Raw genomic sequence first — 46,845 nt, forward strand, 5'->3', positions numbered from 1 at the left:
CGGGGTGCTCAAGTACGTGGTGTAGGTATCCTGGCCGCTCACTCAAGTTCAAGGAGCCGCTTTGTTCAAGGTCAACGAGTACTTCGGCGGCGACGTCGCATCGATCGCCTTCACGACGCCGGAGGGGCCTGCGACCGTGGGCGTCATGGCTGTCGGCGAGTACGAGTTCGGCACTTCCCAGCTCGAGATCATGCGGGTGGTCTCCGGCGCGCTGACCGTCAAGTTGCCCGACAGCGAGCAGTGGGAAACCTTCGCGGCCGGAACACAGTTCACCGTGCCCGCCGACAGCAAGTTCCAGGTGCGCACCGAGGTCGAGACGGCCTACCTGTGTGAGTACCGCTGACCTCAGGCCGTGAGCCGCCTACCCGATGCGACCGCGGAATCTGCTGTGCAGCCTCTGCTTTGACACACCTAGGACTCTGCCGATCTGTGCCCACGACAAGCCGGCCCGGCGGCCGGCAAGGATCGCTCGCTCATAGCGAGCCTGGGCCCGGGCGAGGTCGTCGCGGGCAAGCCCCAGTGCGTGAACCCGTGTCCCGATCGACAGGTCCCAACCGGCTTCCGTCGGATCGTCGGGTGCAACGGGTTCGTGTGCGGCGATTTCACGCTCCAATTGCTCCAGTGAGCGGCGCTGGAATTCCTTCAGCTCGGGGTCGTTTGCCCACCACGGCTCGCTCTTGTCTGCCATGGCCGGAGTATGCCCGCGGGCAGGGACATTCCCGCCTGGCGATCGTCAAACTCTTTGACGATCCTGGTGGACACTATGAGCCGAGAGAGTCGGACGGCTGCAGTCACCTCTCCGGGCGACATGTCCTGCGGAACTTCGTCAACATTTTTGACGCTGGGCTTTTCGGGTATGTAAGCACCCATGCGACCGATCACCCTGGCCAAGACGGCCACCGCGGCACTGACCACTGCGCTCGTCGGCGGCCTGGCCAGCCGGCCCGCGCAGTCCCATTGGTACGAGCAGCTGCGCAAGCCGTCGTTTCAGCCTCCGCGACAAGCCTTTCCGATCGTCTGGCCGATCCTGTACGCCGGCATCGCGGTCGTGTCGGCCCGCACGATCGACCGGCTGCGCACCGAGGAGCGTCAGGGGCAGGCCCGCGCCTACACCGTGGCACTGGCCGGCAACCTCACCGTCAACGCGGCGTGGTCATGGGTGTTCTTCTCCCGCCGCCAACTCGGCGCCGCGGCCGTCACCGCCGCCGCGCTGACCGCCAGCAGTGCGGATCTGACCCGTCGCGCGGTACAGGCCCAGGGTGCCCCCGGCGCAATCCTGACGCCCTATCCGCTGTGGTGTGCCTTCGCGACGGCGCTGTCCACCCGGATCTGGATGCTCAACCGAGTCAGCTGAACGGCTTGCGCTGATCCAGACGATTCGACGCCAGACCGGCACCCCGCCACACCCGGGCGATCCAGTCGTCGTCCTCTTCGGTGACAAGGTTGCCCATCACCCGCACGGCGATGTTCATCAGGAAGGACGAGCGAACCGCGACCGGGCCGGAGGCCGGCAGGAACCGGGGCAGCGTGAGCAGCAGAGCCAGCCGTCGGGCGATCGAGAACCCGTGGGCGTAATGCTCCTGCAGAACCGCGGGCCAGGCGTGTGAATAGTCGCCGGAACCCAGCAGTTCGGCCGCCAGCCGGCCGGTTTCCAGCCCGTAGTCGATGCCCTCGCCGTTGAGCGGGTTGACGCACGCTGCCGCATCGCCGACGAGCATCCAGTTCGGCCCGGCCACCCCAGACACCGCACCGCCCATCGGCAGCAGCGCCGACAGCGCGGCCCGCGGCTCCCCGGAAAATCCCCACTCCTCGCGCCGCAGCTGGGTGTAGTACGACAGCAGCGGCCGTAGCGCGGCGTGGGCGGGACGTTTGGCCGTCGCCAGCGCGCCCACACCGATGTTCACCTCACCGTTGCCCAGCGGGAAGATCCAGCCGTAGCCGGGCAGCACCTGACCTTCGGGGGAGCGCAGCTCCAGATGGGAGGTGATCCACGGCTCGTCGGCGCGCGGCGTGGCGATGTAACCGCGGATGGCAGTGCCGTAAACGGTTTCCTTGTGCCAGGTGCGGCCCAGCACGCGACCCAGGGTGGAACGGGCCCCGTCGGCCACGATCAGATGGCTGCAGCCGATCGTCGCGCCGTCGTCGAGCTGCACGGATTCGACCTGTCCGCGTGAGCCGTAGTTGACCCCAACGACTTTGGCGCCCAAGCGCATCTTGGCACCGTCGTCGGCGGCGACCGAGCGGATCCGGTCGTCGAGTTCGGTACGCGGAACCGCACTTCCGGTGGACGGGAACGACGGCCCGGGCCACGGCACCTCGACGTCGGCGCCGAACCCCGACATCCGCAAGCCGTGGTGTCGGATCCGCGTATCGAGCCACGGGCCCATGCCTAGCCGTTCCAGCTCGGCGACCGCGCGCGGCGTCAGTCCGTCACCGCAGGACTTGTCCCGGGGGAACTGGGCCGCGTCGACCACCTGCACGTCACGACCGGCTCGTGCCGCCCATGCAGCGGCCGCCGACCCGGCCGGTCCGGCGCCGACGACGACCACGTCTGCCTTGATATCCATTGCTCCCAGTATGTTGGACGAATGAGGACACCAGCGACTGTGGTGGCAGGCGTTGATTTCGGGGACGCGGCGTTCGCCGCCGACGTCCGGGACAGCGTCGCCAGGATCGAACAACTGATGTCTGACGAGCTGGGCAAAGCCGACGAGCTCATGGCCGAGGCGGTCCAGCATCTGTTCCAGGCCGGCGGCAAGCGGTTCCGCCCGCTGTTCACCGTGCTCGCGGCGTCGCTGGGGCCCCGGCCCGACGATCCGGAGGTCGCGATCGCCGCGGCGGTCATCGAGCTGGTGCACCTGGCCACGCTGTATCACGACGACGTGATGGACGAGGCTCAGATGCGGCGCGGGGCGCCCAGCGCCAATGCCCGGTGGGGCAACAACATCGCGATCCTGGCCGGTGACTACCTCTTCGCCACGGCCTCGCGGCTGGTTTCCCGACTGGGACCGGACGCGGTGCGTGTGATTGCTGACACATTCGCCCAACTGGTGACCGGTCAGATGCGCGAGACCCGCGGCGCGGCCGAGCATGTCGACTCCGTCGATCATTACCTCAAGGTGGTCTATGAGAAGACCGCCTGCCTGATCGCGGCTTCGGGACGGTTCGGCGCGACGTTCTCGGGTGCCGATGCCGAGCAGGTCGAGCGTCTCCACCGGCTGGGCGGCATCGTGGGCACCGCGTTCCAGATCTCCGACGACATCATCGACATCGACAGCGATCCCGACGAATCGGGCAAGGTTCCGGGTACTGACCTGCGCGAAGGCGTGCACACCCTGCCGGTGCTGTATGCGTTGCGCGAGTCGGGGCCGGATTCCGACCGGTTGCGCGAGTTGCTGGCCACGCCCGTCGAGCGTGACGAGGACGTGGCCGAGGCGCTGGCGCTGCTGCGGCGCTCGGCCGGCATGGCGCGTGCCAAGGAGACGGTCGCTGAGTACGCGGCCCAGGCACGTGACGAGCTGGCCAGCCTTCCGGCCGGGCCCGGGCGCGACGCGCTGGCCACACTCGTGGACTACACGGTCAACCGTCACGGCTGATTCCGGAACCACGGACGGTAACTGAGCGTTTAATCAGCGATGGTTGCCGAGTAGTTGCCCGTTAGGAGGAAACTGCGATGACGTGGAACCCGCACGCGAACCGGATCAAGACATTCCTGTTGCTGGTCGGTTTTTCGGCGTTGATTGTGTTCGTGGGTTCGTTGTTCGGCCGCAACGTGATGTACCTGGCGGTGCTGTTCGCGGTCGGCATGAACGTCTACGTGTACTTCAACAGCGACAAGATGGCGCTGCGCGCGATGCACGCCCAGCCGATCACCGAGGTACAGGCGCCCGAGATCTACCGGATTGTCCGGGAGTTGGCCACCACGGCGCATCAGCCGATGCCGCGCCTGTACATCTCCGACACCGCCAACCCGAACGCATTCGCCACCGGTCGTAACCCGCGCAATGCCGCGGTGTGTTGTACCACCGGGATTCTCCAGCTCCTCAATGAGCGTGAGTTGCGTGCGGTTCTGGGGCATGAGCTGTCCCACGTCTACAACCGCGACATCCTGATCTCGTGTGTGGCGGGCGCGATGGCGTCGGTGATCACCGCCCTGGCCAACATGGCGATGTTCGCGGGGATGTTCGGCGGGAACCGTGAGGGTACGAATCCGATTGCGATGCTGCTGGTTTCGCTTCTCGGCCCGATCGCGGCCACCGTGGTACGGATGGCGGTATCCCGCCAGCGTGAATACCAGGCCGATCAGTCCGGTGCCGAATTGACCGGCGACCCACTGGCATTGGCCTCGGCGCTGCGCAAGATCTCCGGTGGCATCGAGGCGGCGCCGCTGCCCCCGCAGCCCCAGTTGGCCGATCAGGCGCATCTGATGATCGCCAGCCCGTTCCGGGCCGGTGAGCGCATCGGCAAGATGTTCTCGACCCACCCGCCGATCGACGATCGGATCCGCCGCCTGGAGGACATGGCCGGCCGCGGCCCCGGCCACTACTGATCGTTCTGGTCCTTTCGCACCGCGAGCGACCGTGTCTGTACGCCGACACAACCGTGATCTGCGTACCTGCACGGTCGCTCGCGGTGCAGCGAGAACCTAGGCGGCGTCGGCGAGGGTCTCGATGTGGGTGGGCGTCACCCGCAGCACGTCGGCGCTGGCGATGTCGTAGAACAGGCCGATCACGTTGACGCGGCGGGCCAGCGGGTGCGCCTGCAGCGTCTGTACCTGCACCGCGATGTTGACCATCGACAGCTGATCGACCATCCCGAAGCCGGCCTCGGCCGCCGACTGGGCCACCGGGTGGCGGCCCTCGTCGAACGCTGCGATGGAGGGATCGCCATAGGCCAGCCAGGATTCCAGGTGCTTGTCACCCGCGTCGGTCTTGCCCAGCATCGCGGTCATCGCGCCGCAGCTGGAGTGCCCGCACACCACGATCGAGGAGACGCTGAGCTTGTCCACTGCGAACGCGATGGCGGCTTCGATCGAGGCGTCGGCCTGGCCGGCCGGGATCATGTTGCCGACGTTGCGCACCGTGAACAGATCGCCCGGGCCGCTGCTGGTGATGACGTTGGGCACCACCCGCGAATCAGCACAGGTGAGGAACAGCGTCTCGGGCCGCTGGGCATGCGCCAGCTCCTGCATGTGCGGGCGCAGCACCGGGGCGGTGCGACGGTGGTAGGCGGCCAGGCCGTGCAGCACGGACGACACCTCTTCGCGCTGCCAGGAGCTCCACGGCACCACGCCGGAGCGCTTGTCGAACGGCGTGAAGCCACGCATCGGCGGGCCGGTGACGGCGCTGCCCATCTCGACCGAACCCAGGTCATGGATGTCGACCGTGCCGCCGGTGGCCACGTGCTGGCGCTGCCACTCTTCGATGGTTTCGTGGGCCGCGTGGTCGATGAAGTCGACCGACAGCTCGATGGCCACCGTGGTGCCCGAGGGGACTTCCGCCAACACGCTGGTGAGCCTGGGCAGGGACAGGAACGTGCAGGAACCCTCGATGGCGACGCGCCAGGTGTCCGCACCGGTGGGCTCGGCGACGATGTTGGTACGGACCACCCGCCACACGGTCAGCGCGACCGCGAGCGCGAGTCCGATCAGCACGCCTTCGAGCAGGTTGAGGAACACCACGCCGACAGCCGTCACCACGTATACGGCGAGATCGCCTGTGCGCCTGGCGGTTTCGATGTGAGCACGCTTGACCAGCTGGCAGCCGATGACGATCAGCAGGCCGGCCAGGGCGGCGGTCGGGATCATCTGGGCCAGGCCGGCGAACGGAACGGCGAACGCCAGGATCCACACGCCGTGCAGGATCGCTGCCGCCCGGGTGCGGGCTCCGGCGGCGACGTTGGTGGAGCTGCGGACGATCACGCCGGTGACGGGCAGACCGCCGACGGCACCCGAGGCGATGTTGGCCGCGCCCTGGCCGATCATCTCGCGGTCGAAGTTGGTGCGCGGGCCGGTGTGCAGGCGGTCCACCGATACCGCCGACAGCAGGCTCTCGACGCTGGCGATCAGCGCGACGGTGAGCACGCCGGCAGCGAACGCGCCCCAGTTGCCCTGGGGCAGGCTGGGCAGGGCCAGCGCGTCCAGCAGGGAGCCGTTGATCTGGATGCGCGTGACGTCACCGAACGCCGGCAGCAACGACAGCGCAGTGACACCGACGATGGCCACCAGCGGGCCGGGGACCTTCTTGACGGCGGCGGGCACCCAGCGCCACGCCACCAGGATCGCGATCACCAGCGCGCCCAGGACGACACCGTGGCCGTGGGCATTGATCAGCTGACCTGGCAGTTCGGCGACGTTCGCCCAGGCCGAGCTGTTGGAACTGCCGCCCAGCAGCACGTGAATCTGCTGCAGCGCGATGGTGATGCCGATGCCGGCAAGCATCGCGTGCACGACGACGGGGGAGATGGCCAGTGCGGCGCGCGCCACGCGGCTCAGTCCGAACATTACCTGCAGCACGCCGGCGCACACGGTGATGGCGCAGGTGACGGCCCAGCCGAACTGCGAGATCAGCCCGGCGACCACCACGGTCAGCCCGGCGGCGGGTCCGCTGACCTGTAGCGGGGATCCGCCGAGGGCGCCGGCGATGATGCCGCCGACGATGGCCGCGATGATGCCGGCCAGCACGGGAGCGCCCGACGCGACTGCGATACCCAGCGACAACGGCAGGGCAACCAGGAACACCACCAATGATGCGGGTAGGTCGTACCGCAGAACGGAGCGCACCCGTTCTGCGAAATCAGTCGTTTGCTGCATTGCGCTCCTCCGTCTGGAGTTGGTGATGCGCGGGCCGCCTCGGTGCGGGGGCCCGCGCAAAGTTATTGACGCCGTTGTCGGTGGACAACTTCGAAAGGTGTTGGAGCACAGTGCGACACCTGCCGTCTTTGGCTCATGTGTAGCTCGGCAACACCCAATTACTATGAGCGAGAGTATTTATCGCTCTGAGCAGACGCAAGGAAGTTTGTGCCATGCATAGAGAACCCAAATGTTTCATAGATGTGTCATTTGGTGAATAGGGCTGGTGTGCAGGGGAAATCGATTGATGCGCCAGAAGTCGGCACCGAGTGTTCACCAAACTGTTTCGAAAAGATGTGTATTGCACCGATTCTCGGCTGGATCACCATTAGATGTGAAGGTGATGTGAGTCATAGAGGCCGGTGGGTGAACGGCATTCCCTTAGAACTCCATATGAACTCCGTGACAACGGTCTGTGTACTCCGCACAATGGAAACATGACGACGATGTCCGTTTCCCCTCGTGCCCAGCAACCGCGGCAGGCCATCCTCGGACAGTTGCCGAAGATCCATCGCGCCGATGGGTCTGCGATTCGCGTACTGCTGGTTGATGACGAGCCGGCGCTGACCAACCTGGTCAAGATGGCCCTGCACTACGAGGGCTGGGAGGTCGACGTGGCCCACAACGGCCATGACGCCGTGGCCAAGTTCGACGAGATCGAACCCGATGTCGTCGTGCTCGACATCATGCTGCCCGACATCGACGGCCTGCAGATTCTGCAGCGGGTCCGCGAGGCCGACGGCTATACGCCCACGCTGTTCCTGACGGCCAGGGATTCGGTGCTGGACCGGGTGTCCGGCCTGACCGCCGGCGCCGACGACTACATGACCAAACCGTTCAGCCTCGAGGAACTGGTCGCCCGGTTGCGCGGGTTGCTGCGCCGGTCCAGCCACACCACGCCGCCGGCCGACGAGACCCTCAAGGTCGGCGACATGGTGCTCGACGGGGCCAGCCGCGAGGTCACCCGCGCCGGCGAGCCGATCAATCTGACCGTGACCGAGTTCGAGTTGCTGCGCTACCTGATGCGCAACCCCCGGAGGGCCCTGAGCCGCGCCGAGATCCTCGACCGGGTGTGGAACTACGGGTTCGGCGGGAAGTCCAGCATCGTCGACCTCTACATCTCCTACCTGCGCAAGAAGGTTGACACCGACCGCGAGCCGATGATCCACACCGTGCGCGGGGTGGGTTATATGCTGCGGCCCGCGTCGTGACCCGCTGATGCCGCCGAGGTCCAGGTGGTGGTGGCCGCGTTCGCTACGCCGCCAGTTGGTGCTGGGTGTCAGCGCGATCGTCACCGTGGCGCTGGCCGCAGTCGGCGCGTTGTCGGTGTACAGCCTGCACACCTATGTGTCGACGATGAGCGATGCCGAGGTGTCCCGGTCGTTGGCGGCGTTCAGCCACTCCTTCGAGAAGTGGCGTGAAGCCCAGGCCGGGCACGAGCTCAACGGCGACGCCGAGGCGCTCACGGCGTTCGTCGGGCAGGCTCCGGGCAATCTGATCGCGGTGCTGCACGACGGCGAGGTGATCCAGTCGGCGGTGTTCTCCGACGGTGAGCCGCGCACGGCGCCGGTCGCGGTGACCCGCGCCCTCGACCAGTACGCGTGGGCTGACGCACATCCACGCACGGTGAAGCTTCCGGTGCTCGGCTCGTATCGGCTGGCCAGCCTGTCTGCGGGCAACGGCGACGTGCTGGTGTCCGGGGTGTCGCTGGAGAGCGCGAACCTGGTGATCGCCCGTAAGACGGTGACGGTCGCGGTGATGATCGTGGTCGCGCTGATCGCCACCGCATTGAGCACCATCGCGGTGGTGCGGATCGCCCTGCGGCCGTTGCGCCGGGTGGCGGCCACCGCCGCCAAGGTGGCGACGCTGCGGTTGGACGGTGACGATCACCGCATCACTGCACGGGTGCGGGACAAGGACACCGATCCGGACAACGAGGTCGGCATCGTGGGCGAGACGCTCAACCAGTTGCTGTCCAACGTCGACAGCGCGCTGGCCGAGTTGGCCGCATCTGATCGGCGCACCCGACAGTTCCTCACCGATGCCAGCCATGAGTTGCGCACCCCGCTGGCAGCGATCCAGGGTTACGCCGAGCTGACCCGCCAGGACAGTGCGAACCTGCCGCCGACCACCGAGTACGCGCTGGCCCGCATCGAGGCCGAGGCGCGGCGGATGACGGGTCTGGTCAGCGACCTGTTGCTGTTGTCGCGGTTGAGCGAGGGGCAGGAACTGGAGACCGACGACATCGACCTGAGTGATCTGGTGGTGGACGCGGTCAACGACGTGGCCGTGGGTGCGCCCGAGCATCACTGGGTGGCCGAGCTGCCCGACGATCCGCTGTGGGTACGCGGGGACCTGGCCCGGCTGCATCAGGTGGTCAGCAATCTCTTGACGAATGCCCGGATACACACGCCGCCCGGCGTGACCGTCACGATCGCATTGACCGAGGCCGGTGAATTCGCCGAATTGACGGTGACCGACGACGGCCCGGGAATTGATGCCGAATTGTTGCCGAACCTTTTCGGCAGATTTGTCAGGGCGGATAAATCGCGGTCGCGGGAATTGGGTAGTACCGGGTTGGGGCTGGCCATCGTGGCGTCGATCGTCCAAGCGCACGACGGTACCGTCGCGGTCGCTTCGAAGCCTGGTCGCACGGTGTTTACCGTGCGGATCCCGCTCGCGGGTGAGGTCGCACCGGAGACCGTTGCCGCCCATGCAAAAAATATGAATTAGGCCTGAATTCCCTTTGATGATCCGGTCGTATGCGTGAATTCGTATGCGTTCTATATGAGTTCATGGACGCTGGTGAATTAGCTCTTTAGGCTGGAGATACCTCATAAAGAGAAAGGCCAGGTAATTCAATGATGAACATCTGGAAAACTGTTGGCGCCGCCACCGTCGGGGCGGGCCTGGCGGTGGGTGCGTTGGTGCTCGCGGGCCCAGCTGCTGCGGCACCGAGTGGCTCGGGGTCGGCGCAGCAGACCATCAAGCAACTGGAGGACGAGGGCTACCGCGTCATCCTGTCGCGGGTCGGCAGCGGTTCGATCAGCGACTGCAACGTCAAGGCGGTCCGGCCCGGCCGCGACATCACCGAACTCAAGGCCGCGCCGCGGGGCAATACCGAGGAGCGGGTCCGCTACACCACGGTCTACGTCGACCTCGCCTGCAGCTCGGGTAAGTAGCCAAGCCCCGGAGCGGTGGACCGCACTATCGCCCCGGGTTAGGGTGGCGGCGTGCTGAGCAGAGTGGTGATTGGCCTGGTGAGCGCCGCGGGGGCGGCCATGATGAGCGTGCCCGGAGCGGCGGTGTTGATATCGCCAGGGGTGGCGCAAGCCGACCCGGAACCGGCGCCGGCCGTCCCCAACGTCAACGTGTACGCGCCGGTCAAGACCTCCGAATACGCGGTGATGGACAAGACCTGGTACGCGTTCGGCATCCCCGACGGCATCACCTGCGTGATTCAGCGCAACGGTACCTACGGGTGCAGCGGACCGATCCCGGCCGCGCCCAACGGAGCCAACCTGGTCAGCGGCGGGCCGGGAGTGCCCGGGTTCGCCAGCTCACCGGCCCCGGTGTTCGCCGTCGTCGAGAATCCCAAGCCGTTGCCGGCGAATTCGCGGATCAGCTATCAGACGATCAGTTGCGGCACCGACGGTGTCACGACGTCATGCATCGACGGTCGCAATCAGTCCGGTTTCGTGATCAGCCCGTCGGGCAGCTTCGTCATCGGTGAGCAGGAGTCGGACTTCAAGCCCACCTTCCAGATCGGCTGAGCCCGGCCGAGGCGTCAGCCGATTCCTTCGAGCGTCTCCATGTCGCTGGTGCCGATCTTCGCGATCACTTCCGGTGACCGACGGCTCAGAATCCAGTACCACGCCAGCGCGACGGCAAGCGTGATCAGGAACAGCCACGGGATCACGTTGAGTGGGTAGGCCGGCACCGGATACACGTTGGCGTAGAACACATATGCCATTGATCCGATGGCCAACGCGGCGGCGGGCCAGACCAGCGGAACGCGGACCTTGATGCTGCGCAGGAAAACAACGGCCGCGATCGCGGCGGCGGCGTAGGCCACCATGTAACCGTAGGTTCCGTAGGTGTCCACCCAGGTCACGACATCCATTGCGTCGACGCCTGCCAGGTACAGGACCACGGGCACCGCGATCACCAGCGGGCTGACCGAGATCAGCGCGCGGTGCGGGGTCAGGTGCGTCGGGTGGGTTCGGCCGATCGCCGACGGAACCACACCCTCTTTGCCCATCACGTACAGGATGCGTCCGATGACGTTCATCGGCGCGACCACCACGGCGAAGAACGATGCGGCGATGCCGAAGTTGAGGATCGGGTTGAACCAGCCCGGCATGCCCACCAGGGTCGCGAGATCGTTGAGCGGCTGCGCGGATTCGCCGAGGTCGGGTCCCAACGCGGCCACCTGGGTGTAGGCGGCGAAGACATACAGCACACCCACGCCGGCAGCGCTCCACATGATCGCCCGCGGCACCGCGCGGTAGGGATCCTTGGCCTCGCGGGCCAGGGCATCGGCACTGGAGAATCCGACGAAGCCCAGGATCGCTAACACCATGCCCACCGCGATGCCCGACGGCTTGGCGCCGCTCAGGTCGAACTGGTCCGCGTCGAAAGCGTTCGCCCCAAGATGCACCAGGGTGAAGACCAGCAGGAGGGTGATGATTGATACCGAAACCAATTCCAGCACAAGGGAAACCCGTGCGGAGAGCCGGATGCCGCGGATGGTGAACAAGGTGGCCAGTGCACCGAGAACGACGGCCAGGACGATCTGTGCGACCACTCCGTGGACCGGAATGCCGAGTTGGTTGAGCAGGGTGGCGGTGTAGGCCACCGAGCCGCTCAGTGATCCGGCGGCGATACCGAAGCATCCGATGATCAGGCTGACGCCGGTCACGTAGGCACCGAACGGTCCCAGCGCGGTCGCGGCATAGCTGTACAGCGAGCCCGCACTCGAGCGGCGCTTGGCGAACTGCGAGATGCAGTAGCCCACCGAGAGGATGACGACGGTGGCCAGCGCGAACGAGATCCAGGTGCCGTTACTGGCGGTGGTGTAGATGGCGGCTGCGGTGAACGCGATGACGGCGCTGGGCGCGATGTTGGCAATGGCCTGCGCGGCCAGTTCGCCGCCGCCCATCACTCCGCGGCGCAGGCCCGCATCCCCGGTCGGGGTCTCGGCCCGGGTCTGAAGATCTTCAGTCACTTGGGATCTCGATTCTTCTCAGGCGTTCGGGACGAGTAGTTGGCGCAGTGCGTGCCCAGCGGCCAGATCGTCGAGGGCAGCCGCGGCTTCGGCCAGTGGCCGCCGGGCGGAGATCATCGAGGCCAGGTCGAGGTTGCCCGCCATCACCTCGTCGACCAGCTGCGGGATGTCACGCTCGGGCACCGCCGAGCCGTAATTGGAGCCCAGGATCCGTTGATCGGACTCGGCCAGTGCGAGCGGGTCGAAGCTGGCCCGTTCGCCGGATGGCGGCAGACCGACGATGACGGCCGCCCCGCCGAGTCCCAGCGCGGCGATGGCCTGCTCGGTGGTGGCGATCTTGCCGATGGCGTCGAAGATGTAGTCGTATCCGTCCGGCAGCACCTCACGCAGGGCTGCCACGACGTCCTCGACCGCCGAGGCGTCGACGGTGTCGGTGGCGCCGAGTTTACTTGCCAGGTCGAGCTTTTCGGCGACGACGTCCACCGCCACGATGCGCGAGGCGCCGGCCAGTCGGGCGCCCTGAACACAGGCCAGGCCCACCCCGCCGCAGCCGATCACCGCGACGGTCGAATCGGGTTGTACGCCCGCGGTATTGCGCACCGCGCCCACTCCGGTGGCGATCGCACAGCCCACGATCGCGATGTCTTCCAGGGGCGCATCCTTGCGGACCTTGATCGCGCCGCTGCGGGGAACCACGACCTGCTCGGCGTAGGAGGACACCCCGAGGTAGTGGTGGATCTGGCCGCGTTCGTTGGACAGCCTGGTGGTTCCGTCGTACAGGGTGCCGCCGGTGGACACGACCGATGCCACCAGCGCGCACTGGGCCGGCCGGTCGGCCTGGCAGGCGCGACATTCGCCGCAGCCGGGCACCCAGCTGAGCACCACATGGTCGCCGGGTTCGAGGTCATCGACGCCGGGGCCGACCGCGGTGACCACGCCGGAGCCTTCATGTCCCAGCACCACCGGCGCCGGGACGTCCCAGGCTCCGGTGGTGACGTGCAGGTCGGAGTGGCAGACGCCGGCGGCGGCGATCTGGACCCGCACCTCGCCGGGGCCGGGGGCGGCGAGGTCGACGTGCTCGATGCTGATGGTTCCGTTGCCGTCGAGGACGGCGGCTTGAATCCGCGTCGACTCGCTGTTGGGTTCGGTTGCAGGTGCAGACACCGCGTGCCTTTCTGTGCTTCGGGGGCACCGCCACGTGTAGGGTTCAATGCCATAAAACGATGGATGTGTTTTACACCACTAAACGAACGCGCGTCAACAGGAAGGGGGAGCTTCAGTGGCAGACGGCCGGCAGACCGGCACGGAGACCGGTATGGGGCGGGCCGGGGCAAGGCTGCGTGAGTTTCGTGGTCAGCGCGGATTGAGCCTGACCGAGGTGGCCGCCCGGGCCGAGGTGACCAAGGGCTTCCTGAGTCTCGCCGAGCGGGGGATGACCAATGTTTCGGTCCCGGTGTTGATGCGAATCTGCGACGCCTTGGAGATCGGCATCGGCGATCTGTTCGAGTACCCCTCGGCGCCGGTCGTCCGCAGCGGGGCCGGCGCGCCGCTGGAGATGGGCGGACACGGGGTCCGGGAAGAGTTGCTGACCCCGAAGTCTGAACACCATGTGCAGGTGATGCACACCATCATGCGGCCGGGCGGTGGTTCCGGCGGGGCCTACCGACTCGACGCCGCAACAATTTTCGTCTACGTGCTCAAGGGCGGGCTGAGCATTACCGTCGAGGGGCAGGCCACCTTGCTCAACACCGGCGACAGCATGACCTTCGGTGCGTCCCAGCTGCATGACTGGCACAACCCGACCGAAGGGGAGGCCGAGGTGCTCTGGACCATCGCACCGCCGGTCGGGGCCGAGGACTTCCGCGCCGCGGTGCGCGGCGGCGTCGAGCACGGTTCCGCGAAAGTGACGTAGCGGTCGTTGTCACCGACGCGTGGCGACCCTGGCGTCACTCTCGCGCGAACGGCGCAGAGCGAACGGCTCAGAACCCCGAGCCGTGCACCTCGTGGCCGGGCTTCTCGATCATCAGTCCGTTGTACGCGTCCTGGACCTTCGCGCCGTGGTTGATCACCGCGTCGACCTCGCGGGCGATGGGCATGTTGAGCCCGTAGTTGTCGGCGAACTCCATGATCACGCTGGCGGCCTTGACGCCCTCGGCCACCTGGTTCATCGAGGCGATGATCTCATCGATCGACTTGCCCGAACCGAGTTGCTCGCCGACGTGGCGGTTGCGGCTGCGCTGGCTCGTACAGGTGACGATGAGGTCGCCCATGCCGGCCAGGCCCGCGAAGGTGTCGCGGTGCCCGCCGATGGCTTCGCCGAGTTTGGACATCTCCCGCACCGCACGGGCCATCACCATGGCGCGGGTGTTCTCGCCGATGCCCAGTGAGTAGCCCATGCCGACGGCGATGGCGTACACGTTCTTGAGCGCCCCGGCCATCTCCACGCCGACCACGTCGTCCGTGGTATAGGTACGAAAACGCTTGGTGCGGAACAACTGTGACAGGTTCGCAGCCAGATGCTGGTCGGGCATGGCCAGCACAGCGGCGGCGGCATAGCCTTCGGCAACTTCGCGGGCGATGTTCGGCCCGGCCAGGATGCCCGCCGGATGCCCGGGCAACACCTCGTCGACGATCTCGCTCATCCGCTTGTTGGTGCCCTGCTCCAGGCCCTTGACCAGGGAGACCACCGGCACCCACGGGCGCAGTTCACGGGCCAGTTCGGTGAGTACCCCGCGGAAGCCGTGTGACGGCACACCCATCACGATCACGTCGGCGCAGTTGGCCGCCTCGTTGAAATCGTTGGTGGCCTTGAGGCTTTCGGGTAGCGCAACCTCGTCGCCCAGATAGCGCGAATTGCGGTGGTTGTCGTTGATGTCCTTGGCGGTCTCCTCCGAGCGCACCCACTGCAGGGTCGGCCCGCGCCGAGCACAGATGGAGGCGACGGTGGTGCCCCAGGATCCTCCGCCGAGGACGACGACGTTGGGTTCGCGTTGCGCTGGTGCCATGGCGATCAGAGTATTGCCGAGACGCGGTTGCTGAGCGCAAGTTGTCGAACTGGGTCAGCCGGTGGCCGTCCTGCGCCGGCGGTCGCACCTTCGGTCGATCGCGATGAGCGAACCCATCTACTCCGCTGGATCGGTGATTCCCTTCCGCCGAGCCATGACCATACTTTAAAGTACGGTCATGGTCGGGAGATTCGGCAGCAGTGGGACGGACGGTTGGGCCTTCGCGGGTCATCTACGATCCGCCTCTGGCCACCGGTCATCGGGGCCGCATGCGGGTGCCGTCGGTGTGCCTATGAGATCCGCCGAAAGCCGACTGACATCGCCTGTAGTCAGTAGACTTCGGCGCAGCGGCGATCCAGGCGCCGGGCGCCACCCGCCGGCGAAATCCTGGGAACTTTTTCCAAGGTTTCGACACGATGGGCAAAGTTAACCTGCATGCGAGGTACTGATTCCGTGGTGAGTTCGTCCACGGGTCGCGAATCCGTGACCGATCAGGGCGTAGCCCTAACGTCGGCGTCAATCTGGGTGAAGCTCCTGTGGCCTGAATGCAGTGCATTTACAGGTGATACGGGAAGTGATACGCGGTGGCCCGCGTGTCGGAGCGGAAGCGGCGATGTGCCGGCAGGGGCTACGGATTTGCCGGAAATTGATGAGCCAACCTCGATAAGTGAATGATAATTCGGCAAAACATTGACGGGGGATGAGCGCCGACGCTACGGTGCCAACCACTGTGAGTTATCCGGCCGGCGGTGGCCATCTCTCGGCCTGGGGAGGAATTGATCTGTGTTCATTCTGCTTAATGAGAGAGGATGACGGCGCCGCCTGAGAGCGTGACCGATGGGGTCGAACCGGAGCGGGGAATCGACGCCATCGAGAATTGGGCCACCGGCTATGCCCGGCGTCATCCGCTGGCGTCGCTCGCCACGGTCGGGGACCAGTTCGTGCTCGGCGTACGCACCGTCCAGATCCTGTTCCTCGACCTCCTGACCGGTCGCTTTCAATGGCAGGAGTTCATCCGCCAGGGTGCCTTCATGGCCGGTACCGCCGTGCTCCCCACCGTGCTGGTGGCCCTGCCGATCGGCGTCACCCTCTCGATTCAGTTCGCCCTGCTGGCCGGGCAGGTCGGCGCGACGTCACTGGCCGGTGCGGCCAGCGGCCTGGCCGTGATCCGGCAGGCCGCGTCGCTCGTCGCGGCCGTTCTCATGGCCGCCGCGGTCGGGTCGGCGATCACCGCCGACCTGGGTTCGCGGACCATGCGTGAGGAAACCGATGCCATGGAGGTCATGGGAGTCTCGGTGATCCAGCGGCTGGTCGTGCCGCGGTTCGTCGCCGCGATCATGATCGGTGTCGCGCTCACCGGGGTGGTGTGCTTCGTCGGCTTCCTGGCCAGCTTCCTGTTCAACGTCTACTTCCAGAACGGTGCCCCCGGCAGCTTCGTGGCTACCTTCGCCTCGTTCGCCACCACCGGCGACATGGTCGTGGCTCTGGCGAAGGCGGTGATCTTCGGCGCGATCGTGGCCGTCGTGTCGTGCCAGAAGGGCCTGTCCACCAAAGGCGGCCCGACCGGCGTCGCGAACTCCGTGAACGCGGCGGTGGTGGAATCGATTCTGTTGCTGATGGTGGTCAACGTGGCAATCAGCCAGCTCTACATCATGTTGTTCCCCCGGGTCGGGCTGTGACATGACGGCCTCGACATTCGTCCCACCACTGCTCGCGCCGTGGGTGCGGCTGTACAAACGGGCCTCCAAGCCGGTGATGCGGCTGGGGCACATGATGGTGTTCTTCGTCCGGGCGCTGACAGCGGTACCGATCGTGCTGCGGCACTACCGCAGTGAGTTTGTCCGGCTGCTCTCCGACATCGCCTGGGGTAATGGCTCACTCGTGGTCGGTGGCGGCACCGTCGGCGTGGCGGTGGTGCTGGGTATCACCATGGGAGCGCTCGTCGGCATCGAGGGCTACAACTTCCTCGACCTCCTGGGGCTCGGCCCGGCCACCGGCATCATCTCGTCGCTGGTGAACACCCGTGAGCTGGCGCCGATCGCCGCCTCACTGGCCTTCGCAACCCAGGCCGGATGCCGGTTCACCGCACAGCTGGGGTCGATGCGGATCGCCGAGGAGATCGACGCGCTTGATTCCATTGCCATCCGGCCGATCCCGTACCTGGTCACCACGCGGTTGATGGCCGCGGTCGTCGCGGTGATCCCGCTCTACGCCCTCTGCCTGGCGGTGAGCTACTTGACCACCCAGGTGGTCGTGTTCCTGATCAGCGGCGGCTCGACCGGTTCCTACATGCATTACTTCAGCCTCATGCTGAACGGCCAGGACATCCTCTACTCGGTGCTGAAGGCGGTCATCTTCGTGTGGATCGCCTCCACCGTGCAGTGCTACTACGGGTTCTACGCCTCGGGCGGACCGGTGGGCGTGGGCGTGGCCGCCGGGCATGCCATGCGGGCCAGCATCACCGTGGTGGTCATCGTGAACATGCTGCTCACCATGGCGCTGTGGACGGTCGATTCGGGAGCGAGGTTCGGCGGCTAGATGGGTAACTCGCTGGAAACCGACGGGCGTGGGCCGTCCGACCAACAGCTGATCGGCTGTGGTGCCGCGGTTCTCGTTGTGGCAGCACTGATTTCGACATTTCTTCTGGTGAAGGCCACCGGAAAGCTGGATGAGCGGGTCCCGGTGGTGGCCGCGCTGGTCAACGTCGGCGACGGTCTGCCGCAGCGCTCCGATGTGAAGTATCACGGGGTGCTCGTCGGGATGGTCGACGATGTCGCCCCGGCCGCCAACGGCGATCCGAACTTCGTCCACATCGATCTCAAACCCGAATACGCCGGCTCCATCCCGAATACCGTGACCGCACGCGTAGTGCCCAGCAACGTCTTCGCGGTGTCGTCGGTGCAACTGATCGACCGCGCCGACGGGAGTCCGGGCCCCGCGATCGCCGCCGGCGCGCAGATCCCCGAGGACACCGAGCTTCCCACGGTGTTGTTCCAGACCACGATCAGCAAGCTGCGGGACGTACTGGCGGCGACCGGGCGCGGGCGTGAGGACAAGACGGTGGGCATCTTGGCCGCCGTGAACGCCGCTACCGAGAACCGCCGTCACGAATTGCTCACCAGCGGAGCGCAATTGAACCGTCTGATCGATCAGCTCGATTCGGTGGTGGCCTCCGAACCCGGCCCGACGACCGTCTCCGCGCTGATCGACGCCACCCACGGGTTGCAGCAGACCGCGCCCGATCTGCTCGACGCCCTGCACAAAGCCGTGCAGCCGATGCAGACCTTGGTGGAGCAGCGCTCTCAGCTGAACACGATGATCAACGGCGGGATCAACACGGTCGGTACCACCCACACCGCGTTGGACAATCACACCGACGAACTGGTCAAGACCACGTCGAACCTGACCCCGGTCCTGGGTGTGCTGGCTGACACCTCCAACAACTGGGTTCCGGCTTTCGTGAAGCTCAATCAGCTGTCGGGCAAGTTCTTCGACAACGTGTGGATGCCTGGAAATGACATCGGCAACATGCGAGTGAACCTGTCGTTGACGCCGAGCTACGCCTACACCCGTGCCGACTGTCCGCAGTACTCCGGGCTCAAGGGGCCCAGCTGTTTCACCGCCCCGCTGGTGCCGACCCGGGCGTCGCTCCCGGATGTGTTGCTGCCGGAGAACTTTCAACCGCCGGCGGATTTGACGCCGCCGGCCGGGACGGTGCTGGGCGCCAACGGGAATCTTGTCGCGGTCGGGCCGCCGTTGGTCAACCCGAACCCTGACCTGTCCGACCCGAATCCGCCGCTGCCGCCGTGGATGCCGCAGTCCGGGCCGGTGCCGGGCACGGCGAATCCCGCCCTGATGCCGACGCCGCCCCCGCCGGTGCCGCTGTCGCCGGTCGCGCCGGTGGCACCCCGGCCACCCGGTTCACCGCCGGCCGCATCGGTGCCGGGGTCGGCTCCCGCACCCGGCGCAGCACCGGCAGCGGACGCTCCGCTACTGCCGGCTGAGGCGCCGCAACCAGTTTCAGGAGAGGGAGGCCGATGAAGTACCGCGGTGCAATGATCGGCCTGTCGCTGTTCATGGTGGTCGCCCTGGGGCTGACGTGGCTGGTCTATGTCACGCTGCGCCGAGATGTGGCCGGCAAGACGGTGCCGTATGCCGCGCTGTTCTCCGACGTGTTCGGCCTGCGCGAGGGCGACGATGTCCGGATGGCCGGGGTACGGGTCGGGCGGGTCGAGAAGATCGAATTGCAGGGCGCACTGGCCAAGGTGTCGTTCGTGGTGCAGGACAACCAGCCGATGTTCGGCCGGACTTCCGCCTCGGTCACCTACCAGAACATCGTCGGTCAGCGCTATCTCGGTCTGTCGCTGGGCAATATCGGCGACCCGGGCCCGCTGCCGGTCGGCAGCGTCATCCCTATCGAGCAGACCGATCCGTCGTTCGATGTCGGGACGTTGCTCAACGGCTACGAGCCCCTGTTCAGCGTGCTCAACCCGCGTGACGCCGACAATCTGACCAAAGGCGTGATCGCCTCGCTGCAGGGCGACAACGCTTCGATCGTCGGGCTCGTCGACCAGACCGCGCAACTGACCGATTCCTTCGCCGGCCGGGATCAGGAGCTCGGAGAGGTGATCAACAATCTCAATGCGGTGGCCAAGAACCTGGCCCAGCACAATGACAGTCTCGATGAGGTGATCACCCAAACCAAGGGCATGGTCGCCACATTCGACGCCCGCCGGCCCGAGATGGTGGACTCACTGGGTTCGATCTCCAAGGTGGTGCAGCAGCTGTCGACCATCAGCGATCAGGTGTACCCGCCGCTGAACGAGCTCGTGACCCGCCAGCCCGGGTTCGCCGCTCACATGGTGGGCATCGAACCACAACTGGCGTTCGCCGGAGCAAATCTGCCCTTGTTGCTCAAGGGATTCGCTCGCATGACCAACGAGGGCGCCTACGCCACCACCTATGCGTGCGATCTGAACGCAACCGGATTCTTCCCAGGCCTCAACGACGTCACGCCGATCATCGTCGACGCGGCGACTCCTGGGAACAAGGCGGCATACACCCCCAAATGCAGGAACATGGCCAATGGTTGAGCAACTGACGAAGACGGACACACCGGCGGCGCCCAAGCCGCCGAAGAAACGGCGCCGCCCACTGGAGAGCTACAACCGGACGTGGCTCGGGATCGCCGCGATCGCCGTGGTGACCGTGCTGATCGGGGCGATGCTGATCGTCAAGGTCGCCGATGTCGGTTACCGGCAGTACACCGCGCGGTTCCAGCAGGCCGCCGCGCTCAAGGCCGGTAACCCGATCACCGTTGCCGGCATGCCGGTGGGCGAGGTGAAGAGCATGAAGCTGGCCGGCGACCACGTCGAGGCCAAACTCAAGGTGCGCGACGACGTTCCGCTCGGGGAGGATTCCCGGGCCGTCATCAAGATCACCACGATCTTGGGGTCGCGTTATCTGGCCCTGCAGCCTGCAGGCTCGGGTTCCCTGCCCGGCAACACGTTTGACCTCACCCACACCGAGGTGCCCTACGACCTGCAGGAGGCGCTGGGAGACGTCACGACCACCTTCGAGCAGGTCGACTCCGACAAGTTCGCCGAGACACTGAGCATCCTCGGTAAACAGTTGTCGGGTCTGCCGGCGGTGGTGCCGCGGGCTCTGCAGAACACGCATACCCTCGCCACCATCATCGCCGATCGACGCGACCAACTGGGATCTCTGCTGGAGACCACCAATGTGGTTGGTAACACCCTGCGTCGCCAACAGTCCACGATCGGTAACCTCGTCAACCAGGGCAATGACCTCGTCGGTGAATTCGTCATGCGCAGGGCGTCATTCCAGGCCATGCTGGCGTCGCTGACCAATCTGGTCCAGACACTGAGCGGTATCGTGGTCGATGACCGGCCGCAGTTCGAGCAACTGCTCACGAATCTGCGTGACCTGTCGGACATGTTGGGCAAGCACGACGATCTGCTGCGCAGCGTCCTGCAGTCGGGCCCGGTGGCCCTGCGCGGGCTCGCCAACGCCACCGGCAACGGCAACGCGGGGGAAATGCATGTCGGCAATGGGCTGCTGATCGACTCCTGGATGTGCGCGATCAGTGGGCGCGCCAAGCAGTTCAGCATGATTCAGTACTACAAGGACTGCAAATGAGGTTGTTCCGGAGCAAGATCCTCGCGCTGTGCGTCGTCGGCGCGGTGGCACTCGCCGCGGTGGCCGGTGTCGGCTGGTGGTTTCTGAAGGACCGGACCAACGCCATCACCGTGACCGCTCAATTCGACAGCGCCGCGGGGCTTTACGAGGGAAACACTGTGGCGGTGCTCGGTATGCAGGTGGGCCGCGTCACCAAGATCACGCCCAAGGGAAATTACGTCGAGGTCGAGTTCACGGTGGACAAGGACGTGTCGGTGCCGGCCGACGCGCAGGCGGTCACCATCTCCAATTCGATCCTCACCGACCGACAGATCGAGCTGACCCCGGCCTACCGCGGCGGTCCGACCCTGCAGAATCACGACACCATCGGATTGAACCGCACCAGGACCCCGGTCGAGTTCGCCCGCGTGCTCGATGTTTTGGACAAGTTGTCCTCCTCGTTGAAGGGCGACGGCAAGGGCAGCGGCCCGGTTGGCGATATCGTCAACGCCAGTGCGGCGATCGCCGATGGCAACGGCCAGCAGATGAAGGACGCCCTCGGTGAGTTGTCAGACGCGTTGCGGCTCAGTGCCGATCGGGGAGCGGTGACCCGGGATCAGCTCACCACGATCGTGCGCAACCTGAGTTCACTGTTCGAGGCCGCCTCCCGTAATGACGCCACGCTGCGGGAATTCGGCTCGACGGTTCGCCAGCTCAGCCAGATCCTGGCCGACGAGAACTTCGGCAGCGGCACCACCGGCAAGAAGATCAATGAGGTGATCACCCAGGTGGGCGAGGTGCTGCAGACCCACCGTGATGAGGTGAAACAGATTGTCCTCAACGGCAATACCGCGCTGAACACGGCGGTGGATCATCGGCGGGATCTGGCAGAATTCCTCGATCTGACCCCGTTGACACTGGACAACATCTACAACATCGTCGACCAGAAGAATGGCTCGGCGCGAGCACACGTTCTGGTGGACAAGGTGTTGTTCGATTCGCAGACCGTCAAGGAGGTCTGCAACATGATGGGCCTGCGTCAGCTCGGCTGCAGCACCGGCACAGTGCAGGATTTCGGCCCGGACTTCGGGCTGTCGTACATGCTCGACGGCATGGCCGCGATGGGGCAGAAATGATCAATCCGGTGCGTAAATACGTTCTGCCCGTGGTGATGACGGCGTGCCTGACCGTTTCGGGATGCGCCTCCGAAGGCCTGGCCAGCCTGCCGTTGCCGGCCCCCGGGGTCGGTTCGGGCGGCTACAAATTGACCGCGATCTTCGCCAACGCCTTGAACCTGCCGGCCAACGCCAAGGTCAAACTGGCCGGTGCGGACGTGGGTGAGCTCGAGTCGATGGTGGCGAGTAATTACACCGCGGTCACCACCCTGCGCATCATGGACGGCGTACGACTGCCTCGCGGCACCACGGCCGAATTACGATCGGCGACACCGCTGGGCGATGTTTTCGTCTCGGTACGGCCGCCGAGCCCGGTCGACCCGAACGCTCCGCTGCTCAAAAACGGCGACGTTATCGATCTGGACAACACCCGTGCTGCCGCGACCGTGGAATCGCTGCTGGGCTCGGCGGCGATCCTGGTCAACGGTGGTGCGGTGCGTAACTTCACCAACATCATCAACGGCATGGGTAAGGCCACCGGCGATCAGGGTCAGGCGTTCGGCAATCTGATCGCCAAGACGAACCACACGCTGGGCACCCTCAACGCACGTTCCGACCAGCTCTCGACCGCGATGACCGAGACGTCGCGGCTGCTGAAGCAGATCGAGGACAAGAACCAGACCGTCAGTGAGTTGATGGATGCCGCCGGGCCGGCCACCGACACCCTGGCCGAACACACCACCCAGATCGCCGATCTGATCACCCAGATCGGCGATACCTCAGCACAATTGCGCAAGTTTCCGTCGATCGCGGGCACCGACACGAGCGGGCGCAGCGTGATCGCCGATGCCAACAAGGTGGCGGGTGCCTGGAACGACGTGGCGCTGTCTCCGGATGCCTCGCTGTATGCGCTCAACCGGATGATGCCGCCCTTGGTGAAAGCGACTTCCGGCAGCGGCCTTTCGGTGCGGGCCAGTATCGACCGCCTCATCCTGGGTTCGATTCCCGATATCGGGTTCGCCGGTGATTCAGGGTTGCACGGCCCCAAGCGCTACAACTGGCATCAGCTGGTCGGCTCGTTGCAGTACACGTTGTTGCGGCTGCAGGAGCGCGTCGTCGGCCGCGGCCCAGCGGTGCCGCAGATGCCGGTGATCCCCAGCCCGACAGAGCCCGGCGAGATCGTGCCGGCGCCCGAGGCTCCTCCGGAGGTGCCAGGCGCGGCGCCGCCTCCCGAGGCTCCTGCGGCCGAGACCCCGGCCGGGGTGCCGCCCGCGGAGGTGCCGCGATGATCAACGCATTCGCGGATTTCGCGGTCGGCGTGGTCCGGGCCGGGTACCGGCGCCGCGCCTGGCTTTCGGCAGGCGCGCTGGTGATGACCCTCGTAGTGGCCGGTGCCTACCTGATGATCGGGGCGCTGCGGGTCAAGCCCTTCGACTCCAGCTACCGCATCACCATCGAATTGCCGGAATCGGCCGGCCTGCTGCCCAATCAGGATGTGACGCTGCGCGGGGTCCGCGTCGGACGGGTCGAACGGCTCAACATCACGCCCACCGGGGTCAGTGCCGTCGTCAACGTGAACTCGGCGGTGTCCATCCCGAAGTCCAGCGATGTGCGGGTGTCCGGGCTGTCCCCGGCCGGTGAGCAGTACATCGACTTCGCGGCGAATACGGCAGACGGGCCGTTTCTCACCGACGGCAGTGTGATCGGCCTGGGCAAGGCCACCGTGCCGGTCAGCCTGGCCCAGCTGCTCGCCGACGCCGACGGTGCGCTGGCTCAGGTCGACATCAAAAAGCTCGAGGTGATCCGCAGGGAATTGAGCATGTCGCAGGCGGGTCCGCGCAAGCTGGCCGACGTCATCGACGGCGGCACGTTCCTGCTGTCGACACTGGATTCGGTGCTGCCCGAGACGGTGAGCGTGCTGCGTAACAGCCGCGTGGTGTTCAACCTGATGTCCGAGAAGAATGCCGGCATCGCAGTGGCGTCGGACAATCTCGACTCGACGTTCGACGGGATCAACAAGATGCGTGACGGCTTCCGCCGGCTCACGGATCAGACCCCGGGAGCGTTGAACTCGGTCGACAACCTGTTCACCGACAACTCCGACACCATGGTGCAGCTGCTCGGAAGCCTCGCCAGCACTTCGCAATTGCTCTATTTGCGGGTGCCGGCGCTGAATGCACTGTTCCCGAACTACCGCACCTCGGTACTCGACGCACTGGGCAGCGTCATGCATGACAACGGGCTGTGGGCGACCGCTGACATCTACCCGCGCTACTCCTGTGACTACGGAACACCGCGCCGGCCACCGGCGTCGGCGGACTACCCCGAGCCTTACATGTACACCTACTGCCGCGACGATCATCCCGGTGTCCTGGTCCGTGGCGCCAAGAACGCGCCACGTCCGGCCGGCGACGACACGGCAGGCCCGCCACCCGGGGCTGATCTGGGGCGCACCACCGACCCGACACCTCGGGGGCGCTACACCATTCCGACGCCCTACGGTGGTCCGACCCTCCCGATCGAACCGCCCCGCTAAACCACCCAACCTCACCTAAAGGAGATGACGGTGACTGTGACGACTGACAAGAAGATCGACGGCGATCAGACCGAAACCGTGGATGACGCAATCGGTATCGAAGAGGCGGCCGAGGAGATCGTCGAGTCCGACGCCAAGGATGAGTCTGAGGTCGAGTCCGACGACGAAGTCAAGGAAGAAGCCAAGGAAGAAACCAAGGCCGAGTCTGAGACCGACGGCGAAGAGGTCGCCGAGGCGGAGCCTGAGTCGGAGGGCGCGTCGGGCGGCTGGCGCAGCCGGGGACTCGTCGGCGCGGTGGCCTTCGTCTTCATTGCCTCCCTGGCACTTTCGGGTTTCCTCGGCTGGAAGCTGTGGCAGAGCGAGCAGGTGGCGAAGGCCGGCCAGCAGGCGCAGGACGCCGCGGTGGCCTACGCTCAGATCCTGACGAGCATCGACTCCGACAAGGTCGACGAGAACTTCAATCAGGTGCTGGCCGGCGCGACCGGCGAGTTCAAAGACATGTACTCGCAATCGAGCGTCCAGCTGCGCCAACTGCTCATCGACAACAAGGCCACGGCACACGGCGTGGTCGTGCAGTCGGCCGTGCAGTCGGCGAGCAAGGACCAGGTCGTGGTGCTCTTGTTCGTCGACCAGTCGGTGTCCAACAGCACCGTGCCCGATCCGCGGATCGACCGTAGCCGCATCAAGATGACGATGCAGAAGGTCGACGGGCAGTGGCGTGCAAGCAAAGTGGAACTCCCCTGAGGTATTGACATGTTGCGCATCGGCAAGCTGATCGGCGCGGCGGCGCTGGCGGCGGCAGCCATCACGACCGCTCCGTCCGCCGCGGCGTCGGCAGCAACTTTCTGCGACGAACTGGCCGGCCAGTGGGATGGGCAGTTCTGTCACACGTCGGTGACCTCGGACCGAAAAGCGGTTCGTGACATCAAGATGGCGCTGCCCGGTGATCTGGTGGAAAACCCCGTCATCCGGCAGTACCTGACCAACCTGATGAACAACTGGCGCAACGCCGCTCAGAAGATGGCCGCCGACAGCTTCGGCGAGGAGCAGTTCGAGATTTTCCAGCATGGCGACGCGACGACGGCCGTTTTCCACGAGATGTACTCAGGGACGGTCGGTACCGATGCGCTGTCACACCCGAACGCGCCTATCGTCAGCGACGCCTACCGCACCTTCACGTTCGCCGGCGGGCGGCAGGTGCAGCTGGCCGACCTGTTCAAACCGGGCGCCGACCACCGGGCCGAGATCCCGCGCCTGGGTGAGCCGTTCATCGTCGCCGCGCTCGATGCCGCACCGCCGCCGCACCAGCCCGGCACCTATCCGTTTACCCCGGATCGCTGGACCCCGGACAAGGTGTATTCGGGCGGCTACAAGGCCTGGGCGCTGACGCCGGACGAGTTGATCCTGTACATGCCGGACTATCCGGTCGGTCGTGACTCCCCGATCAATTTCACCCCGGGAGCGATGCAGTGGTCGATGGATGGCGGCACCGTGCAGGCGCACATCCCGCTCTCTGCGCTCGCCCCGGTGCTGCAGCCGCAGTACGGCGGGGTCTGACCCTCTTCACTCTGGGCCGGTAGACGCATCAGGCCTTTCGATTCTTCACGAGGCTAAAGGGTTACTCGGCCCAGGTTCGTTGCCACCATGAGCTGCACTTGATCAGTGCGACTCCATGGGGGACAACGGCCATGCGCCTATTCAGTTCGGTACTCGCGATGCTCAGTGCACTCGTGTTGGTACTGACCGCGTGCGGCTCGTCGGGCGGGTCGGCGCGCACTGAGGACGGCAAGACGGTGGTGAGGTACCAGGGCTGGGCCGGCGAAGTCCGCTTCCAGGAACTGGCCGAGGACCTCGGGTATTACCAGAAGATCAAGCTGGATTGGGTGGGGAACACCACCAGCGGGCCGCAAGATATCCAGTCGGTCGCCACCGGCGATATCGACGTGGGTGAGGCGTTCAACGGTGCTGTGGTCAAACTCAACGCCGCCGGCGCACCGATCACCTCGGTGCTCAGTTCCTACGGTGCCGACGAGGGCGAGTACACCGGGTACTTCGTGCTGGAGAACAGCCCGATCCGCTCGGCCCGCGACCTGATCGGCAAGAAGGTCGGGATGAACACCCTTGGCGCCCATCATGAGTTCCTGACCCGGGAGTGGCTGGCCAAGGAGGGATTGACCCCCGACGAGATCAAGACGGTGACCCTCACCGTGGTGCCACCGGTGAACACCGAGCAGGCGTTGCGGGAGAAGCAGATCGACGTCGCAGCGCTCAACGGAATCTGGCGGGAGACCGCGCAGCAACGCGGTGGGATCCGGCCGCTGTTCACGGACAAGTCACTGTTCGGGGCGTTCAGCTACGGAACCTACGTGGTCCGTGACGATTTCCTGGCAAAGAACCGGGATGTGGTGGCCGATTTCGTGCAGGGCACCGCGCGGGCCATCCGCTGGACCCAGGTGACCCCGCGCGACGAGGTCGTGGCCAAGTTCCGCGAGATCATCGACACGCGCAAGCGCAACGAGGACACCCAGTCCATCGAATACTGGCGCAGCTCAGGCATTCCGGTGCCCGGCGCGGTGATCGCCGAACGCGAACTGCAGACCTGGATCGACTGGCTGGTCCGTAACGGCGAGCTGAAGGAGGGACAGTTGAAGGCGAAGGATCTGTACACCAACGAGTTCAACCCGTACGCCAACGGCACCTATCCCGATGACAGTGGCCCCGATGGGAAAGGGTTGGCGCACAGGTGAGCGCGCCACCCAAGCTGAGCCTGCGCCAGGTGACCAAGCAGTTCGCGATCCGTGGCGAGAAGGCCAAGTTCACCGCAATTCAGGACATCAGCATCGACCTGGCTGCAGGGGAGTTCCTGGTGCTGGTCGGGCCGAGTGGCTGTGGAAAGTCGACCCTGTTGGACCTATTGGGCGGGCTGACCCAGCCGACGTCGGGGGAGATCCTGCTCGACGGCAAGCCGGTCACAGGTCCCGGTCTGGATCGCGGCATCGTCTTCCAGCAGTACGCGTTGCTGCCGTGGCGCACCGCCCGAAAGAACATCGAATTCGGCCTGGAGGCAAAAGGTTTGCCGGCGGCCGAGCGCCGGCGACGGGCCGAGGAGTATCTGGAGCTGGTCGGGCTGCAGGGCTTCGCGGATCGTTACCCGCACGAACTGTCCGGTGGTATGAAGCAGCGTGTCGCGATCGCCCGCAGCCTGGCGTTCGACCCGGAGGTGCTGCTGATGGATGAGCCGTTCGCCGCGCTGGATGCCCAGACCCGGGAGTCCCTGCAGGATGAGCTGCTGAGGATCTGGCAGGCCACCGGCAAGACCATCCTGTTCATCACCCACGGCATCGACGAGGCACTGTATCTCGGCCAGCGGGTCGCCGTGCTGACCTCAAGGCCGGGACGGATCAAGAAGATCGTCGACGTCGACATCGACCGCAGCACCGACGACATCCGATCCAGCGAGGGGTTCCGGGCGCAACGTCACCACATCTGGTCGCTGCTGCACGACGAGGTGGAACGCGCCCGGTCCGAGGAGGTCCAACATGTCTAGCGCAGTTGCCGTGGCCCCCGTCCCGGTGTCTGTCGACGAACCGGTCGAGACGCCGACGGAGACGCCGGAGCACGTGCGTCGCGGTCGACGGTTACCGGCCCTGGCGTGGCGCCTGCTGCGTCCCACCGTGGTAGTCGCCGCGTTCCTGGGGCTGTGGGAGGTGGCACCGCGCGTCGGGTTGGTGGACAAGGTGTTCCTGCCGCCGTTCTCCGAGGTCGTCAGCGCGTGGTTCACCCTCCTGGGCAACGGTCAACTGGCCGAACATGTTTCGGCCAGCCTGTCGCGTGCCCTGGTCGGCCTGGCCATTGCGATCGTGGTCAGCATCCCGCTCGGGGTGGCCATTGCCTGGTACCGGCCGGTCGCGGAGTTCCTCAACCCGATCCTTGAGTTGTTCCGCAACACCGCCGCACTGGCGCTGTTGCCGGTCTTCATCCTGATCCTGGGCATCGGCGAAACCTCCAAGGTGGCGCTGGTGATCTACGCGGCGTCGTTTCCGATTCTGCTCAACACCATCTCCGGGGTGCGCACCGTGGATCCCCTGCTGATCAAATCGGCCCGCTCTCTCGGGCTTTCGCCGATCCGACTGTTCCAGAAGGTGATCCTGCCCGCGGCGGTGCCAACCATCTTCACCGGCCTGCGCATGGCGGCGGCCTCCTCGATCCTGGTGCTCATAGCCGCCGAGATGGTCGGCGCCAAGGCCGGATTGGGATATCTGATCACCGCATCGCAGCTGAACTTCCAGATCCCCAACATGTACGCCGGCATCGTCACCATCGCCCTGGTGGGCGTCGTCTTCAACGGCATCGTCGTGGCCATCGAGGGGCGGTTGTCGGGCTGGCGCGCCACCACATAGCAAAGGACTTTCATGACGCGACAATTTCATCTCAACGCCTTCCTCATGGGGGTCGGCCACCACGAGGCGGCCTGGCGGCACCCACGCACCGATGTCCGAAACCTCACCGACGTCAAGCACTTCCAGCGTCTCGCCCGGCTGTCCGAACGTGGCAAGCTCGACTCGGTGTTCTTCGCCGACGGGCTGGCGGTGGGGCCGCGGGTGAAGCACAACACGCAGGCGATCTTCGAACCGATCACGCTGCTGACCGCGATGGCGGCGGTCACCGAGCACGTCGGTCTGATCGCCACCGCCACCACCGGCTACATCGAGCCCTACACCCTGGCCCGCAACTTCGCGTCGCTGGATCACATCAGCGGCGGCCGCGCCGGCTGGAACATCGTCACCTCGGCAGGTGAGGACGAGGCGGCCAATTTCGGTGTCGAGGGCATTCCCGACCATGCCGGGCGTTATCGGCGCGCCGCTGAATTCGTCGATGTGGCAACGGCTTTGTGGGACAGCTGGGAAGACGACGCACTGGTTCTCGACCAGTCCACCGGCATCTTTGCCGACCCGGACCGGGTGCACCGCATCGACCACGACGGGGAACACTTCACGGTCCGCGGCCCGCTGAACTCGCCGCGTTCGGTGCAGGGCCGTCCGCTGCTCGTGCAGGCCGGGTCCTCGGAGTCGGGCAAAGATTTCGCGGGACGCTACGCCGAGGCGATCTTCACCGCACAGCGCTCGGTGGAAGACGGGAAGGCGTTCTACCGCGACGTGAAGGCCCGGGCGGTGAAGTTCGGCCGCAGCGCCGACGAGGTGAAGATCCTGCCCGGCATCGTGCCGTTCATCGGCCCCACCGAGGAGGCCGCGTCAGAGTTGGAACAACAGTTCACCGACCTGATCTCGCCCGAGTACTCATTACGTCAGCTGTCGCAGATGCTCGGAGTCGATCTGACCGCGCACGCACTCGACGCTCCGTTGCCGGCCCTGCCGCCCATCGAGCAGATCCAGGGCAACAAGAGCCGCTACCAATTGGTGAAGGACCTCGCCGGCAGCGAGTCGCTGACTGTGCGTCAGTTGATCGCCAAACTGGGCGGCGGGCGCGGGCACCGGACCTTCGCCGGCACCGCCGAGCAGGTGGCCGACAACCTGGAGCTGTGGTTCACCGAGGGCGCGGCCGACGGGTTCAACATCATGCCGCCGTATCTGCCCGGCGGTCTGGAGGATTTCGTCGATCAGGTGGTGCCGATCCTGCAACGCCGTGGGTTGTTCCGCACCGACTACACCGCGACGACGCTGCGCGGGCACTACGGGCTGGCGCACCGGCCCAGCCGCTACACGGCGACGGCGGCCGAAACCAGCGCCTGAGCGCCCTCCCCGCACCGCGAGCGTGCGTGTCTGTTGCCCGGCGCGCCGCTCGCGGCCGACATTTCACGCACGCTCGGCACGGCTCAGCGGTAGTTGACGAACTGCAGTGCCACATCGAGGTCGGCACCACGCAGCAGCGCCTGGACCGCCTGCAGGTCGTCACGCTTCTTCGAGCTGACCCGGATCTCCTCGCCCTGGATCTGCGCCTTGACTCCCTTGGGGCCATCGTCGCGGATGATCTTGGTGATCTTCTTGGCCTGCTCGCTGCTGATGCCCTGCTTGAGGTCGCCGGACACCCGGTAGGTCTTGCCGCTGGGCTGCGGGTCGCCGGCGTCGAAGGCCTTCATCGAGATGTCGCGGCGGACCAATTTCTCCTTGAACACATCGACCGCGGCCTTGACGCGCTCCTCGGTGGAGCTGACCAGTTCGATGGACTCCTCGCCCTTCCAGGCGATGGTGGTGTCGGTACCGCGGAAGTCGAAGCGGGTGGACAGTTCCTTGGCGGCCTGGTTGAGCGCGTTATCGACCTCCTGACGGTCGACCTTGCTGACGACGTCGAAGCTGGAATCCGCCATTGGACGCCCCTCCTCTTCCCTCGGTGAATGCTGCCGGTTTGCAGCTTAGGTACATCCTCGTCGTACCTTGCTGCTCGCACCACACGCGGCCTGTCGCGGTTACGCGGAATCGTCACCGGGCTTTTGCCCTGTTGCGCGATCTGTGCGAACACGGGTCAGGCCCGATGAGCCGTCCAACCGCTTCGACAGCTGCTTCTTGACCAGGGACCGCAGCTTGGACGCGGTGCGCCGCGGCTTTGATTCGAGCGTCGCTGCCCGGGTGGGCTTCGCTGACTTCGAGGTGACCGGAGCCACGGCGGCATCCAGGGTCCGCGCCGGCGCCGGATTCTCGGCGACGACTTGCTTCGCCAAGGCGGCGGCACTGTCGACGATGTTGATACCCGGACCGGTTTGGCTGACGGTGACACCGTCCTGGCCGACGGCACCGGCGATGGCGAACGGACCGCCTTGTGTCTTAACGGTATTGGTGCCTGAAGTATTGAACGCCAGGGACGCGAAGCTGTCGACGTCGAACCCGGCGACGACGCGTCCGTCACCGTCGAGGTTGACCGCGAGGTTGCCGATTCCGAATGCCTCGGCCCAGTTGTAGTCGACATGGTCGCCGCGGTTGACGGCGATGTTGGCGATTCCACTGGTGACTGAGTGTCCCTGGGCGCCGTCGGTCACTGCGAGCGAAGTAAGCCCAGCGGAACCGGCGTACGCGTGGTAACCGTTCGCGTAGGCGAACGTGAGGATGCCTCGTGCCGTCGAGTACGAACCCTCACCGACGGCGAGTGCCGCACTCAGGGAATTGAGGCTCAGGAACTCGGCAGGTACCACGGCGGAGGCACCGTCGCCGATCGCCAGCGCCCCGGTGAACCATCCGTATGCGGACGCGGTGGCACCGTCGCCGATGGCGATCGCCACGTCGGCCAGACCGCTGGAGCAGTCCGCGCTGCTGCTGAGGCCGAAGGCCGATATGCAGGAGGCGTTCGCGGAGGGGCCCGAATATGCCAGGCCGGCGAGCAATGCGCCGGTTGTCGCCACCCCGGCGAGCAGCACACTCGTGCGTCTGCCGTCGAATCGCGCTGTGTGCTGTCGCATGTTGGGCCTCGTTCCCACGGAGTTGACGTCTGGCCGGCACAAAATAACGCCTGCGCAACATGGGGATATGGGTAATTGCCTACTGCATTTGCGGCGGTGGGACGCCCGCGCCCGCGGCACCGTCCGGTTGTGGCCCTCGTCGCAGATGTCCTGCCGGTTTGTAACTTGGGTAGGTCCTCGTTGTACCCTGCTAGTCGCACCAATCCGGAAACGGGGCGGGGCGAAACAAAGGCAGATTGCCCGAGCGGCCAATGGGAGCGGACTGTAAATCCGTCGGCTTACGCCTACGCAGGTTCGAATCCTGCATCTGCCACACTGATCAGGCCCCCTTTCGAGGGGGCCTGTTTGGTTTCTGGGCCTGACGGTCAGCCAGGACAAACAATCGGCTCGACAGCGCCGGGAGAATCGACGTCATGACTACGCATCGCGTCGTCGACCACAAGCTGTTGAACTTCGCCAGCCACATCGACGACAACACCATCGAGCAGGCGAAGCAGACCGCCTCGATGCCGTTCGTGCATCCCCATGTCGCCTTGATGCCAGATGCCCACAGCGGCAAGGGGTCGGCCGTCGGCACCGTCATCCCGACCATCGATGCGGTGATCCCGGCCGCCGTCGGCGTCGACATCGGCTGCGGCATGATCGCGGCCCGCACCGAATTCACCGCGACCGACATCCAGGGGCGGGATCTGGCGGCCCTGCGCGCGGCGATCGAGGCGGCGATTCCGTTGTCACCGGGCAACTACAACGACACACTCGCCCGGTTCCCGTTCACGGCGGGTCGCATCGCCGACTTGGAGCACCTCGCCAAGGACGGCGGAATTGACCTGTCGCACTCGGGAAAGTGGCGCGAGCAGCTCGGTTCGCTCGGTGGCGGCAACCACTTCATCGAACTGTGCCTGGATCAGGACGACCGGGTGTGGCTGTTCCTGCACTCCGGCTCCCGTGGTGTCGGAAACAAGATCGCGCAGAAGCACATCAAGGTTGCGCAGAAGCTCATGAAGCGGTGGTGGATCGACCTGCCCAATCCCGATCTGGCCTACCTGCCCCAGGGCACCCTGGAGTTCACCGACTATCTGCGGGACCTCAATTGGGCGCAGCGTTTCGCCTTCGAGAACCGCGCCGAGATGATGGACCGCTACATGTGGGTTTTCGCCGCGTGGATGGGCTATGCCCATTTGGATCGGCCGAAGACTGCGGGGGATTTCGAGGTCGAGCGGATCAACACTCATCACAACTACACCCGCAAGGAACGCCACGGTGGCCGTGAGGTGTGGCTGACCCGCAAGGGTGCGATCGACGCTCACGCCGGAGTCATGGGCCTGATCCCCGGCAGCATGGGGACTCGGTCGTATGTGGTGCGCGGCAAGGGGAATCCCGCCGGTCTGTGCTCGGCTCCGCACGGCGCCGGTCGGCGGTTCTCCCGTAACGAGGCACGTCGCCGGTTCACCGCCGACGACCTTGCGCAGCGGATGCAGGGCATCGAGTACCGCCATGGTGAGGCGTGGGTCGATGAGATCCCCGACGCGTACAAGGACATCGACGTCGTCATGGCGGACGCCGCGAGCCTGATCGAGATCGAACACGAGCTCCGTCAGGTACTCAACGTGAAGGGCACGTAGGTCCTGGCCGCCAGGTCAGGACCTACGCCGGCAGCAGGCACAGCTGCACCATCGCCAGCGAGCGGGGGCTGCGCAGGCTGATCCCGGTCGCCTCCTCGAACCGGCGGATCCGGTTCATCACGGTGTTGCGGTGGCAATAGAGCTCCGACGCGGTGTCGGAAACCGAGCCACTGCCGGCGAACACCTGGATGGTCTCGACGATCAACTCGTAGTCATGAATGTCGTGGAGTGGATCGAGGACATACCCGCGCAGGTCCTCGATCACTTCTGAAAGCTGTGTGATCGACAGCTGTGCCCAAGAGCGGCGCAGCGTGGTCGACCGCAGGTCCAGATCGACGAGCATCCGTACCGTCGCGGCGGCCCGGTGCAGCTCCTGCAGGGTTACCGCGCGGGGCGCGACGGCGCCGTCGAGTTCGGCCAGCAGATCGGTCACCAGCGACTCGTCGTCGGGCCAGCGCCGGTCGGCGGCCACCAGGATCAGGGCGACGCCGTGGTCGACGAAGTCCAGCGACTTCAGATGTCGATTGAGCAGACGCCGGGTGACCGTGCGTCCCGCCTCCTCACCGGCAACCCCGATCACCCAGTACCTGGCAGCTTCGTCGAGCTCGAGAATCTGGGCGGCCCGTCGGACTGCGGTAGGTGCGGGCTCCCCGGAGAACAATTCGGACAGGCATTGTTGCTGTTCGAGAGTGCTGGTCCGCGCCATCGACAGCCGCTGGTCCAGGTAGCCGCGCTGCACCCTGATCGCGAAGTCGTCGACGGCCTGCCAGAGCACGTCGACGTGAAGCGCCAGTACGGTCATGTCGTCGTCGCCGGCCAGCCGCAACAGGGCCGACCATGCGACGAGGAAGTCGGTGCGCACGGCAGCAGTGAGGTTCTCCAAGGCGATGCCCTGGGTGGCGCGTAGCGCACCGACCGCGGCCGGGAACTCCGCCAACTCGGCGCTCATCGGCCGCTCCAGGAGGGTCGCGAGCAGATAGCGGAACGCCTGCCGCGCAGCACCGAGCAGATCGTCCTCCTCGGGGACGCTGTCGTAGTACCGGGCACCGCGGTCGATCTGGATCAGGTATTCGGCGGCGAGGTCGTCGTCCAGGTCACCGAGCTTCTCCAGCAGCCATCTCCAGCGAAGCCGGGTGTCGTCCCGGCGACCGGACAGATTGCGCATCATCGGGCAGGCTACTGCAGACCAGACGGGTTTGTAGGTCGAGCGATCTGAACCGTTCCCGGATGAGCTTGCGCCGCCGTGCCCAATTCGGGGCAGAAAAATCGCGCGGATACCGCCCCTGGGTGTGCGTGTGCACAATTTGTGCCGACCAATACGTTGCACGGCGGCTATGGGCCGGATCACGTTGGCGGCCATACGATCTGTTGCCATGTCCACGACGTACATCCGCGGCGGCACCGTCGTCTCACCCACCGGTAGCCAGGCGTTCGACGTGCTCATCGACGGCGAGCGCATCGCCGCCCTGGTCGATCCGGCGGTGGCTCCCTTCGGCGATCCCGACCAGACTTTCGACCGGGTACTGGATGCCTCGGGCCGCTACGTCATCCCGGGCGGCGTCGACGCCCACACGCACATGGAGATGCCCTTCGGTGGCACCGTCGCCTCCGACACCTTCGAGACCGGCACCCGCGCGGCCGCCCACGGCGGCACCACCACGATCATCGACTTCGCGATCCAGCGACAGGGCGAGCGGGTGCAGGACACCCTGGCCGCCTGGCACACCAAAGCCGCGGGCAACTGTGCGATCGACTACGGCTTCCACCAGATCCTGGGCGGCGTGGACTCCGATGCGCTCAAGGCGATGGACGAGCTGGTCGCCGAGGGCGTGACGAGCTTCAAGCTGTTCATGGCTTACCCGGGCGTGTACTACTCCGACGACGGCCAGATCCTGCGGGCCATGCAGCAGTGTGCGAGCAACGGCGCGCTGACGATGATGCATGCCGAGAACGGCATCGCGATCGATCAGCTGGTGGCCCAGCACATCGAACGCGGCGAGACCTCGCCTTACTACCACGGGGTGTCCCGGCCGTGGGAGCTTGAAGAGGAGGCCACCCACCGCGCCATCATGCTGGCGAAGGTCACCGGCGCACCGCTGTATGTGGTCCACGTTTCGGCCAAGCAGGCCATGGAGCAGATCGCCACGGCTCGCGGCCGCGGCGCCAACGTCTTCGCCGAGACCTGCCCGCAGTACCTGTACCTGTCGCTGGAGGAGCAGCTGGGCGCCGCCGGGTTCGAGGGCGCCAAGTGGGTGTGCTCCACCCCGTTGCGTTCCCGCGAGGAGCGTCACCAGGACGAGCTGTGGCGCTACATCCGCACCGGCGACGTGGCGACGGTGTCCACCGACCACTGTCCGTTCTGTTTCAAGGGGCAGAAGGAGATGGGCATCGACGACTTCTCCAAGATCCCCAACGGGATGGCCGGTGTGGAACACCGCATCGACCTGATGTACCAGGGCGTGGTCAACGGCAACCTGAGCCTGGAGCGCTGGGTCGACGTCTGCGCCACCACCCCGGCCCGCATGTTCGGGCTCTACCCGCGCAAGGGCATCATCTCGCCCGGGGCCGACGCCGACATCGTGATCTATGACCCCGACGCGCACACCTCGATCGGCTTCGACAAGACCCACCACTCGAACCTCGATCACTCCACCTGGGAGGGCTTCGAGATCGACGGCCGTGTTCAGACCGTGCTGTCGCGCGGCACCGTCGTCGTCGACCGCGGTCAGTATCTCGGCCGGAAAGGCCACGGCAGCTACCTCAAACGCGGGCTGTCGCAGTACCTGATCTGACTCGGATCGATCGCATCATCAAGCGTCGCCGAAGCCCGCGACGTTCATTCAACGTGCCTGGAGGAAAACCTTGACCGCACAACACAACAACACCGAACTGCGCATTCGGCTCGACACCGGCCGCGACCGCGAGTTCCTGGACTCCTGGGCGGAACTGGCGGCGATCGGTGAGACCCCGGCCGGTGGCGTGGAACGTCAGGCCGCCACCGCCGAGGACGGGCAGATGCGGAACTGGTTCTCGCAGTGGCTGCGTCAGCGCGGCTTCGCCGTGGAAGTCGATCGAGTCGGAAACCTGTTCGGCCTGCTGGAGTTTCAGCCGGGGGCGCCCTACGTCCTGGTCGGATCGCACCTCGACAGCCAACCTCGTGGCGGCAAGTTCGACGGTGCCTACGGCGTGTTCGCCGGCGCCACCGCCGCCGACCGGATCCGCCGTCAGGCTGCCGAATCCGGTGTGACGCCGATGTACAACGTCGCCGTGGTGGATTGGTTCAACGAGGAAGGCTCTCGGTTCAAGCCCTCGCTGATGGGCAGTGCGGTCTTCACCGGCGCCGCGGATCTCGAAGACACGCTCAACATCACCGATCAGGACGGCATCACCGTCCGCGAAGCCCTGACCGCCATCAACAGCATCGGGAAAACGGATGTGTTCCCGGACGGTGACATCACCCGCCGGCTGGCCGCCTACGCCGAGATCCATATCGAGCAGGGCCGTGAACTGGAGAAGCACAACGTGTCCATCGGGTTGGTGGACCGCACCTGGGCAGCTAACAAGTACGAATTGAATGTCATTGGCGCTCAGGGGCACACCGGCGCCACGGCGATCGACGACCGCCAGGATGCGCTGCTCGGTGCGGCGCTGATCGTGGTGGCGCTACGCGACATCGCCGACGAGTTCGGCGAGGAGCTGCACACCAGCTGCGGGCAGTTGACCGTGCTGCCCAACTCTCCGGTGGTCGTACCTCGCGAGGTCCACATGCACCTGGACCTGCGTTCTGACAACGACGAGTTGCTCGCCGCCGCCGACGCCGCGCTGCGAAAGCGCATCGCCGAGGCCGAGATCCGGGCCAAGGTCAACGTCGAGCACCGCAAGGCCCACGTCTGGCCCGGCCACCACTACCAGCCGGAAGGGGTGGAGCTGGCCCGCACCGTCGCCGATGACCTCGGGATGTCGAGCATGCTCGTGCAGACCCGCGCCGGCCACGACTCGACCAACATGAAGGAAATCGTCCCTTCGGTGATGCTGTTCGTTCCCAGCGTGGAAGGCATCTCGCACGCCGAGGCCGAATTCACCTCGGACGAAGACCTTTGCACCGGTGTGGATCTGCTCACCGAGACGCTGGCCCGCATGCTCGACGGCGCCTTGGACTCGGCCACTGCCAACCGCGTCCGCTGACGCGCAACCACAACCACGAATAGGAGACCAACATGGACCTGGGACTGCACGGCATGCGGGTACTGATCTCCGGTGCCAGCGACGGCATCGGACTGGCTACCGCCGAGTTGCTGGCCGAAGAAGGTGCCGACGTGGCACTGGTGGCCCGTCGTGCGGACGCGCTGAACGAGGCCTGCACCTCGATCTCGGCCAGGACCGGCGTCAAGGCCGTGTCCGTGGCAGCCGACCTCAGCGACAAGGCGGTGTTCGACTCGGTGGTCACCAACGTCGTCGACGAACTCGGCGGCCTGGACATCCTGATCAACAACGCCGGCGCATCATCCTTCGGTGGATTCGGTGACCTCACCGACGAACAGTGGGTCGCCGACATCAACCTGAAGCTGTTCGGATTCATCCGGATGACCCGGGCGGCGTTGCCGCACCTGCTCAAGAACGGCAACGGGCGCATCGTCAACGTCGCGGGGAACTCCGGCAAGCAGGCGCTGGAGTACCACATGCCCGGGGCGGCCGCCAACGCCGCGATCCTGAACTTCAGCAAGTCGTTGTCGCTTCAGGTCGGTGCCCAAGGCGTCATGATCAACACGGTCTGTCCGGGGCCGGTCCGGACCGCGCGGCTGGTGAAGCAGTTCGCTGCCAACGCCAAGGACTGGGGCTGCACGCCCGAAGAGGCCGAGGAGCGCTACCTGGAGAACCTGCCGCTGTCCTACATCCCCAGCGCGCGGGACATCGCCTACTCGATCGTGTTCCTGGCATCGCCGCGGGCCGCGTACCTGAACGGGACCACGATCACCAACGACGGCGGAATCACCCGTGCCGTCTGAGTTTTCGCGGCCGACGGCGTGGCGGGTGGCGCGGATCGGGATGATCGTGCCGTCGTCGAACACCTGCCTGGAACCCACGACGTACCGGATGCTGGGGGAGCGGACCGACGTCAGTGTCCACTTCACCCGGATCCCGGTCGGCCGGGTCGGGCTCGATGGCACCTCCGACGCCCAGTTCGACACGGCCGGAATGGAAGCGGCGGCGGTCCTGCTGGCCACGGCCAACGTCGATGTGATCGCCTTCAACGGCACGGCAGGGTCATGGCTGGGTGCCGCGCATGATCGGGCGATCACGGACGCCATCACCACCAAGACCGGCGTGCGGGCGCTCACCAGCACGCAGGCCGCCCTGGCGGCATTCGCGGCACTGGGCGTGCGCAGCATCGGCCTGGTCACGCCCTACCCCGACGACATGAATGCCAGGATCGGCGAGTGCTACCGCGACGAGGGCGTCACCGTGACCGCAGCGCATGGTTTCGGTCTCACCGAGACCGCCGACATCGGCCGGATACGAGCCGACGAGCTACTGGCGCCCACTCGGCTGGTCGCACAGAGCGGACCTGATGCGGTCGCCTACGTCTGCACCAATCTGCACGGTGCCGATGCCGTCGAGGATGCCAGAGCCGAAATCGGCATCCCGGTGGTCGATTCGGTGGCGGTCACGCTCGCGGCGTGCCTGGCCATGGTGGGAGCCGGTCCGCTCAATCCGCGATGGGGGCTGGACCTGGCCGGGACCCTGGGGTTGACCAGTGGGACCGTTGCCTGACTTTGAGGAAGCCGACGGCCGGTGGCAGGTTCTCCTCGAGAGACTCGCCGGCATCGACGATGAACTCGCGGCCGAGTATCTCGAACGGATCGACGGCGGTGCCCGCTACTACGATGGTGTCCCGGACGAACACGACCTGAAAGACAGCGCCCGCAACGCATTCCGCTACCTTCTCGGGTGTCTGTTGGCCAGACCGCTGTCTGCCGAGCTGATGGCCTTCCCGGCGCAAGTCGGGGCGTTGCGTGCCCGCCAGGGCATCGCGTTGGAGAACCTGAGCGCGGCGGTCCGTAATGACTTCCTCGTTGCGTGGTCGGCGTTGTTGCGTCTGGCCGACGACAGCGACATGGCTGTGCTCGCCATGCACGTCGGCCAACTGTGGACTGTGGTCGACGATTTCGCCGGCGCCATTCAACGGGGCTACCTCGACGAGCGCCTGCAGATGGCGCGCACCGATGCCATCGAACAACAACGGAGTCTCTCCGACTTGTTCTCGGATGGACCGAGTCCCACCCTGGTGCGCCGCGCAGCCGAGGTGCTCGGCCTCGACGAGACGGCGTTCTACTGGGTCGTGGGCATCACCGCCGAGGATGCGATCTCGACGGTGACCCGGCGGTTCGCAGGCTTCGATGTGGTGGCGTTGGATCACACCAGCAAGGGCGTCACGCTGTTCCTCCTGTCCGCCCACACCCGCTGGCCCGATGACGAGGCACTCGCAGCCGACGTTCTGGTCGGCGTAACAGGGGCGGTCGCACCGCGAACTGTTCTGTTACAGAACGTTTTCCAGTCCGCTACGACGGTCCGGATGCTTGCGCAGCTGGGTGTGGAAGCTACTACGCTCCGGCGTTCCTGGTCGCAGTTGTCGATTGCTCAGCTGTGCACCGTGTTCGACGACCTGCGCAGCTACGTGGATGCTCCGCTGGCCGCAGTGAACGACCGCGACCTCCTGGTCGAGACCATGCTGGTATTCGCCGAGAGCGGATCGGTCTCCGCCACGGCCGCCAGACTCTACTGCCACCGCAACACGGTGCTCAATCGGATCCGGAAGTTCGAGGACGCCACCGGAATCAGCCTCCGTACACCTCGGGCGCAAGCCATGGTGCAACTGTGCCTGCTGCGGTCATGAACCGGCGTACGCGTCCGCAATTGTGCAGACGCACATTGTGTGAGCTGGATCGCGTTGCACCGCGACTATGGGTGCAGCCATATTGCCGCCCTAGCATTTTCGCTATGACCAGCACCTACCAGAGGACCATATGAACCCTTCAGTTCCTGCTGCCGCCATCGACACTGCGGCCGCGAAATCACGCCGCCGGCGCACCATCGTCGCGAGCATGGTCGGCACCACGATCGAGTGGTACGACTTCAACATCTACGGGTCCGTCGCCGCGTTGGTGTTCGGCAAGATCTTCTTTCCAGATGTAGATCCGGCGGCGGGAACATTGTTGGCGCTGGCCACATTCGGGGTCGGGTTCGCTGCCCGCCCGATCGGTGGAATCATCTTCGGCCACATCGGTGACCGGGTCGGGCGCAAGGCTGCCCTGATCGCGACCATCTTGATGATGGGTGCCGCGACCGTGGCCATCGGACTGCTGCCGACCTACAGCTCCGTCGGCATTCTGGCGCCCGTCCTGCTGGTGCTGTGTCGCCTGATTCAAGGCATCGGTCTCGGTGGTGAATGGGGCGGCGCCGTGCTGATGGTGGTGGAGCAGGACGAGTCCGTGGACAGCCGTGGGCGGGCCGGCAGCTGGATGCAATCCGCCTCGCCGTTGGGCTTCCTGCTGTCCACGGCCACGCTGGCAGCGGTGAGCGCGCTGATGACCGAGGAACAGTTCATGGCATGGGGCTGGCGTATCCCGTTCCTGCTCAGTGCGCCACTGGTGTTGGTGGGCCTGCTGATCCGCGTCAAGATCGTCGAATCCTCGGTGTTCACCCGAAATCACGAGCAGCTCAAGGAGAAGGAGGCGAAGGCCCCGATCCTGCAGGTGCTTCGCTACGCCCCGAAGATGATCCTGTTGGTCGTGCTGCTCGGGCTCGGCCAGCAGGTCGCCTACTTCGTGATCAATGTGTTCTCGTTGTCTTACGTCACTCATCACACCGATATCTCGAAGGGAACAGTCCTCAACGCTGTCGCCATCGGCGCTGTCGCTCAGCTGCTGTCGATTCTGTACTTCGGGCGACTCAGTGACCGGGTCGGCCGCCGCATTCCCTTCCTCATCGGCGGCATCGGCATGGCGGTGTGGGCCTTCGCGGTGTATCCGTTGATGGGTACCGGCAACTTCGGGCTGATGGTGCTCTCGGTGTCGGTCGCGATGGTGTTCCAGGGTGCGATGTACGGAGTGCTCGCGGCGTTCATCGCCGAACTCTTCGACACCAGCTATCGCTACACCGGCGTCTCGCTGGGCTACATGCTGATCGGCATCGTCGGTGGAGGGTTCGCACCGTTGATCGCGTCGACGCTGCTGGACACCACCGGTTCGGTGACTTCGGTCGCGATCTACATCTCGGCGTCATCTGTGCTGACGCTGATCGCCGCCTACTTCGCGCCGGAAACCTCGAAGCGCAACCTCGACAATCTCCTCGACGGCGGCGGCACTACCGATCCCGCACCTCAGCCCGGCCAGAGCGTGGCGCACACCGGGTAGCCCCAGCGGAGGGAAATCAGACTCAGGACTTGCGCCCGGCGACCAGGTAGACCGCGGGCAGCACGCCCGAGGTGCTCAGCACTCCGAGCGCGCTGCCCCACAACCACTTCGGGCCGTTGATCTGGCCGGCCTCGCGGCCGGCCAGGTCGCGCAGTGCCCAGGCGCGAAGCCCGGCATCGACGGTGGCTACCGCGATGACGGCGGTCTTGGCGGTGGGAGACAGGTCATTCCAGCGCTTCTTGGCCACTACGGCGTTCCTTTCGGGCAACGGGCGGTCACTTCCAAGGTATCTCGCTGCCGGCGGTCCGGCCGCAAACTACCGATTGCGCAGGGGCGTCGCGCCGGGCACTATCCGAATATGGCGGAAATCACCGCCCCGGCAGAGGATGCATTGGTCAGCGCGCTTGCGCATTCCCGCAGCGCCACCGAAGTGCTTGAGGTTCTGGGCAGTTCGGGCGACGGGCTGGATGGTGACAGCGCGCGGGAGCGGCTGGCCGCCTACGGTCCGAACAAACTCCCGGAAAAGCGTCCCCGGCCTGCGATTCTGCGGTTCTTCACGCACTTCAACAACGTTCTGATCTACATCCTGATCGCCGCGGGTGTGCTCAAAGCGATCCTCAACGAATGGGTCGATTCCGCCGTCATAATCGCCGTCGCGGTGATCAACGCCGCGGTCGGCTTCATCCAGGAAGGCCGGGCCCAGCGGGCGCTCGACAGTATCCGGAGCATGTTGTCGGTCACTGCGCAGGTGCGTCGTGACGGTCACTGGCAGCAGGTCGACGCGCAGACCCTCGTGCCCGGAGACATCGTGCGTATCGCATCGGGGGACCGCATCCCGGCCGACATGCGTCTGCTGGCGGTCGCGAACCTGCGGGTGGAGGAGTCGGCGCTGACCGGTGAGTCGCTGCCGGCCAAGAAGGACGTGGCAGAGGTTGGCCCGGACGCCGGTCTGGGCGATCGGATGTCGATGGTGTACTCGGGCACCATCGTGGCGGCGGGTTCGGCCACCGGCGTGGTGACCGCCACCGGAACCAGCACCGAGATCGGCCGCATCCAATCGCTGATCGCCGACGTCGAGACGATCGATACACCGCTGACCCGAAAACTGGCCCGGTTCGGCCGCCAACTGTCCGTGGGCATCTTGGGGATGGCCGCATTGATGCTGGTGGTCGGAAAACAACTGCATCAGTTCACGGTGGATGAATTGCTCACCGCGGCTATAGGTTTTGCAGTAGCGGCGATTCCGGAAGGGCTGCCCGCGGTCGTCACCATCACCCTGGCCCTCGGGGTACAGCAGATGGCCCGGCGCAAGGCGATCACCCGCAAACTGCCGGCCGTCGAGGCGCTCGGCGCGGTCAGCGTCATCTGCTCGGACAAGACGGGCACGCTCACGCAGAACGAGATGACCGCCCGAACGGTCGTCACCGCGCGTCACCGGTTCGACGTGACGGGTACCGGATATCGACCCGTTGGTGGCCTCGAACTCGATGGCACACCGATCACACCGGCCGACTATCCCGATCTGGCAGCGCTGTTGACGACGATGGCCGTCTGCAACGACGCGCGGCTGGATGAGGCCGATGGTCAGTGGCGGGTGGTGGGCGAGCCGACCGAGGGCGCGCTGCGCACGCTGACTCTGAAGGCACGGATCGACGATGCGGACTGGCCACGTCTGGGTGTGGTGCCGTTCGAGTCGGCCAACAAGTTCATGGTCACCCTCAACGACACCGCTGGCGGTGAGCGGTACCTCTACGTCAAGGGCGCACCCGACCGGCTCCTCGAGCGGTCCGCCACGCAGGCCGGTGGCACCTCCACAGAGCCGCTCGACCGCGCTGCGTGGGATACGCGCATCGACGAACTCAGCGGACAGGGCCTACGTGTGCTGGCCGCCGCCCGGCGGCCGGCGGCCGGTTCGGACACCGTCGACATCGGCGATATCGAGGAGGGACTCGAGTTTCTCGGCATCGTGGGCATCGTCGACCCGCCTCGGCCCGAAGCCATCACGGCCATCAAGACGTGCCATGCGGCCGGGATCCAGGTCACCATGATCACCGGTGACCATGCCGGAACTGCGCGGGCCATCGCGCGCGAGATGGGCATCATCAAAGCCGGCGACGCGCCGCGGGTCATCACCGGAGCCGAGCTGGAAGAGATGAGCCAGACCCGGCTGCGGCAGGTGGCCGACGAAGTCGACGTCTACGCCCGCACCAGTCCGGAACACAAACTGCGCATCGTCAGCGCCCTGCAGGCTCAGGGCAAGGTGGTCGCCATGACCGGTGACGGCGTCAACGACGCACCGGCGCTGACCCGGGCCGACATCGGGGTCGCCATGGGGATCAAAGGCACGGAGGCCACCAAGGAAGCAGCCGGAATCGTCCTGGCCGACGACAACTTCGCGACCATCGAGCGGGCGATCGAAGAGGGCCGGCGGATCTACGACAACATCCGGAAATCCGTGCTTTTCATGCTGCCCACCAACGGCGCGCAATCGCTCATCATCCTCGTTGCGATCCTGGCCGGGTTCGCGCTGCCGCTGCAGCCGGTGCAGATTCTGTGGGTCAACATGGTCACCGCGGTCACGCTGTCGTTGGCGCTGGTATTCGAGAAGGCCGAGGACGGCCTGATGCGGCGCCCGCCCCGCACCCCGAGTCAGGCGCTGGTGAACCGGGCCGACGTCGCGATGATCTCCCTGGTGTCGGTCCTGATTGCCGGGGCCACCCTGGCTGAATTCTTCGTGGCCCGGGCCGGCGGGTATCCGCTGGCGGTGGCCCAGACCGCCGCCGTGAACATGCTGGCCCTCGGCCAGCTGGCCTATCTGCTGAACTGCCGGTTCGTCACGTCATCGAGCCTGCGGCCCCAGGTGTTTCGCGGTAATCCGTGGGTGTGGCGGATGGCCGGCGCCATGATCGCCCTGCAGTTGGTCTTCACGTACGCGCCGTTCATGCATACCTGGTTCCACTCGGCACCCATCACATTCCGCGGGTGGTCGGTCGCGATCGCGTTGTCGATCGTGATCTTCCTGATCATCGAGACGGCCAAGTGGGTAGGCCGCAGATTCATGCCCGCGCTGGTGACCTGACCAGACGTAGCCAAAGGCCCGACGCGATCTGATGCACACCGCCGACTGAATGCGCGGATGATGGAGATCATGACGCGGACCCCGGTTCTGTTTGGCGCACTGCTGGCGGCCGCGGGGGTCATCGCATCGGTGGTCTCATCACCAGTGGCGTCCGCCGGTGCCGACGACGTCATCAGCGATCTGGAATCGCAGGGCTACACGGTTCACATCAACTGGACCAACGGTTTCGACACCAAGCCATTGTCCGAGTGCTGGGTCACCGGGATCAACGATCCCGGTACGCAGAAGCCCGGTCCGACGACATTCGTCACCGTCTACGTCGACGTCGCCTGCCCCAATCACGACTACTGAGCGGCTACGGGCTGACCGGCATCGTCGTCACCGGCGAGCCACCGGAACCGCTGCCGCTACCCGAGCTGCCGCTGCCCGAGCCGCCGAAGAGGCCGCCGCTCGAGGACCCGCCACTGGACGAGCCGCCGCTCGATGACGAGCCACCTCCGTATTGGGACTCGCCACCAAACGGCGACTGCGGCGCCACCGTCGTCACCGGCGCCTGAGTCGCAGGAGCTTGCGTCACGGGTTGTTCGACCGGCGGCGTGTAGGTCGGTGCCGTGTGGGTCGGCTCGATCGGAGGCACCGTCTGTTCAGCGGACGTGTGGGTCGGCGCCACCGTCGTCGTGGGTGGCGCGGTGGTCGTGGGAGGCGCTGTCGTTGTCGTGGGTGGCGCGGTGGTCGTGGGCGGAGTCGTCGTCGTAGGCGGTGCCGTGGTGGTGGTCGGCGGTGCGGTGGTCGTCGTCGGGGGAGCCGTCGTTGTCGTGGGCGGCGCCGTGGTGGTGGGCGGGGTCGTCGGCACCCACGTCGGCACCGTCGGCCACACGACCGGCGGAAGCGGGATCGGAACTGGAATCGGGATCGGAACGGGCACCGGAGCCGGCGGAATCACCACGGGTGCGGGTGCCGGGGCCGGCGCAGGAACCGGCGCGATCGGAGGAGCCTCGTTGACCGGCTGGTTGACGGTGCCCTGGCGGATCTTGGGCGCCGCGGGTGCAGCCGGGGGCGGGGTCAGCACCGAGACGGGCAGAGCGACCGGATCCGGCTCGTGCGGAACCGGCGGAAGGTAATTGCCGGGCACGGTGGCCGCCTGTTGGGTGGGCGCGGGCTGCGCGCGCACATCGGCTGCCGGCCGCACATTGATCGCGACCGTGACGGCCAACGTGGCGAAGGCGACCACCACGAATGTCACGGCACTGCCCATCAGCAGCATTCGTGGCGGTGGCGGCGCGATGACGGTCGTGTAGTCGGGGTCCTCGTCCTGTTCGGGGACGAACTCGTTGACCGCGTCCATCGGCATCTCGTCGGCCCAAGGCTGGTCCTCGGGCTCCTGTGAGTACGCCAGGTCCGGCCCGACGGCGGCGCCATCGGCGCGGGCGGGTGCCATCTGGGTGGCGTCG

43 protein-coding genes, 1 tRNA gene and 1 pseudogene (1 of these 45 running past the window's edge) are annotated in these 46,845 nt (G+C 65.9%); 34 read left to right on the forward strand and 11 right to left on the reverse strand.

Going from position 1 to position 46,845, the window contains the following annotated elements; all coding sequences use genetic code 11:
• On the forward strand, positions 1–25 hold the final stretch of the coding sequence (locus AB0I14_RS25150; RefSeq protein ID WP_358027463.1) for a GTP-binding protein. Its footprint begins 920 nt before the window's first position; 25 of the gene's 945 nt are visible here — the last part of the coding sequence; its start codon lies off the left edge, out of view; its stop codon occupies positions 23–25.
• 36 nt (positions 26–61) lie between these two features.
• Entirely contained in the window at positions 62–343 is a 282-nt protein-coding gene (locus AB0I14_RS25155) for a pyrimidine/purine nucleoside phosphorylase (RefSeq protein WP_358027465.1), read from the forward strand.
• Between the two features lie 18 nt (positions 344–361).
• Here the strand turns inward: AB0I14_RS25155 and AB0I14_RS25160 are convergent, their stop codons facing one another.
• Complete coding sequence (locus AB0I14_RS25160) at positions 362–688, reverse strand: hypothetical protein (RefSeq protein ID WP_358027468.1); 327 nt, start codon at positions 686–688, stop codon at positions 362–364.
• A gap of 180 nt (positions 689–868) precedes the next feature.
• Between AB0I14_RS25160 and AB0I14_RS25165 the strand changes: the two genes are divergently transcribed.
• Positions 869–1,354: a TspO/MBR family protein gene (locus tag AB0I14_RS25165; protein ID WP_358027471.1), complete on the forward strand. Its 486-nt coding sequence runs from the start codon at positions 869–871 to the stop codon at positions 1,352–1,354.
• Here the strand turns inward: AB0I14_RS25165 and menJ are convergent.
• Complete coding sequence (gene menJ, locus AB0I14_RS25170; RefSeq protein ID WP_358027474.1) at positions 1,347–2,567, reverse strand: menaquinone reductase; 1,221 nt, start codon at positions 2,565–2,567, stop codon at positions 1,347–1,349. The two genes, AB0I14_RS25165 and menJ, sit on opposite strands and share 8 nt — an antisense overlap.
• A gap of 21 nt (positions 2,568–2,588) precedes the next feature.
• Between menJ and grcC1 the strand changes: the two genes are divergently transcribed.
• Complete coding sequence (gene grcC1 / locus AB0I14_RS25175) at positions 2,589–3,596, forward strand: nonaprenyl/(2E,6E)-farnesyl/geranylgeranyl diphosphat synthase (protein WP_358027477.1); 1,008 nt, start codon at positions 2,589–2,591, stop codon at positions 3,594–3,596.
• A 77-nt stretch (positions 3,597–3,673) separates the two neighbouring features.
• Complete coding sequence (gene htpX, locus AB0I14_RS25180) at positions 3,674–4,549, forward strand: zinc metalloprotease HtpX (RefSeq protein ID WP_358027480.1); 876 nt, start codon at positions 3,674–3,676, stop codon at positions 4,547–4,549.
• 96 nt (positions 4,550–4,645) lie between these two features.
• Here htpX and AB0I14_RS25185 read toward each other — a convergent pair whose 3' ends face one another.
• The gene (locus AB0I14_RS25185; RefSeq protein WP_358027482.1) at positions 4,646–6,811 is read right to left on the reverse strand and encodes a bifunctional SulP family inorganic anion transporter/carbonic anhydrase; all 2,166 of its coding nucleotides are present in this window, start codon (positions 6,809–6,811) and stop codon (positions 4,646–4,648) included.
• 476 nt (positions 6,812–7,287) lie between these two features.
• On the opposite strand from AB0I14_RS25185, the gene AB0I14_RS25190 reads away from it, so the two are divergent.
• From AB0I14_RS25190 to AB0I14_RS25205, 4 genes are all read left to right on the forward strand, one after another.
• Entirely contained in the window at positions 7,288–8,061 is a 774-nt protein-coding gene (locus AB0I14_RS25190; protein WP_328819280.1) for a response regulator transcription factor, read from the forward strand.
• A gap of 7 nt (positions 8,062–8,068) precedes the next feature.
• Positions 8,069–9,583, forward strand: coding sequence for a HAMP domain-containing sensor histidine kinase (locus tag AB0I14_RS25195; protein WP_358027486.1), 1,515 nt, complete (start codon positions 8,069–8,071; stop codon positions 9,581–9,583).
• Between the two features lie 128 nt (positions 9,584–9,711).
• On the forward strand, positions 9,712–10,032 hold the full coding sequence (locus AB0I14_RS25200) for a hypothetical protein (protein WP_358027489.1): 321 nt from the start codon (positions 9,712–9,714) through the stop codon (positions 10,030–10,032).
• A 51-nt stretch (positions 10,033–10,083) separates the two neighbouring features.
• A complete protein-coding gene (locus AB0I14_RS25205) occupies positions 10,084–10,623 on the forward strand; it encodes a hypothetical protein (RefSeq protein ID WP_358027492.1) in 540 nt (179 codons plus the stop codon).
• A 14-nt stretch (positions 10,624–10,637) separates the two neighbouring features.
• On the opposite strand, the gene AB0I14_RS25210 is transcribed toward AB0I14_RS25205, so the two are convergent.
• Together AB0I14_RS25210 and AB0I14_RS25215 are read right to left on the reverse strand one after the other, a co-directional pair.
• Complete coding sequence (locus AB0I14_RS25210) at positions 10,638–12,077, reverse strand: APC family permease (protein ID WP_358027494.1); 1,440 nt, start codon at positions 12,075–12,077, stop codon at positions 10,638–10,640.
• An 18-nt stretch (positions 12,078–12,095) separates the two neighbouring features.
• Positions 12,096–13,241, reverse strand: a complete 1,146-nt coding sequence (locus tag AB0I14_RS25215; RefSeq protein ID WP_358027497.1) for a Zn-dependent alcohol dehydrogenase — start codon at positions 13,239–13,241, stop codon at positions 12,096–12,098.
• 115 nt (positions 13,242–13,356) lie between these two features.
• Here AB0I14_RS25215 and AB0I14_RS25220 point away from each other — a divergent pair, with 115 nt between their 5' ends.
• Complete coding sequence (locus AB0I14_RS25220; RefSeq protein ID WP_358027499.1) at positions 13,357–13,989, forward strand: cupin domain-containing protein; 633 nt, start codon at positions 13,357–13,359, stop codon at positions 13,987–13,989.
• A 67-nt stretch (positions 13,990–14,056) separates the two neighbouring features.
• On the opposite strand, the gene AB0I14_RS25225 is transcribed toward AB0I14_RS25220, so the two are convergent.
• Positions 14,057–15,082: an NAD(P)H-dependent glycerol-3-phosphate dehydrogenase gene (locus AB0I14_RS25225; RefSeq protein WP_358027502.1), complete on the reverse strand. Its 1,026-nt coding sequence runs from the start codon at positions 15,080–15,082 to the stop codon at positions 14,057–14,059.
• A gap of 809 nt (positions 15,083–15,891) precedes the next feature.
• On the opposite strand from AB0I14_RS25225, the gene AB0I14_RS25230 reads away from it, so the two are divergent.
• The 14 genes from AB0I14_RS25230 to AB0I14_RS25295 all read left to right on the forward strand — a co-directional run bounded on the left by AB0I14_RS25230 (position 15,892) and on the right by AB0I14_RS25295 (position 30,621).
• Positions 15,892–16,761 (forward strand): ABC transporter permease, encoded by an 870-nt coding sequence (locus AB0I14_RS25230; protein ID WP_358027504.1) that lies wholly within the window; start codon positions 15,892–15,894, stop codon positions 16,759–16,761.
• A gap of 1 nt (position 16,762) precedes the next feature.
• On the forward strand, positions 16,763–17,620 hold the full coding sequence (locus AB0I14_RS25235) for an ABC transporter permease (protein ID WP_358027506.1): 858 nt from the start codon (positions 16,763–16,765) through the stop codon (positions 17,618–17,620).
• Positions 17,621–19,123, forward strand: coding sequence for an MCE family protein (locus AB0I14_RS25240; RefSeq protein ID WP_358027509.1), 1,503 nt, complete (start codon positions 17,621–17,623; stop codon positions 19,121–19,123).
• Positions 19,120–20,175 (forward strand): MlaD family protein, encoded by a 1,056-nt coding sequence (locus tag AB0I14_RS25245; RefSeq protein WP_358027512.1) that lies wholly within the window; start codon positions 19,120–19,122, stop codon positions 20,173–20,175. The genes AB0I14_RS25240 and AB0I14_RS25245 overlap by 4 nt, the downstream gene beginning before the upstream one ends.
• Positions 20,168–21,241 carry an MlaD family protein gene (locus tag AB0I14_RS25250; protein ID WP_358027515.1) on the forward strand — a complete coding sequence of 358 codons (1,074 nt, stop codon included), beginning with the start codon at positions 20,168–20,170 and terminating at the stop codon, positions 21,239–21,241. The genes AB0I14_RS25245 and AB0I14_RS25250 overlap by 8 nt, the downstream gene beginning before the upstream one ends.
• On the forward strand, positions 21,238–22,356 hold the full coding sequence (locus tag AB0I14_RS25255; RefSeq protein WP_358027518.1) for an MCE family protein: 1,119 nt from the start codon (positions 21,238–21,240) through the stop codon (positions 22,354–22,356). The genes AB0I14_RS25250 and AB0I14_RS25255 overlap by 4 nt, the downstream gene beginning before the upstream one ends.
• Complete coding sequence (locus AB0I14_RS25260; protein WP_358027521.1) at positions 22,353–23,624, forward strand: MCE family protein; 1,272 nt, start codon at positions 22,353–22,355, stop codon at positions 23,622–23,624. The genes AB0I14_RS25255 and AB0I14_RS25260 overlap by 4 nt, the downstream gene beginning before the upstream one ends.
• Positions 23,621–24,871 carry an MlaD family protein gene (locus tag AB0I14_RS25265; RefSeq protein WP_358027523.1) on the forward strand — a complete coding sequence of 417 codons (1,251 nt, stop codon included), beginning with the start codon at positions 23,621–23,623 and terminating at the stop codon, positions 24,869–24,871. Before AB0I14_RS25260 ends, AB0I14_RS25265 begins: the two co-directional genes overlap by 4 nt.
• Positions 24,872–24,895: 24 nt before the next feature.
• Positions 24,896–25,615 carry a DUF3329 domain-containing protein gene (locus AB0I14_RS25270; RefSeq protein WP_358027526.1) on the forward strand — a complete coding sequence of 240 codons (720 nt, stop codon included), beginning with the start codon at positions 24,896–24,898 and terminating at the stop codon, positions 25,613–25,615.
• A gap of 9 nt (positions 25,616–25,624) precedes the next feature.
• Positions 25,625–26,428 carry a mannan-binding family protein gene (locus AB0I14_RS25275; protein WP_358027528.1) on the forward strand — a complete coding sequence of 268 codons (804 nt, stop codon included), beginning with the start codon at positions 25,625–25,627 and terminating at the stop codon, positions 26,426–26,428.
• A gap of 158 nt (positions 26,429–26,586) precedes the next feature.
• On the forward strand, positions 26,587–27,618 hold the full coding sequence (locus tag AB0I14_RS25280) for an ABC transporter substrate-binding protein (RefSeq protein ID WP_358027893.1): 1,032 nt from the start codon (positions 26,587–26,589) through the stop codon (positions 27,616–27,618).
• On the forward strand, positions 27,615–28,418 hold the full coding sequence (locus tag AB0I14_RS25285) for an ABC transporter ATP-binding protein (protein WP_358027531.1): 804 nt from the start codon (positions 27,615–27,617) through the stop codon (positions 28,416–28,418). The genes AB0I14_RS25280 and AB0I14_RS25285 overlap by 4 nt, the downstream gene beginning before the upstream one ends.
• Complete coding sequence (locus AB0I14_RS25290) at positions 28,411–29,271, forward strand: ABC transporter permease (protein WP_358027533.1); 861 nt, start codon at positions 28,411–28,413, stop codon at positions 29,269–29,271. Before AB0I14_RS25285 ends, AB0I14_RS25290 begins: the two co-directional genes overlap by 8 nt.
• A gap of 12 nt (positions 29,272–29,283) precedes the next feature.
• A complete protein-coding gene (locus tag AB0I14_RS25295) occupies positions 29,284–30,621 on the forward strand; it encodes an LLM class flavin-dependent oxidoreductase (RefSeq protein ID WP_358027535.1) in 1,338 nt (445 codons plus the stop codon).
• 83 nt (positions 30,622–30,704) lie between these two features.
• Here AB0I14_RS25295 and AB0I14_RS25300 read toward each other — a convergent pair whose 3' ends face one another.
• Together AB0I14_RS25300 and AB0I14_RS25305 are read right to left on the reverse strand one after the other, a co-directional pair.
• Entirely contained in the window at positions 30,705–31,196 is a 492-nt protein-coding gene (locus tag AB0I14_RS25300; RefSeq protein ID WP_358027538.1) for a YajQ family cyclic di-GMP-binding protein, read from the reverse strand.
• 99 nt (positions 31,197–31,295) lie between these two features.
• Positions 31,296–32,279: a hypothetical protein gene (locus AB0I14_RS25305; protein ID WP_358027541.1), complete on the reverse strand. Its 984-nt coding sequence runs from the start codon at positions 32,277–32,279 to the stop codon at positions 31,296–31,298.
• 230 nt (positions 32,280–32,509) lie between these two features.
• On the opposite strand from AB0I14_RS25305, the gene AB0I14_RS25310 reads away from it, so the two are divergent.
• Both AB0I14_RS25310 and AB0I14_RS25315 read left to right on the forward strand, forming a co-directional pair.
• Positions 32,510–32,592 (forward strand) — tRNA-Tyr (locus AB0I14_RS25310).
• Positions 32,593–32,692: 100 nt separating this feature from the next.
• Complete coding sequence (locus AB0I14_RS25315; protein ID WP_358027543.1) at positions 32,693–33,901, forward strand: RtcB family protein; 1,209 nt, start codon at positions 32,693–32,695, stop codon at positions 33,899–33,901.
• A gap of 22 nt (positions 33,902–33,923) precedes the next feature.
• Here AB0I14_RS25315 and AB0I14_RS25320 read toward each other — a convergent pair whose 3' ends face one another.
• Positions 33,924–35,066: a helix-turn-helix domain-containing protein gene (locus AB0I14_RS25320; RefSeq protein WP_358027545.1), complete on the reverse strand. Its 1,143-nt coding sequence runs from the start codon at positions 35,064–35,066 to the stop codon at positions 33,924–33,926.
• A 208-nt stretch (positions 35,067–35,274) separates the two neighbouring features.
• Between AB0I14_RS25320 and hydA the strand changes: the two genes are divergently transcribed.
• The 6 genes from hydA to AB0I14_RS25350 all read left to right on the forward strand — a co-directional run bounded on the left by hydA (position 35,275) and on the right by AB0I14_RS25350 (position 42,315).
• The gene (gene hydA, locus AB0I14_RS25325; RefSeq protein WP_358027547.1) at positions 35,275–36,693 is read left to right on the forward strand and encodes a dihydropyrimidinase; all 1,419 of its coding nucleotides are present in this window, start codon (positions 35,275–35,277) and stop codon (positions 36,691–36,693) included.
• Between the two features lie 70 nt (positions 36,694–36,763).
• A complete protein-coding gene (locus AB0I14_RS25330) occupies positions 36,764–38,086 on the forward strand; it encodes a M20 family metallo-hydrolase (RefSeq protein WP_358027549.1) in 1,323 nt (440 codons plus the stop codon).
• Positions 38,087–38,118: 32 nt separating this feature from the next.
• On the forward strand, positions 38,119–38,907 hold the full coding sequence (locus AB0I14_RS25335; protein ID WP_358027551.1) for an SDR family oxidoreductase: 789 nt from the start codon (positions 38,119–38,121) through the stop codon (positions 38,905–38,907).
• Positions 38,897–39,673 carry an aspartate/glutamate racemase family protein gene (locus AB0I14_RS25340; RefSeq protein WP_358027553.1) on the forward strand — a complete coding sequence of 259 codons (777 nt, stop codon included), beginning with the start codon at positions 38,897–38,899 and terminating at the stop codon, positions 39,671–39,673. Before AB0I14_RS25335 ends, AB0I14_RS25340 begins: the two co-directional genes overlap by 11 nt.
• Positions 39,657–40,796: a helix-turn-helix domain-containing protein gene (locus AB0I14_RS25345; RefSeq protein WP_358027555.1), complete on the forward strand. Its 1,140-nt coding sequence runs from the start codon at positions 39,657–39,659 to the stop codon at positions 40,794–40,796. The genes AB0I14_RS25340 and AB0I14_RS25345 overlap by 17 nt, the downstream gene beginning before the upstream one ends.
• Positions 40,797–40,926: 130 nt before the next feature.
• Positions 40,927–42,315: an MFS transporter gene (locus tag AB0I14_RS25350; protein ID WP_358027557.1), complete on the forward strand. Its 1,389-nt coding sequence runs from the start codon at positions 40,927–40,929 to the stop codon at positions 42,313–42,315.
• Between the two features lie 22 nt (positions 42,316–42,337).
• On the opposite strand, the gene AB0I14_RS25355 is transcribed toward AB0I14_RS25350, so the two are convergent.
• On the reverse strand, positions 42,338–42,562 hold the full coding sequence (locus AB0I14_RS25355; protein WP_358027559.1) for a hypothetical protein: 225 nt from the start codon (positions 42,560–42,562) through the stop codon (positions 42,338–42,340).
• 111 nt (positions 42,563–42,673) lie between these two features.
• Between AB0I14_RS25355 and AB0I14_RS25360 the strand changes: the two genes are divergently transcribed.
• Positions 42,674–45,394: a cation-transporting P-type ATPase gene (locus AB0I14_RS25360; protein ID WP_358027561.1), complete on the forward strand. Its 2,721-nt coding sequence runs from the start codon at positions 42,674–42,676 to the stop codon at positions 45,392–45,394.
• Positions 45,395–45,463: 69 nt separating this feature from the next.
• Positions 45,464–45,745, forward strand: a complete 282-nt coding sequence (locus AB0I14_RS25365) for a hypothetical protein (RefSeq protein WP_358027564.1) — start codon at positions 45,464–45,466, stop codon at positions 45,743–45,745.
• A 4-nt stretch (positions 45,746–45,749) separates the two neighbouring features.
• Here the strand turns inward: AB0I14_RS25365 and AB0I14_RS25370 are convergent.
• Positions 45,750–46,845, reverse strand: a pseudogene (locus AB0I14_RS25370) (hypothetical protein); the annotation flags it as partial.

Source organism: Mycobacterium sp. NPDC050441 (assembly GCF_040655355.1).
Lineage (GTDB): Bacteria > Actinomycetota > Actinomycetes > Mycobacteriales > Mycobacteriaceae > Mycobacterium.

Excerpts from the sequence above, each read along its gene's own strand:
- AB0I14_RS25235 (WP_358027506.1), top strand. The coding sequence starts at position 16,763 with ATGACGGCCTCGACATTCGTCCCACCACTGCTCGCGCCGTGGGTGCGG.
- AB0I14_RS25260 (WP_358027521.1), top strand. The coding sequence starts at position 22,353 with ATGATCAATCCGGTGCGTAAATACGTTCTGCCCGTGGTGATGACGGCG.
- AB0I14_RS25365 (WP_358027564.1), top strand. The coding sequence starts at position 45,464 with ATGACGCGGACCCCGGTTCTGTTTGGCGCACTGCTGGCGGCCGCGGGG.
- AB0I14_RS25275 (WP_358027528.1), top strand. The coding sequence starts at position 25,625 with ATGTTGCGCATCGGCAAGCTGATCGGCGCGGCGGCGCTGGCGGCGGCA.
- AB0I14_RS25185 (WP_358027482.1), bottom strand. The coding sequence starts at position 6,811 with ATGCAGCAAACGACTGATTTCGCAGAACGGGTGCGCTCCGTTCTGCGG.
- hydA (WP_358027547.1), top strand. The coding sequence starts at position 35,275 with ATGTCCACGACGTACATCCGCGGCGGCACCGTCGTCTCACCCACCGGT.
- AB0I14_RS25195 (WP_358027486.1), top strand. The coding sequence starts at position 8,069 with ATGCCGCCGAGGTCCAGGTGGTGGTGGCCGCGTTCGCTACGCCGCCAG.
- AB0I14_RS25265 (WP_358027523.1), top strand. The coding sequence starts at position 23,621 with ATGATCAACGCATTCGCGGATTTCGCGGTCGGCGTGGTCCGGGCCGGG.
- AB0I14_RS25350 (WP_358027557.1), top strand. The coding sequence starts at position 40,927 with ATGAACCCTTCAGTTCCTGCTGCCGCCATCGACACTGCGGCCGCGAAA.
- AB0I14_RS25200 (WP_358027489.1), top strand. The coding sequence starts at position 9,712 with ATGATGAACATCTGGAAAACTGTTGGCGCCGCCACCGTCGGGGCGGGC.
- AB0I14_RS25315 (WP_358027543.1), top strand. The coding sequence starts at position 32,693 with ATGACTACGCATCGCGTCGTCGACCACAAGCTGTTGAACTTCGCCAGC.
- AB0I14_RS25290 (WP_358027533.1), top strand. The coding sequence starts at position 28,411 with ATGTCTAGCGCAGTTGCCGTGGCCCCCGTCCCGGTGTCTGTCGACGAA.
- AB0I14_RS25280 (WP_358027893.1), top strand. The coding sequence starts at position 26,587 with ATGCTCAGTGCACTCGTGTTGGTACTGACCGCGTGCGGCTCGTCGGGC.
- AB0I14_RS25270 (WP_358027526.1), top strand. The coding sequence starts at position 24,896 with ATGACGGTGACTGTGACGACTGACAAGAAGATCGACGGCGATCAGACC.
- AB0I14_RS25255 (WP_358027518.1), top strand. The coding sequence starts at position 21,238 with ATGAGGTTGTTCCGGAGCAAGATCCTCGCGCTGTGCGTCGTCGGCGCG.
- menJ (WP_358027474.1), bottom strand. The coding sequence starts at position 2,567 with ATGGATATCAAGGCAGACGTGGTCGTCGTCGGCGCCGGACCGGCCGGG.
- grcC1 (WP_358027477.1), top strand. The coding sequence starts at position 2,589 with ATGAGGACACCAGCGACTGTGGTGGCAGGCGTTGATTTCGGGGACGCG.
- AB0I14_RS25240 (WP_358027509.1), top strand. The coding sequence starts at position 17,621 with ATGGGTAACTCGCTGGAAACCGACGGGCGTGGGCCGTCCGACCAACAG.
- AB0I14_RS25335 (WP_358027551.1), top strand. The coding sequence starts at position 38,119 with ATGGACCTGGGACTGCACGGCATGCGGGTACTGATCTCCGGTGCCAGC.
- AB0I14_RS25160 (WP_358027468.1), bottom strand. The coding sequence starts at position 688 with ATGGCAGACAAGAGCGAGCCGTGGTGGGCAAACGACCCCGAGCTGAAG.
- AB0I14_RS25165 (WP_358027471.1), top strand. The coding sequence starts at position 869 with ATGCGACCGATCACCCTGGCCAAGACGGCCACCGCGGCACTGACCACT.
- AB0I14_RS25190 (WP_328819280.1), top strand. The coding sequence starts at position 7,288 with ATGACGACGATGTCCGTTTCCCCTCGTGCCCAGCAACCGCGGCAGGCC.
- AB0I14_RS25250 (WP_358027515.1), top strand. The coding sequence starts at position 20,168 with ATGGTTGAGCAACTGACGAAGACGGACACACCGGCGGCGCCCAAGCCG.
- AB0I14_RS25225 (WP_358027502.1), bottom strand. The coding sequence starts at position 15,082 with ATGGCACCAGCGCAACGCGAACCCAACGTCGTCGTCCTCGGCGGAGGA.
- htpX (WP_358027480.1), top strand. The coding sequence starts at position 3,674 with ATGACGTGGAACCCGCACGCGAACCGGATCAAGACATTCCTGTTGCTG.
- AB0I14_RS25230 (WP_358027504.1), top strand. The coding sequence starts at position 15,892 with ATGACGGCGCCGCCTGAGAGCGTGACCGATGGGGTCGAACCGGAGCGG.
- AB0I14_RS25300 (WP_358027538.1), bottom strand. The coding sequence starts at position 31,196 with ATGGCGGATTCCAGCTTCGACGTCGTCAGCAAGGTCGACCGTCAGGAG.
- AB0I14_RS25360 (WP_358027561.1), top strand. The coding sequence starts at position 42,674 with ATGGCGGAAATCACCGCCCCGGCAGAGGATGCATTGGTCAGCGCGCTT.
- AB0I14_RS25320 (WP_358027545.1), bottom strand. The coding sequence starts at position 35,066 with ATGCGCAATCTGTCCGGTCGCCGGGACGACACCCGGCTTCGCTGGAGA.
- AB0I14_RS25245 (WP_358027512.1), top strand. The coding sequence starts at position 19,120 with ATGAAGTACCGCGGTGCAATGATCGGCCTGTCGCTGTTCATGGTGGTC.
- AB0I14_RS25305 (WP_358027541.1), bottom strand. The coding sequence starts at position 32,279 with ATGCGACAGCACACAGCGCGATTCGACGGCAGACGCACGAGTGTGCTG.
- AB0I14_RS25295 (WP_358027535.1), top strand. The coding sequence starts at position 29,284 with ATGACGCGACAATTTCATCTCAACGCCTTCCTCATGGGGGTCGGCCAC.